Here is a 44,400-nt window from a genome sequence, read left to right on the forward strand (position 1 = left end):
TGCCGGCCTGAGAGACCCGCTTGCCGCCGACCCGCAGGCTTTGCTGTCCGGAACGCAGGTCGATCCCGCCCGCGTTCATTCACAGTGGCAATTCTATCAGAGCCTTGAGCCGGAGTTCGTGTTGAAGCGGCTAACGGCGTCGCTAGCTCCGCCGGATTCAGTACGACTTTCGATCGTCAATGATCGCATCGTTGCCGAGGGTGAGGCTCCCGACACCTGGATAGATCGGGCACGCGCAGCGGCCCGACAGCTTGAGGCAGGCGGACCGGTATTCGATATCTCCAGGGTCCGTGATGTGAGCCCCGAAGCACGCGAGGCGGAGCGCTGGCAGGCCTATGTGTCGCGACTGGGAACCCAGCCGGGCATCATCGTTGCCGAACAAAAGATGCGCGATGGCCAATTCTATATTGCCGGCCTGAGAGACCCGCTTGCCGCCGACCCGCAGGCTTTGCTGTCCGGAACGCAGGTCGATCCCGCCCGCGTTCGTTCGCAGTGGCAATTCTATCAGAGCCTTGATCCGGAGTTCGTGCTGAAGCGGCTAACCGCGTCGCTGACCCCGCCGAAATCGGTTCGGCTTTCGATCGTCGAGGATCGCATCGTTGCCGAGGGTGAGGCTCCCGACACCTGGATAGATCGGGCACGCGTAGCGGCCCGACAGCTTGAGGCAGGCGGACCGGTATTCGACTTCTCCAAGGTTCGCGATGTGAGCCCCGAAGCACGCGCGGCGGAGCACTGGCAGACTTATGTGTCGCGTCTTGAGGCCCAACCGGGAATCATCGTCGCCCAACAAAGGGCGAGTGGCGGACATTTCTACATTTCCGGCCTGAGAGATCCGCAGGCCGCCGACCCGCAGGCTCTGCTGTCCGGAACGGACGTTGATCCGGCTCGCGTTCATTCGCAGTGGCAATTCTATCAGAGCCTTGATCCGAAGTTCGTGGTGAAGCGGCTGATGGCGTCGCTGGTCCCGCCGGATTCAGTACGATTTTCGATCATCAAGGATCGCATCGTTGTCGTGGGCGAGGCTCCTGCCGCCTGGATAGATCGGGCGCGGGTCGCCGCCCAACAACTGGCCGCGGACGGACTCTCTCTAGAAATTTCCGAGCTGCGCGAGGTGACCCCTCAGGAACTCACGCATTTGAGGGAGGCTATTCAAGCGGTCGACATTTTCTTCGATTCTGGCAAGGCTGTACCGGGACCAGAGCAACTGCCAGTTCTCGACCAATTGGCGAATCAATTGAAAGAATTGGCCAAGGACGCCCGCAAGGCAGGCGTAACAGCACAGTTCATGTTGACCGGCCATTCGGACACCGTGGGCCGTGAGACGGCCAACGCGTCGATCAGCGCCGCCCGCGCCGAGACAGTTCGTGCGCTTCTCAAGAAGCGCGGCGTCGCTCCGGAATCGCTTTTGGTTCGCGGCGCGGGCACTTTTGAGCCGGCGGAGACTGAGAATAGCCGAACCGGGAGCTCCGCCAATCGCAGAGTTTCGGTTACGGTAAACTTCCACTAGGGCCCAGGTTATTGCAAAAAAAGATCTGCATGTTGGGCGGGTTCGCTGTCGGAAAGACGAGTCTGGTTCGCAGGTTTGTGCAAAGCATCTTTTCAGAAACCTACTTGACCACGGTGGGAGTGAAAATCGACAAGAAGAGTGTTGTACTGCCGGATAAAACCGTGGATCTGATTTTGTGGGATCTGGCCGGCGAAGACGATATCGGGTCGTTCCGCGTCAGCTATGTGCGGGGCGCGAGCGGGCTCGTGCTTGTCGTCGATGGAACCCGCGCCGCTACCCTAGCAGTGGCGCTCACGCTGCGCGAGCGGGCCGAGGCCGAATTCGGCGCCATGCCGTTCGTATTGCTGTTCAACAAATCCGATCTGGCCGATCGGTGGGCAATATCGGATAGTGAGATCAACGAACTGAGGCAACTTGGATGGCAAATCTATCTGACAAGTGCGCTTTCGGGTGAATATGTTGATGATGCGTTCCGCCAGCTTGCTTCGATGGTCACCGAATAGACCATGCGTGGATTGCCAAGAGAAGTCAGAAGCTGGATTTACGATTTCTTCTCCAACGAGCACTCTGTCGCATATCTGAAAATTGATGCCCAGCTTTGCATCGCTGAGAAGGGCGGCAGTGTTGAACATTACGGCCTATCATCACTTTGCATTGGCAAGCCCGTTGCCGAGCAGCTTGCGTTCATGGAAGGTTTGCTGCCTTGCCCGGAGCTTCCATATCATATGGCCATGGTCGAACTGCCCAGCGGGCGTGTCGCGGACCTTCATCTTTTTGCTGGCAATGCCTGCGTATGGCTGCTCTTTCTTGACGCCACTGCCGAACGCGACAACAGGCAGCGGCTTCAACAGAAGGCTTATGAAATGACACTCCTGCAAGAGAGGGAGCGTCAACTCAACGAAAAATTACAGTTGACGAACGAGGCGTTGCGGCAGAGCCAGGAGGGATTGTCGCGTGAATACCAGCGCGCCGAAAGCCTGCTCCTCAACATTCTTCCGGCGTCGATCGCGGAGCGGTTAAAGGCCGACGAGCAAATTGCAGACAACCATGCTGACGTGAGTGTGCTTTTTGCCGACATCGTCGGATTTACGGAAAGAGCGCGGAACGTCGGAGCCGAGGTAACGCTGGCTATTTTGAACTACTTCTTCAAGGCAGCGGATCTGCTCTCGGAACGAGACGGCTGCGAAAAGATCAAGACAATCGGCGATTGTGTGATGGTGGTCGCTGGCCTGCCCGTCGCGCGATCCGATCATGCAGAAGCTCTTGCGCACTATGCACTTGAACTGCGGAAGGCGGTTAAGCACGAACGCTTCGCAGGAGAACCGATAAGACTCAGAATTGGAATTCACTCAGGACCAATCGTCGCGGGCGTCATAGGCAAAAGGCGGTTTGCCTATGACCTTTGGGGCGAGACCGTTAATCTCGCCGCACGTATTCAAACGTCAGCGGAGCCCGATGAAATCCGTATTTCGGATGCAACTCGCAAACTGCTTGGACCAAATTTTGCTTGCGACCCTCTCGCGGAAACGGAATTGCGCGGTACAGGTCGTGTGCGAATGTGGCGGCTCCCGGCCTGATTTGCCGGGCTACTTCACGTCCGATTTAATAAACTGCTGCAGTTCCGGGGTCTTCGGCCTGCCGAAGAGTTCAACCGAAGGCCCCTCTTCCCAGATCTTTCCGTGATGCATGAAAATCGTTGTGGTCGCCACCCGGCGGGCAAAACCCATCTCGTGGGTGACGAGCAGCATGGTCATTCCGTTACGGGCGAGCGTTTCCAGCACGTTCAGCACCTCCTCGGTCAGTTCCGGATCGAGCGCCGACGTCACCTCGTCGAACAGCATCACCTTGGGACGCATGGCGAGCGAGCGGGCGATCGCCACGCGCTGCTGCTGGCCGCCGGAAAGCTGGTCGGGATAGGCGTCGAACTTCTCCGACAGGCCAACCATGCCGAGAACTTCCTCCGCAGTGGTTTTGGCTTCAGCTTTCGACACCAATTTGACGATCCGCGGCGCCAGCATGATGTTTTCGGCCACCGTCAGGTGCGGAAAGAGATTGTAGCTTTGGAAGACGATGCCGACATCGGTGCGCAGCTTGCGCAACTCTTTCGGGTCTCGGCCAACGGCGTGGCCGGCAACTTCGATGCGGCCGGAATTGATCTTTTCCAGGCCGTTGATGCAGCGCAGAAGCGTGCTTTTTCCGGAACCGGAGCGGCCGATCAACGCAAACACATCGCCCCGATTGACGGACAGCGAGACGCCCTTGAGGACTTCGACAGCTCCGAAGCTCTTGTGGACATTATCAATAAGCACTTCCGGCATGGAGCCTCCTTTCCAGCAGACGCGACAACTGGGACAACGGATAGCAGACGACAAAGTAGAGAGCCGCGACTGCGAGAAAAACGCGGAACGGCTGGAACGTCGCGTTGTTGATGAGTTGCCCGGCGCGGGCGAGTTCAACGAAGCCGATGATCGAGGTGATCGACGTGTTCTTGACCACCTGCACGGCAAAGCCGACGGTGGAAGGGAGCGCGATGCGTAGGGCCTGGGGCAGGATGACGTAGCGGTATTGCTGGGCTCGCTTCATCGCCAAGGATTCCGACGCCTCCCATTGCTGCTTGGCCACGGCCTGAATGGAGCCGCGCCAGATCTCCGCAAGATAGCCCGAGGCATAGATCGTCATCGAAACGCCGGCTGCGACCAGGGGCGGCATTTGAAAGCCGGCGAGGCTGAGGCCGTAATACGAAAGAAACAGGATCATCAGCACGGGAATGCCCTGGATGATCTGGATGTAGGTGGCGGCGGCAACCCGCACGGCCTTGCGTGTCGAGGTCCGCGCGAGTGCAATGATAAAGCCGATAAAACCGCCACCGGAAAGCGCAATGACGGTCAAAAGGATCGTCCACTGCAGCGCCGAGAGAAGGAAACCGAATTCGCTGAAGCCGAAAGTCCGGAGCGTCATGCCTGCACCTCCGCAAGGGAGGTCGTCGCCTTGCGCGCCACACGGCGCCCGAACAGGCCCCAGCCAACGAGCGCCAGTATCGCGCGCAACGCCAGGGCGAGAGCCAGATAGATCAGCGTCACGACGATATAGACTTCGAACGAACGAAAACTTTGCGATTCGACAAAGGCTGCGGAAGCGGCGAGTTCCTTGGTCGAAATCGCCGAACAGATGCTTGAAGCAAGCATCATCAGGACGAATTGGCTGCACAGCGCCGGATACACCTTGGCGATTGCCGGCATGATGATGAGATGGCGATAGATTTGAAAGGACGTGAACCCGAGCGCTTCACCCGCCTCGATCTGCGACTTGTGGATGGCTTCTATGCCGGCTCGGATAATTTCGGTCGAATAGGCTGCGAGGTTTATCGTCATGCCGATCAGCGCCGCCGTCGTTGCGCTAACCCGCAGACCAACGCCGGGTAGTCCGAAATAAATGATGAAAAGCTGAACCAGGAATGGCGTGTTGCGGATGATCTCGACATACGCATCGACCATGAGCCGTACCGCCCGGCCGTGCATCGAACGCAGCGACGCGAGAACGATGCCGAACGAACTTCCCATCACGATGGAGGCGGCGGACAACATGATCGTCAGCCATATCCCGGCGACAATCTCGTCGGTGTATTGCGCGATAGCGCCGAACTGGAATGTGTAAGACATTCTTGGTCCTCGATCGGAACGTCACCAACGAATTTGCCGGACGCAGATCGTCCGGCGACCTTTCGTGAGATCAGAACAAAGGCAGTTGCGGCATCGGGGTGCCCGTCCACTTCGTCGCGATGGCGTCAAGTTCGCCGGAATTCTTCATCAGATAGATCGCGGTGTTGAGCCACTGGTGCACCTCGAAATCCTGGAGCGTGGTGGCCATGGAGTTGCCTTGCCGGAAAAAGGTGAAGCCGACCTGCAGACCGGCGTCCGGCCGCTGCTGAATGATGGCGTTGGCAACCGTCGAGGGGAGCGCGGTCGCATCGACCTGGCCGGCAAAGAGCGCCTGAGCGGTTGTCGAATCGTCCTCGAACACGACGATCTCGAGCCCTGGCACAGCGACCCGCCGCAATGCGGCTTCCTGCGACGAGCCCCGATTGACGCCAACGCGTTTGCCTTCGAACTCTGATAGCTGGGCGAATTTCTGATCTGGGCCAGACACGATCACCATGTTGAAGGCACTGTAGGGCTGGGTGAACATGACGGTCTTGGCCCGTTCTCCGGTGGGCGCCAGTGTGGCCACCAGGAAATCGACCTTGCCGGTTTGCAGGGCTGGGATTCGCGACGGCGGCGTCAGCGGAACGAGTTCCGCCTTCACTCCAAGATAATCGGCAATGAGGTTGGCGACGTCGACGTCGTAGCCCGTTGGATTGCCGCTTTCATCGACCATGCCCATCGGAGGCGCGCCGGTCACGACGCCGATTCGGACGCTGCCGCGTGACGTAATCTCTTCCAGAGTGATGGCGCTGGCGGGCGAGTTGGCCATCGCTAGCATTGGGACGGCAAGGCTGATCGCGGCGAATATTGCGCGGATTTTGACAAGTGGTTTCATGGTGTTCTCCTCCGTGAAAGATCCCGAGGCGCCGACTGCGAGGCGCCTATCAAATATGTCCGTGCATCCACCGGCATTGACACGATCGGACAGATGGCTGTGTCTGCTCCTAGAGCTTCGATGTTGGAAAATTGGATCTGCACACTGCCCTTGGCGACTGCACAGGCGTTCTCCGCGGGCCTTAGCCCCGCATTTGCGAGCGTGCCGATCTCATTTCTCCTCCAACCGCCCTATATTGATGTTATCGATAACATGATGTCAAGTGCCCAGTGCGTGTTTCATGAATTGTTAGCCCCAAATGCGCGAAATACAGGAGATTCGCGGCTTGGTTGCGGGTCTAAGGGACATTCGCTTCGGCGACTCCCCGATCTTGGCTCTACCGCGATGCTCGAGTTGTAACATTGTCGAGCAGTCGCAGACGCCCGAGATGGCTGACCGTTCTGCTGCAGTGTCAGCCCAGTTTGGAGCCGTTGGCCGTAAGATAGACGGCATAAAGCGAAGTCGTCGCGCAGATGAAGAGTCGGTTGCGGCGAGTTCCGCCGAAAGTGACGTTCGCGACGGTCTCGGGAATACGGATCTTGCCGATTAGCGTTCCGTCCGGATCGAAACAGTGAACCCCATCACCGGCGCTGGTCCAGACGCGGCCTTTCGTGTCGATCCGGAAGCCGTCGAAAAATCCGCTGGCGCATTCGGCAAAGACGTCGCCGCCGCTCAGCCTTCCTTCGTCGCCGACGCGGAGCTTCCGGATGTGACGGGGTCCGCGCTCCAGGTGCGTAGCGCCCGTGTCGGTGACATAGAGCAGTTTTTCGTCGGGGGAAAACGCAAGGCCGTTGGGCTTGACGAAGTCGTCGGCGACTCGAGTGACCGCGCCCGTCGCCGCATCGACCCGGTAGACATGGCAGCCGCCGATCTCTTCCTCGCCGTAATCGCCCTCATAGTCGTGCATGATGCCGTAGGGCGGATCCGTGAACCAGATCGCGCCGTCCGACGCAACCACGACGTCGTTCGGCGAGTTGAAGCGCCTGCCTTCGAACCGGTCGGCAACGATCGTGATCGCGCCATCGAACTCCGTCCTTGTCACCCGTCGCGCCAGGTGCTCGCAGGTGACAAGCCGCCCATGATTGTCGACCGTGTTTCCGTTGCTGTTATTGCAAGGCTGGCGAAACACCGAAATCGAGCCGTCGGTCTCATCCCAGCGCATTATCCGGTTGTTCGGAATGTCGGACCAGATGAGATAGCGGCCCGGCCCGAACCACGCAGGGCCCTCCAGCCAGCGCCCGCCCGACCAAAGCCGCTCGACGCGCGCGTGCCCGACGAAGCAAGCGGCAAATCGCGGATCGAGCATTTCGAAACCTGTGCCCTCAATATTTTCAAACATTGGCCTCACGCCTCCCGCACGCTGGATCTGCGCTGGCCGGTTGGGGCCAGCTGATGGGCCCGCGGCACAACTGTTGCCAGCGCTGTATGATAGCGATAACATATCAATTGTAATCTGATTTCCAAGGGGGCATGCATGAGGACGGGCGCGCGATGAATCCATGGCACGCTCCGTCGTTAGCGTGCGTCCCGCAACCGGCTTGCGGAGCGCCATGATGCCCAAGGGACTGAACGCCAAATCTCCCGAGAACCAGGCGCCGACGATGCTTGACGTGGCCCGCCGGGCCGGCGTCTCGGCGATGACGGTATCGCGAGCGCTCAAGAAGGACGGCCGCGTCTCGGATGCAACCCGTGAACGGATCCTGGCGGCGGTAAACGAGCTTGGTTATGTGCTCGACCAGTCTGCCGGAAGCCTGTCGTCACGCAAGACCGGGTTTGTGGCCGCGATCATTCCCTCGATCAACAATTCGAATTTTGCCGACACCGCCCGCGGCATCACCGACGAACTGGAGAATACGGGTCTTCAGCTTCTGCTCGGCTACACCGACTACACGGCGGAAAAGGAAGAAAGGCTGATCGAGGCGATGCTTCGCCGACGTCCGGAGGGCATTATCCTGACCGGCGGCACACATACCGATCTTACGCGGCGCATGTTGGAAAGCGCGGGCATTCCGGTGGTTGAAACGTGGGAATTGCCGCCGAAGCCGATAGATCAGGTCGTCGGCTTCTCAAATGAGGAAGCGATGGCGCTGCTCGTCAGGACATTGGCGAAAAAAGGCTACCGGAAATTCGGCTATATCGGCGGTACGACGTCACGGGATACGCGCGGCAGCCAGCGGCGGGCCGGATTCGTCAAGGCGATCGAGGAACTCGGCCTGCCGCCCGGCCGCCTGGTTTCATTCGGCGTGCCTCCAATTTCGATCGAGCAGGGCGGACAGGCGGTCGTCGGCATGCTGGAGCGCTGGCCGGATACCGAGGTCGCGCTGTGCGTCTCGGATTTGTCGGCGTTTGGTGCGGTGATGGAGTGCAAGCGCCGGGGCATCCGGATTCCGCAGGACATCGCGATCGCCGGCTTCGGCGATTTCGAGATTGCAGCTTACTGCCATCCGACACTCACGACGGTGAACGTGGACTGCTACGGCATCGGCAAACAGGCAGCACGCAAGCTGATCCAGTCGATCAAGGGCGAAGACAACGGCTTGTCCCAGGAAATTATCTTGACCAGCTACAAGGTGGTGGAGCGGGAAAGCGCCTAACACTCAACCATTCCGGCGATAGAGGCCGCACCATGGCGATGTTCCGCGAACCGTAAGTCTGAGCCATGACGGCGCAATGAAGGCGCTGAGCGCAGGCATGGCGCCAGCAAGCGCAATGGGTGTCCCGCAATGCTTCGTCGTGGTCGACGCCAGCGGCGAGACGATCGCCAGCCTGCGCATGGACGGCGCCAGGTATTTGAGCATGCATACCGCGCGGGCAAAGGCGCGCACGGCGGCAGCCATCGACGCCGCGACAGGCGCAATACCATTCGAGGCAGCGGCGGCAGTCGCATCGCAGGGCGGCGTGAGCTGTCTTCCCAGCGGATTGCCCATCCGCTTCGACAGCAGGCTTGCGGGCGCGATTGGCGTTGGATCGGGAAGCGGCGAGCAGGACATCGACGTCGCGCGCCGTCCTGGCAGCGATCGGCGCCGATATGCTGTGAGCGGCTCGCTCCGGTAGCGCAGCCCTTCAGAAGGCGATCTGGACCTTCATCGACTTGTTGCGGTCGCCGGCGATCTCGAAGGCTGCGACGGCTTCGTTGAGCGGATAGATCCTTGTAAGCAGCGGTTTCACATCCACCCGGCGGCGGTTGATCAGGTCGACGGCGAGCGCGAACTCGTCGTGGAAGCGGAACGTGCCGCGCATCTCGATTTCCTTCGCGACGACGAGATTTTGCGGGATCGCCAGGTCGCCGCCGAGCCCGAGTTGCATCAGCACGCCGCGCGGCCTTAGAACCTCAAGACCGGCGCGAACAGCGCGCTCGTTGCCCGACGCCTCAAACATCACGTCGAAATATCCCTTGTCGGCGTTGTAGGCCGCCAGCTTGTCGGCGTCGGTCGCGACGTTGATCGTGCGATCGGCGCCGATTTCCGTGGCTGTTTTCAAAACGCCGGCCATCACATCGGTTGCGACGATTTCCCGTGCCCCGTGCGCGCGGGCGGCGATGATGCAGAGCGCCCCGATCGGCCCGCAGCCCGTGACGAGAACCCGCTTGCCCAACAGCGAACCCGCCCGGTTGACGGCGTGCAGCGTAACCGCGAACGGCTCGGCGAAGGCCGCCTCGTTGATCGAGACGTGGTCTGCTATCCGGTGGCACTGCGTGGCGTCGGCGACCAGCCGTTGGCGGAATGCTCCCTGGATATGCGGCATAGGCATGGCGCTGCCGTAGAAGCGCATGTTGAGGCACTGGTTCTGCTGGCCCTTAAGGCAATAGCGGCAGGCATTGCACGGCCGGCTCGGCGAGACCGCAACCCGATCGCCTGTTTCGAGGCAGGAAACCCCCTCCCCGACCGCCCTGATCGTGCCAGCGACTTCGTGGCCGAGGATCATCGGTTCGCGCAGCCGGATCGCGCCGAAGCCGCCGTGGTTGTAGTAATGCAGGTCGGAGCCGCAGATGCCGCCGGCCTCAATAGCGATGTCGACCTGTCCGGGTTCGAGCGCGCCGGGGTCGGTTTCTTCGATCCGCAGATCCCTTGCGGCATGAATGACGAGCGACTTCATGGACGCGCCTCCTAAACGACCGGCGTCAGCAGGGCCTGCCCGCTGAAATGGGCGGCGAGATTGTCGCGCACGAGCCTGCCCATCGCCTTTCTTGTTTCGACCGTGCCGCTGGCGTGGTGCGGCTGCAGCACGACATTGCCGAGCTTCAGAAAGCGCTCGTCGATCGCCGGCTCGTTCCAGAAGACGTCAAGCCCCGCTCCCTTGATTGTTTTCGATTCCAGGGCTGCGAGCAGCGCCGTTTCGTCGACCGTGCTGCCGCGCGAGATGTTGACGAGAATGCCGTCAGGACCGAGCGCTTCAAGGACGGAGGCGTTGATGATGTTTTTTGTGCTTTCGCCTCCGGCGAGTGTTACGATCAAAAATTCGCTGTCGCGCGCCAAGTCCACGAGGTCGCCGACATAGGCGTAAGGTAGGTCGCCGCGCCTGTTGATGTCGTAGTACGAGATGGCACAATCGAAGGCGGCCGCGCGCTTTGCCACCGCGGCGCCGACCCGGCCCATGCCGACAATGCCGAGCTTTTTGCCGCAGACGCGGGTAACGAGTTGCATATTGCCCTTGGTCCAGCTTCCGTTCCGCACATAGGCATCCGCCTGAGGGATATTGCGCGCCACCGATAGCAGAAGACCGATGCCGATGTCGGCGACGTCTTCGGTAAGCACATCCGGCGTGTTGGTGACCCGGATCCCGTTCGCCCTGGCGTGGCCGAGGTCTATCGCGTCGGTGCCCACTCCGTAGCAGGAGACGATCTCCAGCTTAGGCAGCCTTGCCATGAGCGCGGCGCTCGCACCCAGTTCGCCGCGCGTTGCGATGGCGCGGATGGCGTCGGCCTTTCCGGTGAGCAGCGCGTCCTTGTCCGTCGCCTCCCAGAGCTTATGCATCCGGTATTTTGCTTCCAGGTCTTCCATGTCCCAGGCGGGGTAAGGACCTATCATCAGGATGTCGGTCACCGGCAGGTCTCCTCCGAATTTTCACCTTTCCTATTGACTATGTTATCGATAACATCCATGTCAATAGGGTAGAAAGGCGGAGCAAGAAAATCGGTTCGCCTGGAATCGTTCTGCCTTGCAGGGAGGTTGGAGTGAGTTCGCTCTTCGATTTGACTGGGCTTAGAGCCCTGGTTACCGGATCGAGCCAAGGCATCGGCCTTGCCCTGGCCGAGGGTCTGGCGCGTCATGGCGCGACGATCGTACTCAACGGCCGCAACGCCGACAAAGTCGCGGAGGCGGCTGGAATGCTCGCCGCGAAGGGCTTCAAAGCCGATGGCGCGGTGTTCGACGTCACCTCAGCAGAGGCTGCCGCAAAAGGCGTCGCCGACATCGAAGCCAATCTTGGGCCGATCGATATTCTCGTGAACAATGCCGGCATGCAGTATCGCGCGCCGCTCGAGGATTTTCCGGTCGACAAGTGGGATGAACTCCTGCGCACCAACATTTCGAGCGTCTTTTATGTCGGTCAGGCGGTGGCCCGGTACATGATCCCACGCCAGAAAGGCAAGATCATCAACATCGCCTCTGTGCAGAGCGAATTGGCCCGGACCAACATCGCGCCGTACACCGCCACCAAGGGCGCCGTGCGCAATTTGACGCGCGGCATGTGCGCGGACTGGGCCAAACATGGCCTGCAGATCAACGCGATCGCACCCGGCTATTTCAAGACCCCGCTCAATCAGGCGCTGGTCGAAAATCCGGAGTTCTCGGCCTGGTTGGCCAACCGCACTCCGGCGGGAAGGTGGGGCAATGTCGACGAATTGGTTGGCGCGGCGGTCTTCCTCGCCGGCCCGGCTTCGTCATTCGTCAACGGTCATACGCTTTATGTCGATGGCGGCATCACGACCTGCCTCTGAGCCGGCGCTCATCGTGGTGATGGGCGTCAGCGGCTGCGGCAAAACCAGCATTGGCGAGGGCATCGCCGCGCGCCTGGGCATCGAATTTGTCGAGGGCGACGCGCTGCATCCGCGCCAGAACGTCGAGAAGATGTCGGCCGGCGTTCCGCTTGACGACGCCGATCGCTGGCCTTGGCTGGACCTTGTCGGCAAGGCGCTGCGTACGGCACAAGGCGATGGCCTTGTCGTCACCTGCTCGGCACTCAAGAAAGCTTATCGCGATCGCCTTCGCCAGGCGGCCGGAGGCGATCTGGTCTTCGTGTTCCTGGAAGGATCGCACCAATTGCTGCGGCAACGGATCGGCGAGCGGCGTGGTCACTTCATGCCACCCTCGCTGCTGGACAGCCAGTTCGCGACACTGGAAGATCCCACGGCCGAGCAGGGCGTGGTGACGGTCAACATCGCTGCGACGGTGGACGCGATCATGGACGCCGCGTGTGCACGGCTGGCGGAGATGGGGATCGGGGCGCAGATTCAGCAAATGAAGGGAACGTGAGATATGTCGCAAGCCCCAGCAAAGATCGCCGTCATCGGCGCCGGCATCATGGGCTCGGCGATCACGGCCCGGCTTCTCGAAACCGGGCAGGCGGTGACGGTGTTCGATCTCGACAGCGCCAAGCTATCCGCTCTTGCCGGTAAAGGCGCAGCATCCGCCGTCTCCGTTGCCGGCGCGACGCTGGCAAGCGATTTCGTCATCCTCAGCCTCAACCACGCCAATATAGTGCGTGCCGCGGTGTTCGGCGCCGAGGGCGTCGCTGAAGCAGCCGGACCCGGAAAGATCCTCATCGACATGTCGTCCATCGATCCGGTCGATACCGCGCAGATGTCGAAAAAACTTGCCGACGAGACCGGCATGAAATGGGTGGACTGTCCGCTTTCGGGCGGCGCACCCGGCGCGCTTGCGGGCCGCCTGACGGTTATGGCCGGCGGCGACAAAGCCGATTTCGAGCGCGCCCGAACGGTCATGCAGCATCTTTGCGCAAACTACACGCTGATGGGCCCGAGCGGCGCCGGCCAGACGACCAAGCTGATCAACCAGCTCTTTTGCGCCGTGCTGTTCCAGGCGGTCGCGGAAGCGGTGAAACTGGCCGAAGCCGGAGGCGTCGATGCAGCAGCGATTCCCGCCGCGCTCGCCGGCGGTCGCGCCGATTCCAACATCATGCAGGAGTTCATGAAGAAATTCGCCGCGCGCGATTTCTCGCCGACTGGCCGGATCGACAACATGCTGAAGGATCTCGATTCCCTCCAGGCGTTCGCAATGAAGACGAAAACACCGCTGCCGATGACTGGGCAGGTTGTCGAAATCCATCGCCTGCTTTGCGCGGCCGGTCTCGGAGCCCGCGATTCCGCCGAAATGATGCGCCTGCTCGACGGCATGCACCAGGACTGACGCATGATTTACGAGGGCGGCGGTTGACTCCGGATATGTTATCGATAACATACCCTTTGGGAGGAGCGTGCGTGGTCGGGACCAAGCTGATCGAGTTTCAGACGATTACCAAGGAGTTCGGCGGCACGCGCGCGCTTTCCGACGTATCGCTCGATTTGCATGAGGGCGAAATTCTCGCCCTGCTGGGAGAGAACGGCGCCGGCAAATCGACGCTCATCAAGACGCTCGCCGGCATCCACCGGCCGGATGGCGGACGCATTCTGTTTCGCGGCGAGCCCTATCAGCATCGGCCTCCGCGTCCCAACCAGCGCCAGCAGGTTGCCTTCATCCACCAGGATCTCGGGCTGATCGAATGGATGTCTGTCGGCGAGAATGTCGGGCTGGCTCAGGGGTTTTCGCTCCGCTCGGGCCTTATCGACTGGCGCGCGACGGAAGAGCGGGCTCAGGCCGCGCTCAGCCTCGTTGGTTGCGATTTCGATCCGACGACCCGGGTCCAGGATCTCACCCGGACGGAAAAGTCGCTCGTCGCGATCGCCCGAGCGCTGGCAACCGAAGCCGATGTGCTCGTGCTCGACGAGCCGACGGCGAGCCTTCCCGCCGACGAGGTCGACCGATTGTTCAACGCGCTTCGTCCGCTGAAGCAGCGCGGCGTCGGCATGATCTATGTTTCGCACCGGCTCGACGAGATTTTCCGCATCGCCGACAAGGTAGCCGTGCTGCGGGACGGGAAGCTGGTCGGCCAGAACAAGGTAGCGGACACAAAGCCGGATGAACTGGTGGAAATGATCGTTGGGCGACCGGCGAGCCAGGTCTTTGCCAAGGCGGCTACCAAGGCGGGCGCGACGATCTGCGCGGTGCGCGACCTGGTTTGCGCGGGAGCCGGGCCGGTTTCCTTCGACGTTCGCCGGGGTGAAATGCTCGGCCTTGTCGGGCTGCGCGGCGCCGGGCAGGAACTCATCGGGCGGACGCTCTTCGGCTGCACAACTTTTGCGGGCGAGATTTCCATCGACGGCAAAACGCCTGATCTCTCCAGTCCCATTGCGGCGATGCAAGCCGGAGTCGGTCTCATCGCCCGCGATCGCACCGAGGAGTCGATCGCGGCTGCACTCTCAATCCGCGAAAACATTTTTATCAATCCGGGCGCGGCCAGGCGCAGCCTGTTTTCCTTTCTCGCTGGCCACAAGGAGGCGGCACTTGCTCGGGCGATCGGCGACACGGTCGGCCTCAGGCCCAACGATCCGGACCTGCCGATCGAGGCGCTGTCCGGCGGCAACCAGCAGAAGGTCGTCGTCGGCCGTTGGCTTCATACCGGCCGCAAGCTGCTCATTGCCGAAGACCCGACCGCCGGCGTCGATGTCGGCGCGAAGGCCGAGATTTACCGGCTGATCGGGCGGGCGCTCGAAGCCGGATTGGGCGTCGTCGTTGTTTCGACCGACTTCGAGGAGATCGCCCATATCTGCCACAGGGCGCTGGTCTTTTCCCGCGGGCAGATCGTTCGCGAACTCGCCGGCGATGAACTCACGACATCCGCCGTGATCACCGCCGCATCGGCATCCGAAGCCGCCTGACCGACCCGGAGCAAGACCATGCAATCCATCAAATCCACCGCTCTCGAGCCGACACGGGGCGAAATGACCGGCCTGCCGGCGCGGCAGAAGCTCATCAGGCTCGTCCCGGTCTACGGCCTCGTCATCCTCACGCTTATGCTGATCGTGCTGTTCTCAATCCTGCTGCCGAAAACGTTCCCGACACTGCTCAATTTACGCTGGATCGTTTCCGACAAGGCGATCATCGCACTGCTGTCGCTGGCCGCCATGATCCCGATGGCTTCGGGCCGCATCGACCTGACCGTCGGCTACGGAATAGTATTGTGGCACATCCTCGCTATCAGCTTGCAGACCATGCTGGGCATCCCCTGGCCCCTCGCCGTGATGATCGTCCTGTTTCTCGGCGCCGGTACGGGCTTCCTGAACGGGCTCCTCGTTGAAGTCGCCCGGATCGATTCCTTCATCGCCACGCTCGGCACGGGAACCGTGCTCTATGCGCTTGCCCTTTGGCACACCGGCGGGCGGCAGGTGGTCGGTGTCTTGCCCGACGGGTTCTATGCACTCAATGGCACCATGCTGTTCGGCCTGCCGATCACCGGCTTCTATGTGCTGGCGATCGCCGTCACGTTGTGGATCGTGCTGGAATATTTGCCGATCGGCCGCTACGTCTATGCGATCGGCGCCAATCCCAAGGCGGCTGCCCTCAACGGCATTCCTGTCCGGCGCTTCGTCATCGGAGCTTTCGTCTCATCGGGGTTTCTCACCGCACTGACGGGCGTTCTGCTCGCTTCCAAGCTGCGCATCGGCCAGGCGAGCGTCGGCCTTGAATATCTGCTGCCGGCGCTTGTCGGTGCGTTCCTCGGCTCGACCACCATCAAACCCGGCCGGGTCAATGTCTGGGGCACGATGATTGGCGTCGCCATCCTCGCCGTCGGAATTTCCGGAATCCAGCAATTCGGCGGCTCCTTCTTCGTTGAACCTCTATTCAACGGCGTGACGCTTCTCGTCGCGATCGGCATTGCCGGATACGCGCAGCGCAAACGGGGCGCCGCGGCAAAACTGCCGCGAAAGCCAAATCCGTCCGGAAGCTAATAGTCCGGACAGTCGATCAGGATCTCAAAAGCAGGGAGGTAGGTTATGCAGCGCAGGAATTTCTTGAAATCATCGGTGGCAATGCTGTCGGTCGCCATCGTGGCCCCGGCAATGTTTGCCGACCAGGCGCGGGCCGATGCGATGGCCGACGCCATGGCGATCGTCGAAAAATATGCCCAGAAAGTTACGGCCTGGGATGGCCCGACCTCCGGCCCGAGGGCCCAGGAAGGCAAGACAATCGTCGTTCTTGCCGGCGACCTGAAGAATGGCGGTATCCTTGGGGTGACGACCGGCGTCGAGGAGGCGGCCGAGGCGATCGGCTGGGAGGTCAAGGTAATCGACGGCGCCGGATCGATCGGAGGCCGTACCGCCGCCTTCGGCCAGGCCATGGCGCTGCAGCCAAGCGGCATCATCATCAACGGCTTCGACGCGGTCGAACAGGCACCGGCGATCGAGCAGGCCAAGGCCGCGGGCATTCCGATGGTCGCCTGGCATGCCGGCCCGACGATCGGCCCGGACGACAAGATCGGGCTCTTTGCCAATGTCTCCACCGACGCCATGCAGGTTTCAGCCGCGGCCGCGAACTGGGCCTACGCAGACGCCAAAGGAAAACCCGGAGTCGTGATATTCACCGATTCCACTTATGCGATAGCCATCGCAAAGGCCGATCGGATGAAGGAAGAACTCGAGAAGCTCGGCGGGACCGTGCTCGAATATGTCGATACGCCTATCGCCGAAACGTCGCAGCGCATGCCGCAGCTGACGACCTCACTGCTGCAGAAGTATGGCGACAGCTGGACGCATTCGCTGGCCATCAACGATCTCTATTTCGACTTCATGGGCCCCTCGCTCGCGGCAGCCGGCAAGACGGGCACCGACGCGCCGATCAATGTCGCCGCCGGCGACGGCTCGGAATCGGCCTATCAACGCATCCGCGCCGGCCAGTTCCAGAAGGTGACGGTGGCCGAACCGCTCAACCTGCAGGGCTGGCAACTGGTCGACGAGCTGAACCGCGCGATCGCCGGTGTAAAATGGTCCGGCTATCTTTCGCCGCTCCACGTCGTGACCGCAGACAACGTCGAATTCGACGGCGGGCCGAAGAACAGCTTCGACCCCGACAATGGCTATCGCGACGAATACAAGAAAATGTGGGGCAAGATGTAGGCGCAGGCCGTAGCGGGGGGGGGGGGGGGGGGGGGCCGCCCCCCCCCCCCCCCCCCCCCCCCCCCCCCCCCCCCCCCCCCACCCTGGGGGGTGCCTTGGCACCAAAGGATGGCAAAAACCACTCGATCGAGCCTCCAACCTTGGAAGACCTCGGCAGCAACCCGGCGACGGCCAGCGCCAGCGTGCTCTTGCCCGAGCCGCTCTCGCCAATGATAGCGAAGCGCTCGCCGGCGCTGACATCGAGGCTGACATGGTTCAGCGCCGCCACCTCGCTGCCGTCGCGGCGATAGGTCACCGTCAAATCGCGGATCGAAAGCAGCGCCGTCATGACAGGCTCCTTCTCACCGCCGTCGTCTCGACGACGCCTTCGCCGGCGAGATAGACGCCGAGCACGGTCAGCACGAGTGCTATGCCCGGAATGATCGACAAAAAGGGCGCGGTGCGCAGCACGGCGCGGCCTTCGGCGATCATGCCGCCCCAGGTCACGCGGTTGGGGTCGCCGAGGCCGAGAAACGAAAGTGCCGCCTCGGTGAGGATCGCGGCGGCGACGATCACCGACGACAGCGCCAGCACCGGCGGCAAAGCGTTGGGCAGCACTTCGCGAAAGGCGATCTCCAGCGGATGCATGCCGATGACACGGGCGCCGGCGACAAAATCGCGCTCGCGGATCGACAGCACTTCGGCGCGCGCAACGCGCGCCGGCCCCGTCCAGGCGCCGAGCGCGATCGCCGCGACGACGACGCCGAGCGACGGCCCGACGACGCTGACGAAAGCCAGCGCCAGCAGGAAGCTCGGCACGGTCTGGAAGGCGTCGGTAATGCGCATCAGCACTTCGTCGACGAGACCGCCGGCAAGGCCGGCCAGCGTGCCGACCATCGCGCCGACGGCAAGGGCTGCTGCCGCTGCCGCCAGCCCGACCGCCAGCGAGGTGCGGGCGCCGTGGAGAAGCGCGGCCAGCACGTCGCGGCCGAGCCGGTCGGTGCCGAGCGGCAGCGACCAGTCCTGAAAGGGCGGCAGCAATGCCGGCCCGGCAATGGCCTGCGGGTCGCCGGGAAAGAACAAAGGCGCTGTCAGCGCCATGGCGAACAACGCTACCAGGATGATCGCGCCGGCGACCGCTTCCGGCGTGCGAAGAAAGCGGCGAAGCCGGCTCACGCACCGGCCTCGCTGGCGCCGACGCGCGGATCGAGGAAGGCGTAGGCAATGTCGACGAGAAGGTTGATGGCGATGACCAGAACGGCGCTGACCAGGATGATGCCGAGCAGCAGCGGCGTGTCGCGCGCTGCCACCGCCTCCTGCGCCAGCCGGCCAAGGCCGGGTACCGAAAAGACGCTTTCGATGACGACGCTGCCGCCGAGCATCTGCGCCGATTGCAGGCCGAGCATGGTGACCAACGGCAACAGCGCGTTGCGGGCGACGTGGGCGAGCACGATGCGGCGGCGGGAGAGCCCTTTGGCGCGGGCGGCGAGGACAAAATCCTGCCGCCAGACCTCGGCCATGCCGGCGCGCATCATGCGCAGATAGAGTGCCAGATAGATGAAGCCGAGTGCCGACACCGGCAGCACGAGATGGCGGGTGATATCGGCCGCGCGGTCAAGGCCGGTCTTGCCCGACGCGATGCTCTCGATGCCGCCGATCGGGAACCAGCGCAGGTCGACGGCAAAGACGATGATCAGCACCAGCCCGAGCCAGAAGCCGGGAACGGCATAGAGCGCCAGCGAGCCGATCGACAGCAAGCGGTCGCGAAAGCCGCCGGGCCTGGCGCCGGCATAGATGCCGAGCGCCGAACCGAGGCCGAAGGAGAGCGCGGTGGCGCTGCCCATCAACAGCAGCGTGTTGGGCAGGCGCTCGAGGATGACGTCGCGGATTGGCCGCGAGAAGGTCACCGACTGGCCGAGGTCGAGATGCAGCAGCGCCCAGAGATAGGTCGCTAGCCGCGTCAACGCCGACTGGTCGAGGCCCCAGCGATGGCGCAGCAGTTCGATCATGCCGGCGTCGCCGCCGGTCGAGACGATGTAGGCGTCGACCGCGTCGCCGGGGGCGGCTTCCAGCAACAGGAAAGTGCCGATCACGACAAGCAGCAGCACGAAGACACTGCCGACGAGGCGACGGCGAAGGAGGAGAAGCGCGCGGGTCATGGCGGCGCCGGCTGCTTGGCGGTATGCCGATCCTGAGAAATGCCGAGCCTAGGCACCCCCCTCTGTCCTGCCGGACATCTCCCCCTCAAGGGGGGAGATTGGCCGTCACTAGCCGTGGCGCCAATCGCAAACGTTGCTGAGGGAAGGGCCGTCGCCAAAGCAAGCGAATCTCCCCCCTTGAGGGGGAGATGTCCGGCAGGACAGAGGGGGGTATCGTCGAGCACGGACATTACCAACTTCACCTATTGGCGAAGGTCAATCTCAATTAACCCGCAGCTCACCCCTTCAGCCAGGTGTCCGCCCAGTTCGACCCCGCCCAGCGCGGGTTGTTGGCGACATTCCCCACCGTGTCTCTGACAACGCTGATGAAGCTCCATTCGGCGACATTGATCAGCGGCAGGTCGGCTGCGACCTTTTTTTGAAACTCCTTGTAAAGCTCCGTCCGCGCGGCGGGGTCGAGCGTCTCGGACGCCTTGGCGACGAGGGCGTCGAGTTCGTCGTTCTTGTAGCCGCCCTGGTTGGAGAACGGCACGCCGTCCGGGATGCCGCTCTGCACCAGGATGGTGGTCGAGATCGCCGGATCGCCGCGGAACACCGGCGGCCCGACTGCAAGGTCGAAGGCGTGGTCGGTGTAGACGGCCTTGATGTGCGCGGCCGAGTCGTTGTTGACCAGCTGGGCGTCGATGCCGATGGCGGCGAGCGCCTGGCGCAGATAGTCGCCGAACTGCTTGGTCTCGTTGAAATAGGGCGCCGGCAGCAGCTTCAGCGAAAAGCGCTTGCCGTCGTCACCCCTGCTGTAGCCGGCTTCGTCGAGCCGAGCGTTGGCCTTGGCCACGTCGAAGGCATAGGTCGGCACATCGGCCGTATAGAACTGCGGATCGTTTTTCGGCACCGGGCCGGTGGCGGTGGCGGCATAGCCGAGGAACACCGTCTTGACGACGAAATCCTTGTCAATGGCGTGGGCGATCGCCTGGCGCACCTTCACGTCGGCCAGCTCCTTGCGGCGATGATTGATTTCGACGACGAGCTGATAAGTCAGCGCCTCATAACCCTTGGTGATCACCTTGAGGCCAGGCACTTTTGAGATGCGGTCGAGATCGGCCAGCGGCACCACGGAAAAGGCGGCGAGCTGGATCTCTTCGGCCTCAAGCGCGCTTGCCGCCGAGGTGCGGTCGGGCAGCACCTGGTATATGATCTCGTCGAGGTAAGGTTGGTCCTTGCCCCAATAGTCCCCATTCTTCTCCAGCCGGTAATATTCGCCTGGCTTGTGTTCGGCGAATTTGAACGGGCCGGTGCCGACAGGTGCGTTGTTGGCCGGGTTCTCCTCGATCTTTCCCGTCTCGTAGATGTGCTTCGGTACCACGCTAGTCAGCGCCGGCAAGGCGTTGCGGATCAGCTGGAATGGTGTCGGTTTGGCGAATTTGAAAACCGCCGTCAGTTCGTCTGGCGTGTCGACCGCCTCCAGATCCTTGAATACGGTGCGGCCGAGATTCTGCAGCGGCTTCCAGATCTGCAGCGCCGAGAACGCGACGTCGGCGGAGGTGAAGGGTTTGCCGTCATGCCATTTGACGCCCTCGCGCAATTTGAACGTTACCGACAAGCCGTCCGCGGCGCCCTCCCAGCTTGTCGCCAGGCGCGGGTCGAGCCCGTCCTTGCCGTCAAAGGACGCCTCGGCCAGCGGTTCCATGATCTTGCTCGAAATGAAGAAGACGCCGTTGGACGCGACGATCGCCGGGTTGAGGTTGCGCGGCTCGGAATCGGCGGCGACGACCAGCCGCCCGCCTTTCTTCGGCGTCTGTGCCCAGCCGATCGTCGGCAGCGCCGTCGAAGCCAGCAGCAGTGCCGAACCGGCAAGCACGCTGCGTCTGGAAATTGTGACCTCTGACATGATCGAACTCCGTCCCTCTCAGCCATTCGGCCCGGGTGGCCACTACCCTCGGACACCGGACGGCATCCTTGCAAGGGTGATTATGAGCCTTGCCGAGGGTTTCGCCAGAGACGGATTTGGCGCATCCTCATGTGGCTTTGAAAATTTTGTCCGCTGGACCAGTTACAAGGAAGCGGTTCAATCCGACCTTATCTGGTAGGACCAGACTTGTCTCGTAAGACCAGACTTGTCTCGTAAGACCAGACTGGGGACTGCCGCGATCCGATCGGCCGGCCAGGGAATTCAGGGAGAGAGAAAGATGAACGTCGTTCCGGGTAAGAATGCCGTCAGCACCATCCCATTCGACCATGCCAGGGTCGACCGGCTGATGGAGGAAGCCGGCATCGATGTGCTGCTCGCCACCTCCAAGCACAACACGCAGTATCTGCTTGGCGGCTACAAGTTCATCTTCTTCGCTGCCATGGATGCGATCGGCCACAGCCGCTATCTGCCTGTTGTCGTCTACGAGAAGGGCGGCCCGGACCACGCCGCCTATATCGGCAACCGCATGGAGGGCGCCGAGCACCAGAACAACCCGTTCTGGACGCCGACTTTGCACGCCGCCTGCTGGGGCACGCTCGACGCCGCCAATCTCGCGGTCGAGCACCTGGCGAAAATCGGCAAGGGCGACGCCCGCATCGGCATCGAGCCGGCCTTCCTGCCGTCGGATGCCTACACGCTGATCCGCAAGGCGCTGCCGGATGCAAGGCTTGTCGATGCGACCGATATGCTGGAGCGGATGCGGGCGATCAAGACGGATGCGGAGCTGGAGAAGCTGCGCATCGCCTCTGAACTGATCACCGATTCCATGCTGGCGACCATTGCCTGGGCGCGCGAAGGCACGACCAAGACCGAGATCATCGAGCAGCTGCGGCGCGAGGAGACCAATCGCGGCGCGCATTTCGAGTATTGCCTGTTGACGCTCGGCGCCAGCCACAACCGCGCCGGCTCGCCGCAGGCCTGGAAGACGGGCGAGGTGATGTCGATCGATTCCGGCGGCAATTATCACGGCTATATCGGCGACCTCTGTCGCATGGGCATTCTCGGCGAGCCGGATGCCGAATTCGAGGATCTGTTGGCCGAAGTCGAGGCGGTGCAGCAGGCGGCCTTTTCCAAGGTACGCTCCGGCACGCTGGGTGGTGACATGATTTCTCACGCAGAAGGCGTGCTGAAAGCGTCAAAGGTCGCGCCCTATACCGATTTCTTCGCCCACGGCATGGGGCTGATCACCCATGAGGCGCCGTTCCTGATGACCAACCATCCGGTGACCTATGAAGGCACCTATGCCGAAAAACCGCTGGAGAAAAACATGGTGCTCTCGGTCGAGACGACGATGCTGCACCCGACGCGCGGCTTCATCAAGCTCGAGGACACGGTGGCCGTCACCGATAGCGGCTACGTCATGTTCGGCGACCGGGGCAGGGGCTGGAACCGGGGGGACGCTTCATAAGGCGAATGACGGTGCTGCCCCTCATCCGCCTGCCGGCACCTTCTCCCCGTAAACGGGGAGAAGGGAGCTGAGCGCGGCCCCGGCACTCTTCCTGCCAACGCTGGCGGTTGGCGAAACCATTGGTGGCAGCGTCCTTCTCCCCGTTTACGGGGAGAAGATGGCGGCAGCCAGATGAGGGGCGGCGCTGCCGAAGAAGGACATAGCCGAGCCTATTTCCCGCCTGGCGGCAGCAGCCTGAAATCCGGCAGGTCGCGCAACGCCAGTTCCGGCCCGGCCGGCGAATAGACGACGAAAAGCTGCATGGGCGCATCGCCGGTGTTCAGTGTCGAGTGGAAGCGGCTTTCCGGCACATAGATGGTGCAGCCGGGGCCGACCTTCTCGACGACCGGATTGCCGTCCTCGTCCTCGACCATCTGCTCGCCATTGCCTGATATGACGAAGATGATCTCTTCCGCACCCGGATGGTTGTGGCGCGTGTGGCCCTTGCCGGAGGGCAGGTCGACGACGCCGCCGGAAAAGCGCGTGGCGCCGTTCACCTCGGGCGCCACCGTCAGCGACAGCTTGCCCCAGTCGAAGCCGAAGGCGCTGACATCCTTCGGGTAGACAAACACCTTGCTCTTGTCGGTCATCGTCTCATCCCTTCTTTTTCTTCGCGGTCGTCTTGGCACCGCTTTTTTTTGTTTGCGCATCGGATTTTCCCAAAACCGGTTCCCACTTTTGGGTCCGATGCTCCAGCGTGACCGCCTTGAAATCGGCAGTCTGCCTGGCGATCGCCGCCTCCGCCGGCAGCCGCTCCATCGAGCTTGCCCCGTAAAAGCCGTGCAGGCCCTTGCAGCGTTCGAGGATGTAGCGGGCATCGTCCGGCATCGAGATCGGCCCGCCATGGCAAAGCAGGATGACATCCTTGCGCACCGCACGCGCCGCTTCAGCGATGGCGTCGATCTCGGTCACGCAGTCGTCGAGCGATTTGGCCGACGTCGCGCCAATCGAACCGCCGGTGGTCACCCCCATATGAGCGACGACGATGTCGGCACCGGCCTTGGTCATGGCGCGCGCCTCATCGGGGTTGAACACATAGGGCGTGGTCAGGAGATCGAGATCGTGTGCCGCGGCGATCATGTCGACCTCGAGCCCGAAGCCCATGCCGGTTTCCTCGAAACTCTGCCGCATCTGGCCGTCGAACAGGCCGATGGTCGGAAAGTTCTGCACGCCGGAAAAACCCATCGTCTTCAGCTCGGCCAGCAGCAGCGGCATGATGACGAAGGGATCGGTGCCGTTGACGCCGGCCAGCACCGGCGTCTTCTTCACCACCGGCAGCACCTCGTAGGCCATTTCCTTGACGATCTCGTTGGCGTTGCCATAGGCGAGCAGGCCGGCAGCCGAGCCGCGGCCGGCCATGCGGTAGCGGCCGGAATTGTAGATGATGATCAGGTCGATGCCGCCGGCCTCCTCGGCCTTGGCCGACAGCCCGGTGCCGGCGCCGCCGCCGACGATCGGCACGCCGCCGGCAATCATCTTGCGGAACTTTTCCAGGATCTTCTTGCGCGGTATGGCGGGCATGGCTTCGTCTCTCACTGTCTGGCGATGTCGAGAAAAGCCGCAACCGCAGCCTTGGCGAATTCGGGATCGTTGATGTGCAGCGGCAAGCGGATGACGCGACGTGTGTTATCCGGCATGATCGTGCGCTCGATGGCCTCGAAGAGTGCTGCATCGGCTTCAGGGTCGAAGAAGGCGCCGCCTTCGATGTCGAGCGCCGAAACGCCTTTTTCGGGAATGAGGAACCGGACCGGACCCTCGCAGAGGCTCAGTTTGGCGCCGATCCATTCGCCGATTCTGCGGCTTTCGTCAGGCGTCGTGCGCATCAGCGTCACGTTCGGATTGTGCTCGTAAACCAGCCGCCCGCTATAGCGTTCCGGAATGGTCGGCGGCGCCCAGAAATTCACCATATCGAGCGCGCCGACCGAGCCGACATAGGGCGACTTCGTGCGGGCGATCGCGCCGAAACGGTCTTCGGTTGCCGGCAGAACGCCGCCAAACAGGAGGTCGCAGACTTCTGTCGTCGTGATGTCGATGACGCCGGACAGCAAGCCGCTGTCGGCCAGCTTCTCCATGGTGCGGCCGCCGGTGCCGGTGGCATGGAAGACCATGCAGTCATAGGTCGAACGAAGCTCGTCGGCGATCGAAGTCACGCACGGCGTGGTCACGCCGAACATGGTGAGCCCGATCGATGGTTTGCCGTCGGGCGGCGGCGCCGGTTTCGCAGCCATGGCTGATATCGCCTGGGCGGCGTTGTGCAGCACCACGCGAGACAGCCGGTTCAAGCCGGCCATGTCGGTCACCGACGGCATCATGACGATGTCGGAGACATCGACATAAGGCGCGGTGTCGCCCGAGGCGAGCGTCGAGACCATGATCTTGGGCAGGCCGAGCGGCAGCGCGCGCATACCTGACGTGATGATCGAAGTGCCGCCACCACCGCCGATACCGATCACTCCTGATATATCGGTGCGCGACTGGACAAACCGGGTGAAGGCGATGGCCATTGCCGCGACCGCGGTGCCGCGGTCGTCGACGCCCAGCACGGCAGTGCTGCCACCGGGATGGTGGCCGGCGACCTCTTCGGCCGAGACATCGACCGGCACGGTCGCGTTGCGCGTTCCGACGTCGACGCGGGTGACAGCAGCACCGGTGGCGGCGACCGCATCAGCCAGAAAGGCGAGTTCCTCACCCTTGGTGTCGGCGGTGCCCACCACATAGACGCGCTTCATTGCGTTTCCCCGGTTCAAGGCGCACTCGGCGTAGTTGCCGGCCGCTCTTTTGCCCCGGCCGTTCGGCAGCGCGAAAGGCCATTGCAATTTTTTGAGACGTGCGTATCATATTGATATGAATGTCTCACGTCAACCAGCGACAGTGCCCGACGACGGTTCAGGAGCGGCGCGCGGGGCGCGCGCCCGCACAAGGCGGTTGATGCTGGAGACGGCGACAAGGCTGATGCAGGCGGGCGCCACGCCCTCGGTCAGCGAGGTCGCCGAAGCGGCGGAAGTCTCCCGCGCCACCGCCTATCGGTACTTTCCAAGCCAGGCGGCGCTGGTGCAGGCGGTGGTCGACGAAGGGCTCGGGCCGATCCTCACCTGGAAGTCGGCCTCGGCCGATCCCGAGCGCCGCGTCGTCGAACTGTTCGACACGGCCATGCCACGCATCGAAGCCTTCGAGGCGACGTTCAAGGCGGCGCTGAAGCTGTCGCTCGACCAGTGGGCGCGGCGGCAGGCCGGCACGCTGGACGGCGAGCCGGCCTTCACGCGCGGCCATCGCATCGATCTGCTCAAAGACGCGATCGCACCGCTCAAGCACCGGCTGCCGCCACGCGAATTCAAGCGCCTGGCACAGGCCCTGTCGCTGATCTTCGGCGTCGAAGTGCTGATCGTGCTGAAGGATATATGGGGACTGGACAGCCGCAAGATGATGTCGGTAGCGCAATGGGCAGCCGGCGCGCTGGTGCGGGCTGCAGTGATGGAATCGATGGCTGGAGGAAACAGACCTGCGCCGGCGACAGCTGCGGAATAGTATCGATCTGGTTCGACCAGATGGGGATGCCTACTACTGACAATAGTCGGCGTTTCGTAGCGCGAACAAGGGTCTTGCGTATCAACGAGTAGGAAAATTTAAGAAAAACAGACAGATGTTGCTGGAATCTGCTTGTCTGAGGCCCTGCCATCGTCCAAGAAAGAGCTTGACGTGCGTCCGAAATTGGTAATACCAGATCAGGACGATATAGCGGGTCGAAAGTGAGGGCTGCGATCCATTTCCGGTTGGGCGAGGAGGCTCGAAAACCGGAACGGCGCCATCACGGAAGGAACTACCAGGGCCGGCCTCGCCGCCGGCTCGGATGATACGGTAGAATGCGCACAAGGGAGGAAATCATCATGCGCAAGACAATGGCCAGCATGCTTGCTGGTATCGGCTTAGTGCTCGCCTGCGGAACGTCCGTCTACGCGCAGGATAAGGAACTCACCATATTCTGGGCTGAATGGGATCCGGCGAACTATTTGCAGGAACTCGTCAACCTTTACGAGGCCGAGAGCGGCGTGAAGGTCACGGTCGAGACGACGCCGTGGGGGGATTTCCAGACCAAGGCGTTCACCGAATTCAACGCCAAGGGCAGCGCCTACGACATGGTTGTCGGCGATTCCCAGTGGATCGGCGCCGCCTCCGAGGCCGGTCACTATGTCGACCTCACCGACTTCTTCAACAAGCACAACCTGAAGGAAGTGATGGCGCCGGCGACGGTGAAATACTACGCCGAATATCCATCAAACTCCGGCAAATACTGGTCGATTCCGGCCGAGGGCGACGCGGTCGGCTGGTCCTATCGCAAGGACTGGTTCGAAGATCCGAAGGAGATGGAGGCCTTCAAGGCCAAGTACGGCTACGATCTCGGCGTGCCGAAGGACTGGAAGCAGCTACGCGACATCGCCGAATTCTTCCACCGTCCCGACGAGAAGCGCTACGGCGTCGCCATCTACACCGATAACTCCTACGACGCTCTGGTGATGGGCGTCGAGAACGCCATCTTCTCCTTCGGCGGCGAGCTTGGCGACTATGCCACTTACAAGGTCGACGGGATCATCAACTCCGAGCAGAACGTCAAGGCGCTCGAGGCCTACAAGGAGCTCTATTCCTTCACCCCTCCTGGTTGGGCCAAGAGCTTCTTCATCGAGGACAACCAGGCGATCACCGAGAACCTGGCGGCGATGAGCATGAACTACTTCGCTTTCTTCCCGGCGCTCATCAACGAAGCCTCCAATCCGAATGCCAGGGCCACCGGCTTCTTCGCCAACCCTCCAGGACCGAACGGCGATCAGTTCGCCGCGCTCGGGGGCCAGGGCATCTCCGTCGTCTCCTATTCGCAGAATCAGGAAGAGGCGATGAAGTTCCTGGAATGGTTCATCAAGGACGAGACGCAGAAGAAATGGGCGGAACTCGGCGGTTACACGGCAAGTGCCAAAGTGCTCGAGTCGCCTGAATTCCAGAACGCCACGCCATACAACAAGGCCTTCTACGAAACCATGTTCAAGGTGAAGGACTTCTGGGCGACGCCGGAATATGCCGAGCTGCTCATCCAGATGAACCAACGCGTCTATCCCTACATCACCGGCAATCAGGGCACGGCCAAGGAAGTGCTCGATGCGCTCGCCGCGGATTGGAACGCAACGTTCAAGAAATACAACCGCGTGAAGTAAACGGCATTAACGCTCGGAGGGGGCGGGAGCCCGCCCCTTCCGTTTTCTTTTCCGGACAAGGAAGGAACGGGCCTTGGCCACTGCAGTCATGACCACCCTGGATCCCAACTCGCGCTCCGCCGCCCGCGGCATGAGCGACCTTACGATCCGCAATCTCTTCATCATTCCGACGATCGTTTTCCTGATCGTCTTCAACATCTTTCCACTGCTCTATTCGCTTGGCTATTCGTTCACCGACTTCCGCGCGTCGAGCCCCGCGGCGGCCAATTTCGTCGGACTGCAGAATTACCGCGAGCTGCTCAACGACCCGTTCATCTGGTCGAATTTCGCCATCACCGCCAAATATGTCATCGTCTCCGTGGTCGGCCAGGTCATCGTCGGCTTCGGCGTGGCGTTGCTGCTCAACCGGGATATCCCGTTGAAGGGCCTGCTGACGACACTGCTGCTGTTGCCGATGATGCTGTCGATGGCTGTCGTCGGCCTGTTCTGGAAACTGCTCTACGATCCGTCCTTCGGCATCATCAACTATACGCTCGGCCTCGGCTCCTTCGAGTGGCTGTCCAACCCCGACATGGCGCTCTACGCGGTTGCCATCACCGACATCTGGATGTGGTCGCCGTTCGTCATGCTGCTGTCGCTCGCCGGCCTGTCGGCGGTGCCGAAGCACCTCTACGAGGCGGCCGCGATCGACCGCGCCGGGTCGTTCTATACCTTCTTTCGCATTACGCTGCCCCTGGTCGCGCCGATCCTGATGATCGCGATCATCTTTCGCACCATGGAGGCGTTCAAGACATTCGATCTCGCCTACATCCTGACCAGCCAGCCGACCACCGAGGTGATCTCGATCCGGCTCTACAAGATGGCGTTCCAGGAATGGCAGACCGGGCGCTCCTGCGCGCTCGCCTACATCGTGCTGATCATGATCCTGGCGATCACCAACATCTACGTCAAATACCTGAACAAGGTGAAGGAGCGCTAACATGGCCGCTGTCACCACCTCTGCCGAGCGTTCGCTCAACAAGCTCGCCATCGTCGGCGTGCTGATCGTCACGATCATCTTCCTGGCGCCGATCTACTGGATAGCCTCGACGGCGTTCAAGCCGCGCAACCTCGCCACCACCATCCCGCCGACGGTGGTCTTCCAGCCGGAGATATCGCCCTTCGTCAAGCTGTTCACCAAGCGCTCGCAACTGCGCACAGCGCCGACGCCGGAACAATATGCCGCCGCCCCGTGGTGGGAGCGGCTGGTGTTTGACGGCGGCGAGAAGGTGGTGCGCTCGGGCAGGGGCGAGGTGCAGTGGTCCGGCTATCCGAGCCGCTTCATGAATTCGCTGATCGTCGCCATCACCTCGACGATCCTCGCCGTCGGCATGGGCACCTTCACGGCTTACGGGTTCTCGCGCTTCAAGATAAAGGGGGAACAGGACCTGCTCTTCTTCATCCTGTCGACGCGCATGCTGCCGCCGGTGGTGGTGGCGATCCCGATGTTCCTGATGTATCGGGTCGTTGGCCTCAACGACACGCATTGGGGCCTGATCATCCTCTATACCGCCTTCAACCTCAGCTTCTCTGTATGGCTGATGAAGGGGTTCATGGACGAAATTCCGAAGGAGTACGAGGAGGCGGCGCTCGTCGACGGCTATACGCGCATGGAGGCCTTCTTCAAGATCGTGCTGCCGGAGGCGGCCACCGGCATCGCCGCCACCGCCGTGTTCTGCTTCATCACCGCGTGGAACGAATATGCCTTCGCGCTGATCATGACCAACCGCCGTGCCCAGACCGCGCCGCCGTTCATTCCAAGCCAGGTCGGTTCCGGCCTGCCCGACTGGACGGTCATCGCCGCCGGCACCTTCCTGTTCCTGCTGCCGGTCGCCATCTTCACCTTCCTGTTGCGCAACCACCTCCTGCGCGGCATGTCCTTTGGAGCGATCCGCAAATGATCCGCCATGCTACAATCCAGCGCACGGCCGAGATCGTGATGGTGCTCGGCATCATCGCGCTCTGCCAGCCGTGGAATCTCTTCCTGCACCGCTACGGGCTGACGATCATCATCGTTGGGCTGCTGACGTTCATGATCACCGGCTGGGTTGGTCCAAGGCAGAAGCCGCAGGCGACCGGCGCGCCGGAAAAAAAAGGTCACGCATGACCCAGATCGAGCTTCGTGGCGTCCAGAAATTCTTTGGCGCCGTTCAGGTCATCAAGGACCTCAATCTCAAGATCGACGACAACGAGTTCATCGTGCTGCTCGGCCAGTCGGGCTGCGGCAAGACGACGACGCTTCGCGCCATCGCCGGGCTGGAGACGATCGACGGCGGCGATGTCCTCATCGACGGCAAGCCGGTCCAGCATCTCAAGGCTGCCGACCGCGACATCGCCATGGTTTTCCAGTCGTTCTCGCTCTATCCGCATATGAGCGTCTACGAGAACATCGCTTTTCCGTTGCGGGCCATGCGCAAGAGCAAGGCGGAGATCGACGGCGAGGTGCGCTCGGTCGCCAAAGTGCTGCAGATCAACGATCTGCTCGGCAAGAAGCCGTCGGCCCTGTCGGGTGGCGACATGCAGCGCGTAGCAATCGGCCGGGCGCTGGTGCGGCGGCCGAAGGCGATGCTGATGGACGAGCCGATCGGCGCGCTCGACGCCAAGCTGCGCGAGGAGATGCGCGCGGAGATCAAGCGGCTGCACATCAAGCAGGGCTCGACCACCATCTACGTCACCCACGACCAGATCGAGGCGATGAGCCTTGCCGACCGCATCGTCATTATGCATGAGGGCGTTCTGCAGCAGGTGGGCAGCCCATCGGAAGTGTATAAGCACCCGGCCAATCTGTTCGTCGCGCAATTCGTTGGCTCGCCGGTGATGAACGTTGCCAATGCGGCGGTGACGATGAACGGCTCCGGCGCCCGGGTCACCGTCGATGGGGCCGCGGAAGGGTTCGTTTTCCCGGCCGAACTGGTCGGCCAGCTTGACGCCGCGAACGTCGGGCAGGACCGCCTTGCGCTCGGCATCCGCCCTGAAGGCGTGATGGTCTCGCGCGACCCGGCGGACGGTTATCTGCCGGTCGAGGCGCACATCATCGAACCGCTTGGCTCCTACGACATCGTCGACCTCAAGGTCGGGGCACAGATGCTGCGCGCCCGGACCCGTTCCGGTTTCGTCGGCAAGCCGGGGGTCCAGGTCTTCGCCAAGCTCGACCCGGCGCAGGCGCACTTCTTCGACACGGCAAGCGGCAATTCGCTGGGGGTGAGACTCTGATGGCCCATATCCAGCTCAAGAACATCTCGAAGACATTCGGCAATCACACCGCATTGGCCGGGCTCAATCTCGACATTGCCGACGGCGAGTTCTTCGTGCTGCTCGGCGAGACCGGCGCCGGCAAGACGACGACGCTGCGCATGGTCGCCGGCCTGGAGAAGCCGACCGAAGGTCAGGTCTTCATCGACGGCGTCGATGTCGCCAACTGGGGTGCCGCCGAGCGCGATGTGGCGCTGGTGCTGCAGCAATATTCGCTTTATCCGCGCTACACGGTGCGCGAGAACCTCGAATTCCCGCTGAAGCCGAAAATCCGCCGCATCGAGCCCGACGAGATCAAGACGCGCGTCGACCGCGTTGCCAAGACCTTGCGTATCGAGCATCTGCTCGACCGCAAGACGGATCGCCTCTCTGGCGGCGAGATGCAGCGCGTCTCGATTGGTCGCGCCATCGTCAGGAAGCCGCGCGTATTCCTGATGGATGAGCCGCTGTCGGCGCTCGATGCCAAGTTGCGCGAGGCGCTGCGCACCGAACTGAAGAACATCCAAATGAACCTTGGTCAGACCTTCCTGTTCGTCACGCACGATCAAATCGAGGCGATGTCGATGGGCGACAAGGTTGGCGTGCTCAACCATGGCCGCATCGTCCAGACCGGCACGCCCTATGAGATCTATAACAATCCGCGCGACACCTATGTGGCGAGCTTCGTCGGCTCGCCGCCGATGAACCTCATCGACGGCAAGCTCGTCAACGGCCGCGCGGTGATGGCACCACTGAATTTCGAACTGCCTTTTGCGGGGGGGGCCAGGACGAGCGGCGAGACCGACGGTCGCCCGCTCGTCTTCGGTATTCGTCCCGAGGATCTCTATCTCGAGAGCGGGGCACCGGTGGAAGCGCGCGTCCACGATGTCGAGAACCATGGCGTCGAAAAGATCCTGACGCTGCGGGTCGGCGACGCCATGTTGCGGGCCACGGTGCCGGCCAGAACCGATGTCGAGATCGAGCAGCCGGTGCGCTTTGCCTGGGATCCGGACAAGGTGGTGCTGTTCGACAAGGGTACCGGGATAAGCCTTCGTCACGCAGGCTAAGCCGCGTCGCGCACAAATTGCTAGGCGGCTTGAAGCCTGTGGCCAGGTTTAGCCGGCTTGGCGGGTCTCAGCCTGTTCCTCGGCCCGGAAATGGCTGGGAGCCGATCCGATGACGCGCTTGAACGCCCGGCTGAACGAAGCGTCGGATTCATAACCCAGGCGCGCGGCGACGACGGAAATCTTCAACCGGTCGCGGACCAGCCATTGCCGTGCCTGGTGCATTCTCACCTGGGTGACATATTTGGCCGGCGTTTCGCCGACGATCGTCGCGAAGCGTTCGGCGAAGCCTGATCGCGAGGCGCCCATCATCCTGGCCAGCGTTTCCACCGTCCAGTCGCGGTCCGGTTCGAGGTGGATCGCGGCCAGCACGCGGCCGATCTCGCGATCCCTCACCGCCGCAATCCATCCGGACGAGTCGCCGCAGCCGCGCTCGACCCAGGAGCGGATGACGGTGGCGGCCAGCACATCGGCAAGCCGTGCCAGAATGCCGCCTGAGCCGACGCGCTCCATCGTCACTTCGCGGGCCATCGCCTCCAGCAGATGCGGAATGCCGGGCTCATAGGCCTCCAGTTCGTGCGCGCGCATCACGTCCGGCATCATGCCGAGCAATGGGTGCAAACCGTCGAGATTGAAATACATGCTGCCGAAAAACAGCAGCGTCCCCGGCCGGCGACCTTCATTGGACATGCAATAAACGTCCTTGCAGACCTCGGCGACCTTGTAGCCCTGGATCGGCGAAGCCTCAATGCCCGGGTCGCTCACCAGGACGTGTGCTGCGCCGCGCGGCAGCAGCACCGCGTCGCCCGCCTTGAGCTCCACCCATTCGCCGGACGGCTGCAGTAGCCAGCATCCCTTGCGGCCGATGAAATGAAACCGCGCCCCCGTCTGGGCCGGAAACTGGAGGCCCCAGGGCTCCTGCATTTCACAGCGGCCGTATTCGACGCCGTCGAGCCTTAACCCACGCAATATGTCCGTCAGCGGATCACCCGTGATCGGAACTTTGGACGAATAGTCAAACATGATGGTGTTTTTAGCATGGAAACTCCAGTCGGTCACTCCCTATGTTGCACTGCAGCCAGATGTTGCACTGCAACCAGATCGGAGATTCCATCATGACCGAACCCGCGACAGGCATCATGGACGCCGTTCTCGATCCCGCGGAAACCGACGAACGAGCCGAGCCTGCGTGGGGGGCGGTCGTATCGCTCGCGCTCGGTGTGTTTGGGCTGGTGACCGCGGAATTCCTGCCCGCCAGCCTGCTGACGCCGCTGGCGCAAGACCTAGGCATATCGGAAGGCACTGCCGGCCAGGCGGTGACGGCAACCGCCGTCGTCGGCGCGATAGCCGCCCCGACCATGGCCATCGTCACCAGGCGGCTGGATCGCAGGCTGGTGATGTGGGCGCTGACGGTGCTGCTGATCCTGTCGAACCTGCTGGCGGCGTTTGCGTCCTCGCTTTCCGTACTTCTGATCGCCCGCATCATGCTCGGGATCAGCCTCGGCGGCTTCTGGTCGATGTCGGCAGCCATGGCGATGCGGCTCGTTCCGATGCGGCTGATGCCACGCGCCATGTCGATCATTCTCACCGGCGTCTCGGTGGCGACCGTCTGCGCCGCCCCGGTCGGCGCCTATGTCGGTGACATCTGGGGATGGCGAACCGCCTTCATGATCGCGGCTGTTGTCGGCGCTCTGGCGCTGCTGGTGCAGATCGCCACCCTTCCGAAGCTGCCGCCGGCGGGCGTGGCAAGTGTTCGGACCTTGCTGGAGGTCATAAAGCGGCCGATGATCAGGGTTGCGCTTCTGGTGGTCCTGCTGGTCGCCTCGGGACACTTTGCCGGCTTCACCTATGTCCGCCCGTTTCTCGAGAAGGTGCCCGCGCTGGACATCGAGACGATCTCGCTTGTGCTGCTCGCCTACGGCATCGGTGGCTTCTTCGGCAATTTTGCCGGCGGGTTCATGGCTGAACGCAGCCTCAAGACCGCGGTGGGCCTGGCGCCACTGCTGATTGCGGTCGCAGCGCTTCTGCTGCTGACCATCGGCGCCTCGCCAGTCGTTGCGGCGATAGCGATTGCCGCCTGGGGCTTTGCCTTCGGCGCGGTCCCGGTCGGGCTGCAGACGTGGCTGGTGCGAGCCGCTCCCGACCAGGCAGAAAGCGCCGGCGGGCTGATGGTCGCCACATTCCAGGTGGCGATTGCACTGGGCGCGGTTTTCGGCGGCCTGCTGGTCGATAATGCCGGCGTTGCCAGCGCTTTCGCCTATTGCGGGATCGCGACATTGCTGGCGGCCTTGGCGGCGTTCTTGCTCGGCCCGAGAAGCGCGACCTAAGCCATCTGTAGGTGCGTCCCACGTAGGACGCCTCAAGAAATGGCCCGAAAATCGGTTACGGTTTTCGGGCCGTGGCGATTGCGACGACGAAACGGCCCAGACTGTCTTCGACATAGGATGCAAATTCGACTTTCGGGTCGAAACTCCACCAAAGCAGCGAACCTTGCCAGTGCGATGCCATCAGCAGGCCGATGTCTGACGGCGTGTTGGCGACCGAAGCAAAGCAAGAGTCGAGGATGCTGCACAGAGAGGCCTTCCACGACGCCCCGCGCGCGCGAAGCACCGGATCGCGCAGATCTTCGCGCAGGACGAGCAGGCCCTCGGCATAGGATTCGATGCCGCCATAGTCCCGCGATAGCGCCACCAGCAACTCGATCGCGCCAGCAGGGGTCCTCTGTATCGTGTCTGCGAGCCCTGTCGTCTTCTCGTCCAGCCTGTCCCAAGCCTGCAGCAAGGTTTTTTGCCTGAGCGTAGCCTTGTTCTTGAAACGCTGCACCAGGGTCGAGCCGGAAAGTCCGCAAGCTTTGGACAGCCGTTCGAATGTGAGGCTCTCCGGGCCATGGTTGTGGATCAGCCGGTGCGCCGCTTCCAGGACGTGCTCGTCGGACTGCGTTTTTTGCCGAGGCATCTTGACATCCATTTATAACCGAATGATCATTTATATATTACGGCTTTGCAGAATGCCAGCGTTTGGTCAGGGCGTTGATAGGTCGAGTCTGGAGAGTTCAATGTCGCTTGCGGGAAAAGTCGCTTTGGTCGCTGGCGCAACGCGCGGTGCGGGGAGAGGCATTGCGGTCGAACTGGGTGTCGCCGGCGCGACGGTCTACGTCACCGGGCGGACAACGGGCACGCATCAGTCCGAATACGCCCGCCCGGAAACCATCGAGGAAACGGCCGAGCTTGTTTCAGCGCAAGGCGGCCATGGCATCGCTGTGCAAGTCGATCATCTGGTTGCCGAAGACGTGTGCAAGCTGGTCGACCGGATACGTGCCGAGCAGGGCCGCCTCGATGTGCTGGTCAACGACATCTGGGGCGGCGAGAAACTGTTCGAATGGAACAAGCCGGTCTGGGAGCATGATCTCACGAATGGTTTGCGCATGCTGCGGCTGGGCATCGACACGCATCTGATCACCGCGCATTACGCGCTGCCGCTTTTGATTGAGCGCCCGGGCGGCCTGCTTGTCGAAGTCACCGATGGCACAGCCGAGTATAATGCAGACCACTATCGGCTTTCGCCGTTCTATGACCTCGCCAAAGTGTCGGTGACCCGTATGGCCTGGGCCCATGCCAAGGACCTTGCCCCGCACGGCGCCACCTCGATTTCGCTGACACCCGGCTGGCTGCGTTCGGAAATGATGTTGGAAGCTTTCGGGGTGACCGAGGACAACTGGCGTGATGCGACAGCAAAAGTGCCGCATTTCGTCATTTCCGAGACCCCGCGCTTTATCGGGCGCGCAGTGGCGGCGCTTGCGGCGGACCCGGACCGTTCGCGCTGGAACGGACGGTCGCTGTCGAGTGGCGGGCTGGCGCAGGTCTACGGCTTTACCGATCTCGACGGCTCGCGGCCCGACGCGTGGCGCTACGTTCCCGAGGTTCAGGACGCCGGCAAACCAGCCGATGCGACTGGCTATCGCTAGAGCCATTGACGTCAGTGTGCTGGGCTGTTCGGGCGACAATAAAAAAGTAGACTGTGCCATGCAATCAGCCCGCCACCGCCTCGAAGCCGTCCTTTGGCGTCTCGCCGTCCGCGCCGACAATGAAAGCGTATTCGTAAAACTCTATCCGGAAGCCGCACGAGCAGCAGCCGACGCCGCCGATGCCAGGCGCAGAGCCGGCGTGACGCTCGGGCCGCTCGACGGAACAATTCTGTCGATCAAGGACCTGTTCGATGTCGCCGGCGAGCCGACCACGGCCGGTTCGTTGTTGCTCAGCACCGCAGCGCCGGCGCTGCGGGATGCCGTCATTGTGCGGCGGCTGCGGCAAGCGGGCGCGGTGATCTTCGGCAAGACCAACATGACCGAATTCGCCTTCACCGCAATCGGCGTCAACCCGCATTACGGCACGCCCGGCAATGCGACCGACGCCGGCCGGATCGCGGGTGGCTCATCCTCCGGCGCCGGTGTTTCCGTTGCCGAAGGCACGAGCGAGATCTCGATCGGCTCCGACACTGGCGGTTCGGTGCGCATTCCGGCATCGCTCAACGGTGTCGTCGGCTTCAAGCCGACGGCGCGTCGGGTGCCGTGCGATGGCGTCTTCCCACTGTCGGCCACGCTGGACTCCATTGGCCCGCTTGCCCGCACCGTCGCCGAATGTGCAGCCGCCGACGTGGTGATGGCGGGCGAAGAGCCTGTGGCTCTGGTTTCGCTTCCGCTTGCCGGACTGCGCATCGGCGTTCCGCGCGGCGTACTCTTCGAGGAGACGGAAGAAGAGGTCTCGGCGGCGTTCGACCGATGTGTTCGCACGGTAGAGCTTGCGGGTGCACGCCTCGCCGATCTGTCCATCGATGACCTCCTTGCCGATTTGCGCGCGGTAACCAAGCAAGCCTCGATCGCGGCAATGGAGGGAGCCGAGGTCCATGCAGATTGGCTCGCGACTGGCGCGACGACACCGGTGGATCCGCGGGTGAGCGAACCGTTGTCACGCGCTGCCGCCGTTCCGGCCACGGCCTATATAAGGGCAATCCGCCGCCGCACGGCGCTTGTCGCGGCCATGGACGAGCGGCTCGCGTCGATCGATGTGCTGGCCCTGCCGACCACACCGGTCACCGCGCCGACCATCGTCTCGATGACCAGCGACGAAGTTCTATGTGAGCGCACGGAAGGCCTTCTGCTGCGCAACACGCAGGTTGCCAACCAGTTCGACCTCTGCGCGATCTCGCTGCCGATGCCGGGAATGGCGCGCCCGGCCGGGCTGATGCTGGTGGCGCGCCACGGCGACGACCACCGTCTCCTGCGCATCGCGGCGGAAGTCGAGGCACTGCTTGGCCGTTGAGGCGCATCAGGCGTCGGCCGGGAACCGCCGCCGGTAATGCTCGAGCACTTCGGGATTGCGCAGATTGACCGGCAATTTGTTGGCCAGCACCAGCAAGGTTTCATCAGCCGAACCGACGCCCATGCGCATCATCGACTGCTCGGTGATGCCGGCCATGTGCGGCGTGACGATGACATTGTCGAAGCCGAAATAGGGGTGATTGGGCGGCAGCGGCTGCGTCGCAAAGACATCGAGCGCGGCACCGCCGATGCGGTCCCTTTGCAGCGCTTCGATCAGCGCCTCGTCGTCGATCACCGGCCCGCGCGAAATGTTGATCAGCAGCGCATGCGGCTTCATTCGACCGATGCGCTCGCGGTTGATCAGGCCGCGCGTCTCCGGCGTCAGCGGGCAGCACAGAACGATGATGTCGCTCTGCTCGACCAGCGCATCGATCGACAGCAACCTGACCCTGTCCGGCGCCGGCCTCCTGCTGCGCGTCGTCGCCACCACCTTCAGGTCGAAACCATGCGCCGCGATGTGGCCGACTGCCTGCCCGATCGCGCCGAAGCCGACAATGCCGATCGTCTTGCCGGCGAGCTCGCTGGCGAGAATGGTGTGATCGCGACCGGCCAGCCAGCCCTTCGCCCGCAAGTCGCGGTCGACCATGCGGAAACGCCGCAGCAGCGCCAGCGCCGCGAACATCACGTATTCGGCGACCGAGCGCGCATTGACCGCCGGCACGTTTGCCACCAGCACGCCGGCTGCCGTGGCGGCTTCCATGGGAACCATGTCGAGCCCGGCGCCGTGGCGGATTGCCGCCCGGAGCTTCGTCGCCCTTTCGAAAAGCGCTGCTGGCAGCGGCGCGCGTACGATGATGATATCGGCGTCCCTCGCCTCAGTCGCCAGCGTATCCGCATCGAGGGCGGAGGCGACGACGAGTTCGCCGGCGCCGGTCAGCATGGCGGAGGCGCGCGGATGCAGCGTGTGTGTCGTCAGGATCTTGTGCATGTCAGACCGGTTCGAGCGCTGGGCTGTTAGGTTCTGCCCCGCCGCCCTCGATCAGGCCTTTCCAGTAGCTTTCCGCGCCTTGCAGATGGGCGCTCATCAGCGCCTGGGCGAGATTGCCGTCGCGGCGCAGCAGCGCCTCGTAGATCTGGATGTGCTCGGCATGCGAGCGCATGCTGCGTTCGGGATCGTTGAAGTAGATCGGCAGGCGTTGCTCGCCCATCAAGTAATAGAGGCTGCATATGTTGTGAAAAACGCTGTTCTTGGTTGCCCGCACGATCTCAAGGTGAAATTCGCGGTCCTCCTTGGCGAGGCCCTCGCCCGCCGCAATACGGTCTTCCGAAGCCTTCAGGATTTCGCGCAGCCGCTCGAAATTTTCCTCGGTGGCGCGCGAGCAGGCAAGCTCGGCAGCCTTGATCTCGTGAATCTTGCGCAACTCGACGGTCTCGTAGATCTGGATCGGATCGAGCGGCAGGCCGGCCTTGGCAAAAAGCGCCATCGCCTCGACGCTGGCCTGCTTGGTGTCGATGTAGATGCCGGACTTGGCTCGGCGCTCGACGATGCGCATGGCTTCGAGGATGGCCAGCGCCTCGCGGATCTGGCCGCGGCTGACGGCGAAATGCTCCGCCAGTTCACGCTCCGACGGCGTTCGGCCGGTCGCCTTGTCGGAGTGGGAGAACAGATAGGCGGCGAGTTCCGCGAGAAGGTTCTTTTCTTTCATGATCAGCCGCGTAGCGCGTGCGCCTCCAGGAACCGTTCCGAAAGGGTGAATCCCAGTCCAGGCTTCTCGGGGATCGCTATCATACCGTCCTTTGCTTCGACAGTCTCCTCGATCAGATCGTGGATCATCGGATTGGCGCCGAGCGAATATTCGACGGTAAAGCTAGCCGGTGAAGCAGCGCAGACATGCAGCCCGGCAAAGAAGCAAGGCGCGCCGGCCCACAGATGCGGCGCGAAGCGCAGATTGAAGGCGCTGGCGATGGTGCCGATCTTCATCGCCTCGCTGATGCCGCCGCAGAAGGCGGGGTCTGGCTGGAAGATGTCGGCAGCCTTGAGCGTGGCGAGGTCGCGGAAGGCGTAGCGCGTCGCTTCGCTTTCGCCGGTGGCGATCGGGATGGAGCCGGACGCCCGCACTTCGGCCATGCCGGATTTGTCGTCGGCGATGACCGGCTCCTCGAACCAGGCCAGATCGAGATCGCCGGCGAGATGAATGAAGCGCTTGGCTTCCGCCACCGTATAGGTGCCGTGCGCATCGACCATCAGGTCGACTTCGGGGCCGAGCGCCTGTCTTGCGGCGCGGACGCGGGCGGCGGAATTGTGCGGAGCGCCGTCCATCGCGCCGATCCGCATCTTCAGCGCCTTGAAGCCGCCCCTGGCGATATAGGATTTCAACTGCTCGCCGATCGCCTCGGTGGAGGCCCAGCCGCCGGAAGCATAGGCCGGCATGCGGTCAAGCTTGCGGCCGCCGAGCAACCGCCAGACCGGAAGCCCCAACGACTTGCCCAGAATATCCCACAACGCGATATCGACGGCGCTGATTGCGGCGACGCTGATGCCGCGCCGCGCCAATTGCGGCATGGCGTGGCCGTTTTGCGCGGCGCTGTCGTAGCGCACGCCATTGTAGAGCATCTCCCAGATCACCCCGATGTCGGCCGGATCGCAGCCGATCAGCTGCGGGCCGACCTCGTGGTTCAGCATGTGGACGAGGGCGCCATAGCTGCCGGTGCTGCCGGCGGCATTCTTGCCTTCGCCCCAGCCGACCAGCCCATCGGCGGTCTCGATACGCAGGATTGCGGCGTCGAACGTCGTCACCTGACCGAAGTCGCTGCGGTGCTGCCGCGCGGCTTCGATCGGTATGCGGACCCACCAGGCTTGGACCGTCTTGATGCGCATGTTCTTCCTCTGCCTTGCCGGCGTTAGGAGCCGCCGTCGGAAAGGCTCGTTTCCAGAGATCGATTACTTGATCAGCGGCAGCAGCGTTTCGGCGGTGATGCGCATCTGGTCGGTGTAGAATTTTTCCGTGAGCACGCTGGAACCGTGGTCCTGGATGAATTTGAGCTGCTCCGGCGAGATGTCGACCGGGTTGCGATCGACCATGTCGGGATAGGGAGCAGCCGGCGTGCGGTCGACAGGGGCGACGAACTCGTTGGTCAACGCGCCGTCGTAACCGGCCTCTTTCAGGGTGTCGACGATCTTCGGCCAGTCGATCTGTCCGAGACCGGCGGCGAAGCGGTTGTTGTCGGCGACGTGGAAATCGAACAGGCGGTTTCCGACCTGCCGGATGGCATCGTAGACGTTAAACTCCTCCATGTGGAGGTGATAGGCGTCGAGGCAGACACCGCATTCAGGGCTGACCGCATCGGCCAGAGCCAGCGCCTGGGCGCCGCGGTTGAACAGGTAGGTCTCGAAGCGGTTGAGCGGCTCGACCGCGATCTTGACGCCCACTTTCCTGGCATGGGTAAAGCATTCCCTGGTGGCGTCGACGACCCATTTCCATTCTTCTTCCTCGGTGCCGTCCGGCACCACCTTGCCGACGGTGGCGGGAACGAGCGTGATGATCTCGCCGTCGAGTTCGCTGACCATCGTCAGCACCTCTTTGACATACTGCACCGAGCGCTCGCGTTGGCCCTGGTCCCTGGCGGCCAGATTGCGCTCGCCCAGCATCAGCGTCACCGCCCCCCAGCAGCGGATGCCGTGCTCCTTCAAGAGCGCGCGCGTCTCGTTGGTCTTGTATTGCGCGGGCTCGCCGGAAATCTCGATCGATTCATAGCCGAATTTCTTGATGCGCTTGAGCGTCGTTTCCAGCGGTTCCGCCCGCATCCAGTTGTGCGTTGAAAGATGCATGGTCTGTCCTTCCCAGAATTCGCCTGTAACAATTCGCCTGCGACGCACCCCAGATTGCGTTGCATGGTTCCTCCCCAAGGCGCTCCAGCATTCGTCGTAACTGGTTCGACCAATTGGGCGTGAAAAGAGGTCTACAGCAATTTCATCTGGACGGCAAGAAATCCTGCAAGGCAGCCTCGGCCCATGATTATTTCTTTGATTAAACTGGCATATTTGCCCGCTGGCCGGCAATTTGCGGAGCGCCGGTTGCGCGCGGCGGCGCTTGACCAAATCAGCATATTTGGTAATACCAGAATGGCGGCGCGCACTAGCGCCTGTCGAGAAAAGACCAAAGAGGCTGGCCCTGCTTTCAATCGGCGCTATGCTTGGTCGTGGATAATGAGGGAGGATGCCGATGCCGTCGACAATGAAAGGTCCTGGGCTGTTTCTGGCGCAGTTCGCGGGCGATGCCGCACCGTTCAATTCGCTGCCGTCGATCACCAGATGGGCGGCCGGGCTGGGCTACAAGGGCGTGCAGATCCCGACCTGGGACAGCCGGCTGTTCGACCTCGAGAAAGCGGCGTCTTCCCAGGCCTATTGCGACGAGGTGAAGGGCATCTGCAGCGATGCCGGCGTCGAGATCACCGAGCTGTCGACGCATTTGCAGGGGCAGTTGGTGGCGGTGCATCCGGCCTATGACGCGCAGTTCGACGGCTTCGCACCGCCTGCGGTGCACAACAATCCGAAGGCTAGGCAGCAATGGGCGGTCGAACAGATGAAGTTCGGCGCCAAGGCTTCGAAGAACCTTGGGCTCAAGGCGTCGGTGTCGTTTTGTGGAGCGCTGGCTTTTCCCTACCTTTATCCCTGGCCGCAACGGCCGGCGGGATTGATCGAGGAAGCGTTTTCCGAATTGGGAAAGCGCTGGAAACCGATCCTCGACGTCTATGAGGACAATGGCGTCGATGTTGGCTACGAGATCCATCCGGGCGAGGACGTCTTCGACGGTGCGACATTCGAGATGTTCCTTGACGCGGTCGGCGGCCACAAGCGCTGCAATATCAATTACGACCCGTCGCATTTCCTGCTGCAGCAACTCGACTATCTCGAATTCATCGACATTTATCACGAGCGGATCAAGGCCTTCCACGCCAAGGATGCCGAGTTCAATCCGACCGGCCGGCAAGGCGTCTATTCCGGTTATCAGAGCTGGACGAACCGGGCCGGGCGTTTCCGCTCACTCGGCGACGGCCAAGTGGATTTCGGCGGCATCTTTTCCAAGCTCGCCCAATACGACTACGATTCGTGGGCGGTTCTGGAATGGGAGTGCTGCCTGAAGCACCCCGAGGATGGCGCGGCCGAAGGCGCGCCCTTCATCCAGCATCACATCATCAGGGTGACGGAAAAGGCATTCGACGACTTCGCCGGCAGCGCGACCGATAAAAAGGTGCTGCGCGCCATGATGGGAATCTAGCACCGCTTTCCCTCCCCCTTGAGGGGAGGGTCGATCCGCGCAGCGGATCGGGGTGGGGTCGCTGGGCGTAGCGCTCGGCATGAACCGACCCCTCCCGGCCCTTCGGGCCACCCTCCCCTCAAGGGGGAGGGTATTTCAGACGAGGGAGAAAAATCATGGTCGGCGCATCGAAGTCGGAAACGGGAGGCGGCCCGATCCGCTACGGCATGGTCGGCGGCGGGCAAGGCGCCTTCATCGGCGCGGTGCACCGGATTGCGGCGCGCATGGACAATGAGTTCGTGCTGGTCGCCGGTGCCCTGTCATCCGACCCGGCGCGTGCCAAGGCCTCGGCCGAGGAGCTTGGGCTCGATCCGGCGCGCAGCTACGGCTCGTTCGCCGAGATGGCCAAGGCCGAGGCCAAGCGGCCGGACGGCATCGAGGCGGTGGCCATCGTCACGCCAAACAATGTGCATGTGCCGGCGGCGAAGGCGTTTCTCGAAGCCGGCATCCACGTCATTTGCGACAAGCCGCTGGCGACGACGTTGGCGGAAGCGAAGAAGCTGGCGGCACTGGTCGAAAAGACCGGCAAGGTCTTTGTCCTCACCCACAACTACACCGCCTATCCGATGGTGCGGCAGGCGCGCGAGATGGTGGCCAAGGGGCAGCTCGGCGACATTCGCATCGTGCACTCGGAATATCCGCAGGATTGGCTGACCGAGGACCTTGCCGCCACCGGCCAGAAGCAGGCGGCGTGGCGCTCGGATCCCAAACAGGCCGGCGCCGGCGGGGCGCTGGGCGACATCGGCACGCATGCCTACAATCTGGCACGCTTCGTCTGCGGGCTTGAGCTCGATGCGCTTTCCGCCGATCTCGACGCCTTCGTGCCGGGGCGGCAACTCGACGACAATGTCAATGTGATGCTGCGCTTCAAGCCGGTCGGCAAGTCGCACCCTGCCAAGGGCATGTTGTGGGCAAGCCAGGTGGCGCCCGGCCACGAGAACGGGCTGAAGCTGCGGATATACGGCTCGAAGGGCGGGCTTGAATGGGTGCAGGCCGACCCGAACTATCTCTGGTACACGCCGTTCGGCCAGCCGAAGCAGTTGATCACCCGAAATGGCGCCGGCGCGCTGCCCGTCGCCGGGCGCGTCAGCCGCGTTCCGTCAGGCCATCCGGAAGGCTATCTCGAAGGCTTCGCCAACATCTACCAGGAGGCGGCCCGCGCCATCCGCGCGGCGCGCCGCAAAGGCGGCAAGCCGGCTAAGGACGTTATTTTCCCGACCATCCACGACGGTGTCGAAGGCATGGCCTTCATTGAAGCCTGCGTGAAGTCGTCGAAGAAGAACGGGGCCTGGACGAAGCTTTGATCGCTGCGCCCCCACACCCCGATTTGCAACCCAAATTGAAAGGGAAATAGGGGGCATACCACCAAAACCCCCGGGGGGAGGGGACGCCCGCGCGGCCGGCGGGCGCATAACCCCCCCCGG

General features: G+C 62.6%; 43 protein-coding genes and 1 pseudogene. 24 read left to right on the forward strand and 20 right to left on the reverse strand.

Annotation, left to right across the window (positions count from 1 at the left end; translation table 11 throughout):
- From AC0L28_RS04110 to AC0L28_RS04120, 3 genes are all read left to right on the forward strand, one after another.
- Window positions 1-1,507: OmpA family protein (locus AC0L28_RS04110; RefSeq protein ID WP_473475680.1), on the forward strand; the 1,507-nt coding region annotated here is incomplete at its 5' end.
- Between the two features lie 11 nt (window positions 1,508-1,518).
- Complete coding sequence (locus AC0L28_RS04115; protein ID WP_023797984.1) at window positions 1,519-2,010, forward strand: Rab family GTPase; 492 nt, start codon at window positions 1,519-1,521, stop codon at window positions 2,008-2,010.
- A gap of 3 nt (window positions 2,011-2,013) precedes the next feature.
- On the forward strand, window positions 2,014-3,084 hold the full coding sequence (locus AC0L28_RS04120) for an adenylate/guanylate cyclase domain-containing protein (protein WP_023797985.1): 1,071 nt from the start codon (window positions 2,014-2,016) through the stop codon (window positions 3,082-3,084).
- Between the two features lie 9 nt (window positions 3,085-3,093).
- Here AC0L28_RS04120 and AC0L28_RS04125 read toward each other — a convergent pair whose 3' ends face one another.
- The 5 genes from AC0L28_RS04125 to AC0L28_RS04145 form a co-directional block, all read right to left on the reverse strand.
- Window positions 3,094-3,825 carry an amino acid ABC transporter ATP-binding protein gene (locus tag AC0L28_RS04125; protein WP_128168932.1) on the reverse strand — a complete coding sequence of 244 codons (732 nt, stop codon included), beginning with the start codon at window positions 3,823-3,825 and terminating at the stop codon, window positions 3,094-3,096.
- Window positions 3,806-4,465: an amino acid ABC transporter permease gene (locus AC0L28_RS04130; RefSeq protein ID WP_473475685.1), complete on the reverse strand. Its 660-nt coding sequence runs from the start codon at window positions 4,463-4,465 to the stop codon at window positions 3,806-3,808. Before AC0L28_RS04130 ends, AC0L28_RS04125 begins: the two co-directional genes overlap by 20 nt.
- Window positions 4,462-5,166, reverse strand: coding sequence for an amino acid ABC transporter permease (locus tag AC0L28_RS04135; protein WP_473475688.1), 705 nt, complete (start codon window positions 5,164-5,166; stop codon window positions 4,462-4,464). The genes AC0L28_RS04130 and AC0L28_RS04135 overlap by 4 nt, the downstream gene beginning before the upstream one ends.
- A gap of 70 nt (window positions 5,167-5,236) precedes the next feature.
- Window positions 5,237-6,043 carry a transporter substrate-binding domain-containing protein gene (locus AC0L28_RS04140; RefSeq protein WP_473475691.1) on the reverse strand — a complete coding sequence of 269 codons (807 nt, stop codon included), beginning with the start codon at window positions 6,041-6,043 and terminating at the stop codon, window positions 5,237-5,239.
- A 451-nt stretch (window positions 6,044-6,494) separates the two neighbouring features.
- On the reverse strand, window positions 6,495-7,421 hold the full coding sequence (locus AC0L28_RS04145) for an SMP-30/gluconolactonase/LRE family protein (RefSeq protein ID WP_473475694.1): 927 nt from the start codon (window positions 7,419-7,421) through the stop codon (window positions 6,495-6,497).
- Between the two features lie 214 nt (window positions 7,422-7,635).
- On the opposite strand from AC0L28_RS04145, the gene AC0L28_RS04150 reads away from it, so the two are divergent.
- Together AC0L28_RS04150 and AC0L28_RS04155 are read left to right on the forward strand one after the other, a co-directional pair.
- Complete coding sequence (locus tag AC0L28_RS04150; protein WP_373420399.1) at window positions 7,636-8,676, forward strand: LacI family DNA-binding transcriptional regulator; 1,041 nt, start codon at window positions 7,636-7,638, stop codon at window positions 8,674-8,676.
- A 76-nt stretch (window positions 8,677-8,752) separates the two neighbouring features.
- Entirely contained in the window at window positions 8,753-9,136 is a 384-nt protein-coding gene (locus tag AC0L28_RS04155; RefSeq protein ID WP_473475698.1) for a GlcG/HbpS family heme-binding protein, read from the forward strand.
- A 9-nt stretch (window positions 9,137-9,145) separates the two neighbouring features.
- Here the strand turns inward: AC0L28_RS04155 and AC0L28_RS04160 are convergent, their stop codons facing one another.
- Together AC0L28_RS04160 and AC0L28_RS04165 are read right to left on the reverse strand one after the other, a co-directional pair.
- On the reverse strand, window positions 9,146-10,177 hold the full coding sequence (locus tag AC0L28_RS04160) for an L-idonate 5-dehydrogenase (RefSeq protein WP_473475701.1): 1,032 nt from the start codon (window positions 10,175-10,177) through the stop codon (window positions 9,146-9,148).
- An 11-nt stretch (window positions 10,178-10,188) separates the two neighbouring features.
- Window positions 10,189-11,130: a 2-hydroxyacid dehydrogenase gene (locus tag AC0L28_RS04165; protein WP_473475850.1), complete on the reverse strand. Its 942-nt coding sequence runs from the start codon at window positions 11,128-11,130 to the stop codon at window positions 10,189-10,191.
- A 125-nt stretch (window positions 11,131-11,255) separates the two neighbouring features.
- On the opposite strand from AC0L28_RS04165, the gene AC0L28_RS04170 reads away from it, so the two are divergent.
- The 6 genes from AC0L28_RS04170 to AC0L28_RS04195 are packed head-to-tail and all read left to right on the forward strand — an operon-like array spanning window position 11,256 to window position 17,252.
- Complete coding sequence (locus tag AC0L28_RS04170; RefSeq protein WP_128168925.1) at window positions 11,256-12,020, forward strand: SDR family oxidoreductase; 765 nt, start codon at window positions 11,256-11,258, stop codon at window positions 12,018-12,020.
- A gap of 19 nt (window positions 12,021-12,039) precedes the next feature.
- Window positions 12,040-12,555 carry a gluconokinase gene (locus AC0L28_RS04175; RefSeq protein WP_128173813.1) on the forward strand — a complete coding sequence of 172 codons (516 nt, stop codon included), beginning with the start codon at window positions 12,040-12,042 and terminating at the stop codon, window positions 12,553-12,555.
- A 3-nt stretch (window positions 12,556-12,558) separates the two neighbouring features.
- Window positions 12,559-13,449 (forward strand): NAD(P)-dependent oxidoreductase, encoded by an 891-nt coding sequence (locus AC0L28_RS04180; RefSeq protein ID WP_128173718.1) that lies wholly within the window; start codon window positions 12,559-12,561, stop codon window positions 13,447-13,449.
- A gap of 35 nt (window positions 13,450-13,484) precedes the next feature.
- The gene (locus AC0L28_RS04185) at window positions 13,485-15,017 is read left to right on the forward strand and encodes a sugar ABC transporter ATP-binding protein (RefSeq protein WP_473475705.1); all 1,533 of its coding nucleotides are present in this window, start codon (window positions 13,485-13,487) and stop codon (window positions 15,015-15,017) included.
- Window positions 15,018-15,035: 18 nt separating this feature from the next.
- On the forward strand, window positions 15,036-16,088 hold the full coding sequence (locus AC0L28_RS04190; protein ID WP_473475708.1) for an ABC transporter permease: 1,053 nt from the start codon (window positions 15,036-15,038) through the stop codon (window positions 16,086-16,088).
- 45 nt (window positions 16,089-16,133) lie between these two features.
- The gene (locus AC0L28_RS04195; RefSeq protein WP_473475711.1) at window positions 16,134-17,252 is read left to right on the forward strand and encodes an ABC transporter substrate-binding protein; all 1,119 of its coding nucleotides are present in this window, start codon (window positions 16,134-16,136) and stop codon (window positions 17,250-17,252) included.
- Between the two features lie 79 nt (window positions 17,253-17,331).
- Here AC0L28_RS04195 and AC0L28_RS04200 read toward each other — a convergent pair.
- The 4 genes and pseudogenes from AC0L28_RS04200 to AC0L28_RS04215 all read right to left on the reverse strand — a co-directional run.
- Window positions 17,332-17,580 (reverse strand): annotated as a pseudogene (locus tag AC0L28_RS04200) (ATP-binding cassette domain-containing protein); the annotation flags it as partial.
- Complete coding sequence (locus AC0L28_RS04205; protein WP_473475715.1) at window positions 17,577-18,407, reverse strand: ABC transporter permease; 831 nt, start codon at window positions 18,405-18,407, stop codon at window positions 17,577-17,579. The gene AC0L28_RS04205 and the pseudogene AC0L28_RS04200, both read right to left, overlap by 4 nt.
- On the reverse strand, window positions 18,404-19,390 hold the full coding sequence (locus AC0L28_RS04210) for an ABC transporter permease (RefSeq protein ID WP_473475718.1): 987 nt from the start codon (window positions 19,388-19,390) through the stop codon (window positions 18,404-18,406). The genes AC0L28_RS04205 and AC0L28_RS04210 overlap by 4 nt, the downstream gene beginning before the upstream one ends.
- Window positions 19,391-19,667: 277 nt before the next feature.
- Window positions 19,668-21,278, reverse strand: coding sequence for an ABC transporter substrate-binding protein (locus AC0L28_RS04215; protein ID WP_473475720.1), 1,611 nt, complete (start codon window positions 21,276-21,278; stop codon window positions 19,668-19,670).
- 298 nt (window positions 21,279-21,576) lie between these two features.
- Between AC0L28_RS04215 and AC0L28_RS04220 the strand changes: the two genes are divergently transcribed.
- Complete coding sequence (locus tag AC0L28_RS04220) at window positions 21,577-22,767, forward strand: M24 family metallopeptidase (RefSeq protein WP_473475723.1); 1,191 nt, start codon at window positions 21,577-21,579, stop codon at window positions 22,765-22,767.
- Between the two features lie 209 nt (window positions 22,768-22,976).
- Here the strand turns inward: AC0L28_RS04220 and AC0L28_RS04225 are convergent, their stop codons facing one another.
- Genes AC0L28_RS04225 through AC0L28_RS04235 form a run of 3 tightly spaced genes read right to left on the reverse strand, consistent with a single transcriptional unit; the run spans window position 22,977 to window position 25,535 of the window.
- Window positions 22,977-23,396 carry a cupin domain-containing protein gene (locus AC0L28_RS04225; RefSeq protein ID WP_287344163.1) on the reverse strand — a complete coding sequence of 140 codons (420 nt, stop codon included), beginning with the start codon at window positions 23,394-23,396 and terminating at the stop codon, window positions 22,977-22,979.
- A gap of 4 nt (window positions 23,397-23,400) precedes the next feature.
- Window positions 23,401-24,327, reverse strand: coding sequence for a phosphoenolpyruvate hydrolase family protein (locus AC0L28_RS04230; protein ID WP_473475726.1), 927 nt, complete (start codon window positions 24,325-24,327; stop codon window positions 23,401-23,403).
- Window positions 24,328-24,338: 11 nt separating this feature from the next.
- A complete protein-coding gene (locus AC0L28_RS04235; RefSeq protein ID WP_473475729.1) occupies window positions 24,339-25,535 on the reverse strand; it encodes a Tm-1-like ATP-binding domain-containing protein in 1,197 nt (398 codons plus the stop codon).
- 115 nt (window positions 25,536-25,650) lie between these two features.
- Between AC0L28_RS04235 and AC0L28_RS04240 the strand changes: the two genes are divergently transcribed.
- From AC0L28_RS04240 to AC0L28_RS04270, 7 genes are all read left to right on the forward strand, one after another.
- Window positions 25,651-26,331, forward strand: a complete 681-nt coding sequence (locus AC0L28_RS04240; protein WP_473475731.1) for a TetR/AcrR family transcriptional regulator — start codon at window positions 25,651-25,653, stop codon at window positions 26,329-26,331.
- A gap of 359 nt (window positions 26,332-26,690) precedes the next feature.
- Entirely contained in the window at window positions 26,691-28,007 is a 1,317-nt protein-coding gene (locus AC0L28_RS04245; RefSeq protein WP_473475733.1) for an ABC transporter substrate-binding protein, read from the forward strand.
- Between the two features lie 73 nt (window positions 28,008-28,080).
- The gene (locus AC0L28_RS04250; protein ID WP_027153143.1) at window positions 28,081-28,986 is read left to right on the forward strand and encodes a carbohydrate ABC transporter permease; all 906 of its coding nucleotides are present in this window, start codon (window positions 28,081-28,083) and stop codon (window positions 28,984-28,986) included.
- A gap of 1 nt (window position 28,987) precedes the next feature.
- Window positions 28,988-29,947 carry a carbohydrate ABC transporter permease gene (locus tag AC0L28_RS04255; protein WP_027153142.1) on the forward strand — a complete coding sequence of 320 codons (960 nt, stop codon included), beginning with the start codon at window positions 28,988-28,990 and terminating at the stop codon, window positions 29,945-29,947.
- The gene (locus AC0L28_RS04260) at window positions 29,944-30,153 is read left to right on the forward strand and encodes a hypothetical protein (RefSeq protein ID WP_473475735.1); all 210 of its coding nucleotides are present in this window, start codon (window positions 29,944-29,946) and stop codon (window positions 30,151-30,153) included. Before AC0L28_RS04255 ends, AC0L28_RS04260 begins: the two co-directional genes overlap by 4 nt.
- A complete protein-coding gene (locus AC0L28_RS04265; protein ID WP_473475737.1) occupies window positions 30,150-31,259 on the forward strand; it encodes an ABC transporter ATP-binding protein in 1,110 nt (369 codons plus the stop codon). The genes AC0L28_RS04260 and AC0L28_RS04265 overlap by 4 nt, the downstream gene beginning before the upstream one ends.
- On the forward strand, window positions 31,259-32,344 hold the full coding sequence (locus tag AC0L28_RS04270) for an ABC transporter ATP-binding protein (protein ID WP_236376048.1): 1,086 nt from the start codon (window positions 31,259-31,261) through the stop codon (window positions 32,342-32,344). Before AC0L28_RS04265 ends, AC0L28_RS04270 begins: the two co-directional genes overlap by 1 nt.
- Window positions 32,345-32,392: 48 nt before the next feature.
- Here the strand turns inward: AC0L28_RS04270 and AC0L28_RS04275 are convergent, their stop codons facing one another.
- Entirely contained in the window at window positions 32,393-33,364 is a 972-nt protein-coding gene (locus tag AC0L28_RS04275) for an AraC family transcriptional regulator (protein ID WP_128248229.1), read from the reverse strand.
- Window positions 33,365-33,456: 92 nt separating this feature from the next.
- Between AC0L28_RS04275 and AC0L28_RS04280 the strand changes: the two genes are divergently transcribed.
- Window positions 33,457-34,668, forward strand: a complete 1,212-nt coding sequence (locus AC0L28_RS04280) for an MFS transporter (protein WP_128248228.1) — start codon at window positions 33,457-33,459, stop codon at window positions 34,666-34,668.
- A 55-nt stretch (window positions 34,669-34,723) separates the two neighbouring features.
- Here AC0L28_RS04280 and AC0L28_RS04285 read toward each other — a convergent pair whose 3' ends face one another.
- Entirely contained in the window at window positions 34,724-35,296 is a 573-nt protein-coding gene (locus AC0L28_RS04285) for a TetR/AcrR family transcriptional regulator (protein WP_128248227.1), read from the reverse strand.
- Between the two features lie 100 nt (window positions 35,297-35,396).
- Here AC0L28_RS04285 and AC0L28_RS04290 point away from each other — a divergent pair, with 100 nt between their 5' ends.
- Together AC0L28_RS04290 and AC0L28_RS04295 are read left to right on the forward strand one after the other, a co-directional pair.
- A complete protein-coding gene (locus AC0L28_RS04290; RefSeq protein ID WP_473475741.1) occupies window positions 35,397-36,305 on the forward strand; it encodes an SDR family oxidoreductase in 909 nt (302 codons plus the stop codon).
- Window positions 36,306-36,363: 58 nt separating this feature from the next.
- Window positions 36,364-37,659, forward strand: coding sequence for an amidase (locus AC0L28_RS04295; protein ID WP_128248225.1), 1,296 nt, complete (start codon window positions 36,364-36,366; stop codon window positions 37,657-37,659).
- A gap of 6 nt (window positions 37,660-37,665) precedes the next feature.
- Here the strand turns inward: AC0L28_RS04295 and AC0L28_RS04300 are convergent, their stop codons facing one another.
- From AC0L28_RS04300 to AC0L28_RS04315, 4 genes are all read right to left on the reverse strand, one after another.
- Window positions 37,666-38,646, reverse strand: coding sequence for a hydroxyacid dehydrogenase (locus AC0L28_RS04300; RefSeq protein ID WP_128248224.1), 981 nt, complete (start codon window positions 38,644-38,646; stop codon window positions 37,666-37,668).
- Between the two features lies 1 nt (window position 38,647).
- Window positions 38,648-39,364: a FadR/GntR family transcriptional regulator gene (locus tag AC0L28_RS04305; RefSeq protein ID WP_473475744.1), complete on the reverse strand. Its 717-nt coding sequence runs from the start codon at window positions 39,362-39,364 to the stop codon at window positions 38,648-38,650.
- A 2-nt stretch (window positions 39,365-39,366) separates the two neighbouring features.
- Complete coding sequence (locus AC0L28_RS04310; protein ID WP_027153130.1) at window positions 39,367-40,536, reverse strand: mandelate racemase/muconate lactonizing enzyme family protein; 1,170 nt, start codon at window positions 40,534-40,536, stop codon at window positions 39,367-39,369.
- Window positions 40,537-40,599: 63 nt separating this feature from the next.
- Window positions 40,600-41,487, reverse strand: coding sequence for a sugar phosphate isomerase/epimerase family protein (locus AC0L28_RS04315; RefSeq protein ID WP_236393036.1), 888 nt, complete (start codon window positions 41,485-41,487; stop codon window positions 40,600-40,602).
- Between the two features lie 394 nt (window positions 41,488-41,881).
- Between AC0L28_RS04315 and AC0L28_RS04320 the strand changes: the two genes are divergently transcribed.
- Entirely contained in the window at window positions 41,882-42,937 is a 1,056-nt protein-coding gene (locus AC0L28_RS04320; RefSeq protein WP_287066992.1) for a sugar phosphate isomerase/epimerase family protein, read from the forward strand.
- A 155-nt stretch (window positions 42,938-43,092) separates the two neighbouring features.
- Complete coding sequence (locus AC0L28_RS04325) at window positions 43,093-44,280, forward strand: Gfo/Idh/MocA family protein (protein ID WP_473475746.1); 1,188 nt, start codon at window positions 43,093-43,095, stop codon at window positions 44,278-44,280.
- Window positions 44,281-44,400 lie beyond the last annotated feature (120 nt).

It is taken from the genome of Mesorhizobium sp. WSM4847 (genome assembly GCF_055811335.1).

What these genes read in the sequence shown, in the direction of transcription:
- AC0L28_RS04120 (WP_023797985.1), top strand. Translation starts at nt 2,014, where the DNA reads ATGCGTGGATTGCCAAGAGAAGTCAGAAGCTGGATTTACGATTTCTTC.
- AC0L28_RS04125 (WP_128168932.1), bottom strand. Translation starts at nt 3,825, where the DNA reads ATGCCGGAAGTGCTTATTGATAATGTCCACAAGAGCTTCGGAGCTGTC.
- AC0L28_RS04130 (WP_473475685.1), bottom strand. Translation starts at nt 4,465, where the DNA reads ATGACGCTCCGGACTTTCGGCTTCAGCGAATTCGGTTTCCTTCTCTCG.
- AC0L28_RS04135 (WP_473475688.1), bottom strand. Translation starts at nt 5,166, where the DNA reads ATGTCTTACACATTCCAGTTCGGCGCTATCGCGCAATACACCGACGAG.
- AC0L28_RS04140 (WP_473475691.1), bottom strand. Translation starts at nt 6,043, where the DNA reads ATGAAACCACTTGTCAAAATCCGCGCAATATTCGCCGCGATCAGCCTT.
- AC0L28_RS04145 (WP_473475694.1), bottom strand. Translation starts at nt 7,421, where the DNA reads ATGTTTGAAAATATTGAGGGCACAGGTTTCGAAATGCTCGATCCGCGA.
- AC0L28_RS04150 (WP_373420399.1), top strand. Translation starts at nt 7,636, where the DNA reads ATGCCCAAGGGACTGAACGCCAAATCTCCCGAGAACCAGGCGCCGACG.
- AC0L28_RS04155 (WP_473475698.1), top strand. Translation starts at nt 8,753, where the DNA reads ATGAAGGCGCTGAGCGCAGGCATGGCGCCAGCAAGCGCAATGGGTGTC.
- AC0L28_RS04160 (WP_473475701.1), bottom strand. Translation starts at nt 10,177, where the DNA reads ATGAAGTCGCTCGTCATTCATGCCGCAAGGGATCTGCGGATCGAAGAA.
- AC0L28_RS04175 (WP_128173813.1), top strand. Translation starts at nt 12,040, where the DNA reads ATGGGCGTCAGCGGCTGCGGCAAAACCAGCATTGGCGAGGGCATCGCC.
- AC0L28_RS04180 (WP_128173718.1), top strand. Translation starts at nt 12,559, where the DNA reads ATGTCGCAAGCCCCAGCAAAGATCGCCGTCATCGGCGCCGGCATCATG.
- AC0L28_RS04185 (WP_473475705.1), top strand. Translation starts at nt 13,485, where the DNA reads ATGTTATCGATAACATACCCTTTGGGAGGAGCGTGCGTGGTCGGGACC.
- AC0L28_RS04190 (WP_473475708.1), top strand. Translation starts at nt 15,036, where the DNA reads ATGCAATCCATCAAATCCACCGCTCTCGAGCCGACACGGGGCGAAATG.
- AC0L28_RS04195 (WP_473475711.1), top strand. Translation starts at nt 16,134, where the DNA reads ATGCAGCGCAGGAATTTCTTGAAATCATCGGTGGCAATGCTGTCGGTC.
- AC0L28_RS04210 (WP_473475718.1), bottom strand. Translation starts at nt 19,390, where the DNA reads ATGACCCGCGCGCTTCTCCTCCTTCGCCGTCGCCTCGTCGGCAGTGTC.
- AC0L28_RS04215 (WP_473475720.1), bottom strand. Translation starts at nt 21,278, where the DNA reads ATGTCAGAGGTCACAATTTCCAGACGCAGCGTGCTTGCCGGTTCGGCA.
- AC0L28_RS04220 (WP_473475723.1), top strand. Translation starts at nt 21,577, where the DNA reads ATGAACGTCGTTCCGGGTAAGAATGCCGTCAGCACCATCCCATTCGAC.
- AC0L28_RS04225 (WP_287344163.1), bottom strand. Translation starts at nt 23,396, where the DNA reads ATGACCGACAAGAGCAAGGTGTTTGTCTACCCGAAGGATGTCAGCGCC.
- AC0L28_RS04230 (WP_473475726.1), bottom strand. Translation starts at nt 24,327, where the DNA reads ATGCCCGCCATACCGCGCAAGAAGATCCTGGAAAAGTTCCGCAAGATG.
- AC0L28_RS04235 (WP_473475729.1), bottom strand. Translation starts at nt 25,535, where the DNA reads ATGAAGCGCGTCTATGTGGTGGGCACCGCCGACACCAAGGGTGAGGAA.
- AC0L28_RS04240 (WP_473475731.1), top strand. Translation starts at nt 25,651, where the DNA reads ATGAATGTCTCACGTCAACCAGCGACAGTGCCCGACGACGGTTCAGGA.
- AC0L28_RS04245 (WP_473475733.1), top strand. Translation starts at nt 26,691, where the DNA reads ATGCGCAAGACAATGGCCAGCATGCTTGCTGGTATCGGCTTAGTGCTC.
- AC0L28_RS04255 (WP_027153142.1), top strand. Translation starts at nt 28,988, where the DNA reads ATGGCCGCTGTCACCACCTCTGCCGAGCGTTCGCTCAACAAGCTCGCC.
- AC0L28_RS04260 (WP_473475735.1), top strand. Translation starts at nt 29,944, where the DNA reads ATGATCCGCCATGCTACAATCCAGCGCACGGCCGAGATCGTGATGGTG.
- AC0L28_RS04265 (WP_473475737.1), top strand. Translation starts at nt 30,150, where the DNA reads ATGACCCAGATCGAGCTTCGTGGCGTCCAGAAATTCTTTGGCGCCGTT.
- AC0L28_RS04270 (WP_236376048.1), top strand. Translation starts at nt 31,259, where the DNA reads ATGGCCCATATCCAGCTCAAGAACATCTCGAAGACATTCGGCAATCAC.
- AC0L28_RS04275 (WP_128248229.1), bottom strand. Translation starts at nt 33,364, where the DNA reads ATGTTTGACTATTCGTCCAAAGTTCCGATCACGGGTGATCCGCTGACG.
- AC0L28_RS04280 (WP_128248228.1), top strand. Translation starts at nt 33,457, where the DNA reads ATGACCGAACCCGCGACAGGCATCATGGACGCCGTTCTCGATCCCGCG.
- AC0L28_RS04285 (WP_128248227.1), bottom strand. Translation starts at nt 35,296, where the DNA reads ATGCCTCGGCAAAAAACGCAGTCCGACGAGCACGTCCTGGAAGCGGCG.
- AC0L28_RS04290 (WP_473475741.1), top strand. Translation starts at nt 35,397, where the DNA reads ATGTCGCTTGCGGGAAAAGTCGCTTTGGTCGCTGGCGCAACGCGCGGT.
- AC0L28_RS04295 (WP_128248225.1), top strand. Translation starts at nt 36,364, where the DNA reads ATGCAATCAGCCCGCCACCGCCTCGAAGCCGTCCTTTGGCGTCTCGCC.
- AC0L28_RS04300 (WP_128248224.1), bottom strand. Translation starts at nt 38,646, where the DNA reads ATGCACAAGATCCTGACGACACACACGCTGCATCCGCGCGCCTCCGCC.
- AC0L28_RS04305 (WP_473475744.1), bottom strand. Translation starts at nt 39,364, where the DNA reads ATGAAAGAAAAGAACCTTCTCGCGGAACTCGCCGCCTATCTGTTCTCC.
- AC0L28_RS04310 (WP_027153130.1), bottom strand. Translation starts at nt 40,536, where the DNA reads ATGCGCATCAAGACGGTCCAAGCCTGGTGGGTCCGCATACCGATCGAA.
- AC0L28_RS04315 (WP_236393036.1), bottom strand. Translation starts at nt 41,487, where the DNA reads ATGCATCTTTCAACGCACAACTGGATGCGGGCGGAACCGCTGGAAACG.
- AC0L28_RS04320 (WP_287066992.1), top strand. Translation starts at nt 41,882, where the DNA reads ATGCCGTCGACAATGAAAGGTCCTGGGCTGTTTCTGGCGCAGTTCGCG.
- AC0L28_RS04325 (WP_473475746.1), top strand. Translation starts at nt 43,093, where the DNA reads ATGGTCGGCGCATCGAAGTCGGAAACGGGAGGCGGCCCGATCCGCTAC.